This is a genomic window from Aeromonas sp. s13 (assembly GCF_040907905.1).
In the GTDB taxonomy this organism is placed as follows: Bacteria; Pseudomonadota; Gammaproteobacteria; order Enterobacterales; family Aeromonadaceae; genus Aeromonas; species Aeromonas veronii.
Genome location: NZ_JBFOCS010000076.1, coordinates 1 through 56,931 on the forward strand (window position 1 = coordinate 1; position 56,931 = coordinate 56,931).

General features: G+C 58.7%; 53 protein-coding genes, 1 pseudogene and 1 riboswitch (1 of these 55 only partly in view). Of the genes and pseudogenes, 15 read left to right on the forward strand and 39 right to left on the reverse strand.

All coding sequences use genetic code 11. From position 1 onward, the window contains the following. Positions 1-127 precede the first annotated feature (127 nt). From hda to upp, 3 genes and pseudogenes are all read right to left on the reverse strand, one after another. Positions 128-829, reverse strand: coding sequence for a DnaA inactivator Hda (gene hda / locus AB5Y82_RS16440; protein WP_013723920.1), 702 nt, complete (start codon positions 827-829; stop codon positions 128-130). Positions 830-914: 85 nt separating this feature from the next. After that, a pseudogene (locus AB5Y82_RS16445) lies at positions 915-1,928 on the reverse strand (DUF2066 domain-containing protein); the annotation flags it as partial. A 150-nt stretch (positions 1,929-2,078) separates the two neighbouring features. Next, positions 2,079-2,705 carry a uracil phosphoribosyltransferase gene (gene upp / locus AB5Y82_RS16450; protein ID WP_005334115.1) on the reverse strand — a complete coding sequence of 209 codons (627 nt, stop codon included), beginning with the start codon at positions 2,703-2,705 and terminating at the stop codon, positions 2,079-2,081. A gap of 176 nt (positions 2,706-2,881) precedes the next feature. Here upp and purM point away from each other — a divergent pair, with 176 nt between their 5' ends. Continuing rightward, positions 2,882-3,919, forward strand: a complete 1,038-nt coding sequence (purM, locus tag AB5Y82_RS16455) for a phosphoribosylformylglycinamidine cyclo-ligase (protein WP_368174254.1) — start codon at positions 2,882-2,884, stop codon at positions 3,917-3,919. Next, on the forward strand, positions 3,916-4,554 hold the full coding sequence (gene purN / locus AB5Y82_RS16460; protein ID WP_335840987.1) for a phosphoribosylglycinamide formyltransferase: 639 nt from the start codon (positions 3,916-3,918) through the stop codon (positions 4,552-4,554). The genes purM and purN overlap by 4 nt, the downstream gene beginning before the upstream one ends. Before the next feature lie 226 nt (positions 4,555-4,780). Here the strand turns inward: purN and AB5Y82_RS16465 are convergent, their stop codons facing one another. From AB5Y82_RS16465 to AB5Y82_RS16485, 5 genes are all read right to left on the reverse strand, one after another. Further along, on the reverse strand, positions 4,781-5,542 hold the full coding sequence (locus AB5Y82_RS16465) for a Nif3-like dinuclear metal center hexameric protein (protein WP_019446698.1): 762 nt from the start codon (positions 5,540-5,542) through the stop codon (positions 4,781-4,783). A 141-nt stretch (positions 5,543-5,683) separates the two neighbouring features. Continuing rightward, complete coding sequence (locus tag AB5Y82_RS16470; RefSeq protein ID WP_021231049.1) at positions 5,684-7,027, reverse strand: sigma-54 dependent transcriptional regulator; 1,344 nt, start codon at positions 7,025-7,027, stop codon at positions 5,684-5,686. Next, positions 7,024-8,058: a PAS domain-containing sensor histidine kinase gene (locus AB5Y82_RS16475; protein WP_139400613.1), complete on the reverse strand. Its 1,035-nt coding sequence runs from the start codon at positions 8,056-8,058 to the stop codon at positions 7,024-7,026. The genes AB5Y82_RS16470 and AB5Y82_RS16475 overlap by 4 nt, the downstream gene beginning before the upstream one ends. Before the next feature lie 106 nt (positions 8,059-8,164). Beyond that, positions 8,165-9,586 carry a sigma-54 dependent transcriptional regulator gene (locus tag AB5Y82_RS16480; protein WP_167558042.1) on the reverse strand — a complete coding sequence of 474 codons (1,422 nt, stop codon included), beginning with the start codon at positions 9,584-9,586 and terminating at the stop codon, positions 8,165-8,167. 268 nt (positions 9,587-9,854) lie between these two features. After that, positions 9,855-10,733, reverse strand: coding sequence for a DUF2726 domain-containing protein (locus AB5Y82_RS16485; protein ID WP_368174255.1), 879 nt, complete (start codon positions 10,731-10,733; stop codon positions 9,855-9,857). A gap of 196 nt (positions 10,734-10,929) precedes the next feature. Here AB5Y82_RS16485 and AB5Y82_RS16490 point away from each other — a divergent pair, with 196 nt between their 5' ends. From AB5Y82_RS16490 to ppx, 3 genes are all read left to right on the forward strand, one after another. Beyond that, positions 10,930-11,445, forward strand: coding sequence for a glycine cleavage system protein R (locus AB5Y82_RS16490; RefSeq protein ID WP_047437655.1), 516 nt, complete (start codon positions 10,930-10,932; stop codon positions 11,443-11,445). A gap of 74 nt (positions 11,446-11,519) precedes the next feature. Next, a complete protein-coding gene (ppk1, locus tag AB5Y82_RS16495) occupies positions 11,520-13,589 on the forward strand; it encodes a polyphosphate kinase 1 (RefSeq protein WP_005350671.1) in 2,070 nt (689 codons plus the stop codon). Beyond that, the gene (gene ppx / locus AB5Y82_RS16500) at positions 13,579-15,069 is read left to right on the forward strand and encodes an exopolyphosphatase (protein ID WP_111899697.1); all 1,491 of its coding nucleotides are present in this window, start codon (positions 13,579-13,581) and stop codon (positions 15,067-15,069) included. Before ppk1 ends, ppx begins: the two co-directional genes overlap by 11 nt. Before the next feature lie 60 nt (positions 15,070-15,129). Here ppx and mgtE read toward each other — a convergent pair whose 3' ends face one another. The 14 genes from mgtE to AB5Y82_RS16570 form a co-directional block, all read right to left on the reverse strand. Then, positions 15,130-16,473, reverse strand: coding sequence for a magnesium transporter (gene mgtE, locus AB5Y82_RS16505; protein ID WP_368174256.1), 1,344 nt, complete (start codon positions 16,471-16,473; stop codon positions 15,130-15,132). 122 nt (positions 16,474-16,595) lie between these two features. Further along, a riboswitch (M-box (ykoK) riboswitch) is annotated at positions 16,596-16,765 on the reverse strand. Between the two features lie 182 nt (positions 16,766-16,947). Next, positions 16,948-18,153 carry a flagellar hook-associated protein FlgL gene (gene flgL / locus AB5Y82_RS16510; RefSeq protein WP_111899695.1) on the reverse strand — a complete coding sequence of 402 codons (1,206 nt, stop codon included), beginning with the start codon at positions 18,151-18,153 and terminating at the stop codon, positions 16,948-16,950. A 4-nt stretch (positions 18,154-18,157) separates the two neighbouring features. Further along, entirely contained in the window at positions 18,158-20,161 is a 2,004-nt protein-coding gene (locus AB5Y82_RS16515; RefSeq protein WP_111899694.1) for a flagellar basal body rod C-terminal domain-containing protein, read from the reverse strand. 3 nt (positions 20,162-20,164) lie between these two features. After that, the gene (gene flgJ, locus AB5Y82_RS16520) at positions 20,165-21,238 is read right to left on the reverse strand and encodes a flagellar assembly peptidoglycan hydrolase FlgJ (RefSeq protein ID WP_128836052.1); all 1,074 of its coding nucleotides are present in this window, start codon (positions 21,236-21,238) and stop codon (positions 20,165-20,167) included. Positions 21,239-21,281: 43 nt separating this feature from the next. Next, the gene (locus AB5Y82_RS16525; protein ID WP_005350664.1) at positions 21,282-22,379 is read right to left on the reverse strand and encodes a flagellar basal body P-ring protein FlgI; all 1,098 of its coding nucleotides are present in this window, start codon (positions 22,377-22,379) and stop codon (positions 21,282-21,284) included. An 8-nt stretch (positions 22,380-22,387) separates the two neighbouring features. Beyond that, complete coding sequence (flgH, locus tag AB5Y82_RS16530) at positions 22,388-23,059, reverse strand: flagellar basal body L-ring protein FlgH (protein ID WP_005334152.1); 672 nt, start codon at positions 23,057-23,059, stop codon at positions 22,388-22,390. A 14-nt stretch (positions 23,060-23,073) separates the two neighbouring features. Next, positions 23,074-23,862 (reverse strand): flagellar basal-body rod protein FlgG, encoded by a 789-nt coding sequence (gene flgG / locus AB5Y82_RS16535; RefSeq protein WP_005334158.1) that lies wholly within the window; start codon positions 23,860-23,862, stop codon positions 23,074-23,076. Positions 23,863-23,876: 14 nt separating this feature from the next. Then, entirely contained in the window at positions 23,877-24,623 is a 747-nt protein-coding gene (gene flgF / locus AB5Y82_RS16540; protein WP_005334159.1) for a flagellar basal-body rod protein FlgF, read from the reverse strand. Between the two features lie 144 nt (positions 24,624-24,767). Then, positions 24,768-26,105 carry a flagellar hook protein FlgE gene (gene flgE, locus AB5Y82_RS16545; protein WP_021231059.1) on the reverse strand — a complete coding sequence of 446 codons (1,338 nt, stop codon included), beginning with the start codon at positions 26,103-26,105 and terminating at the stop codon, positions 24,768-24,770. 10 nt (positions 26,106-26,115) lie between these two features. Continuing rightward, positions 26,116-26,856 carry a flagellar hook assembly protein FlgD gene (locus AB5Y82_RS16550; protein WP_042052947.1) on the reverse strand — a complete coding sequence of 247 codons (741 nt, stop codon included), beginning with the start codon at positions 26,854-26,856 and terminating at the stop codon, positions 26,116-26,118. Between the two features lie 15 nt (positions 26,857-26,871). Continuing rightward, a complete protein-coding gene (gene flgC, locus AB5Y82_RS16555) occupies positions 26,872-27,291 on the reverse strand; it encodes a flagellar basal body rod protein FlgC (protein ID WP_005350658.1) in 420 nt (139 codons plus the stop codon). Next, positions 27,291-27,689, reverse strand: coding sequence for a flagellar basal body rod protein FlgB (gene flgB / locus AB5Y82_RS16560; RefSeq protein ID WP_005334169.1), 399 nt, complete (start codon positions 27,687-27,689; stop codon positions 27,291-27,293). Before flgB ends, flgC begins: the two co-directional genes overlap by 1 nt. 295 nt (positions 27,690-27,984) lie before the next feature. Next, positions 27,985-28,809: a protein-glutamate O-methyltransferase CheR gene (locus AB5Y82_RS16565; RefSeq protein ID WP_069527135.1), complete on the reverse strand. Its 825-nt coding sequence runs from the start codon at positions 28,807-28,809 to the stop codon at positions 27,985-27,987. Between the two features lie 17 nt (positions 28,810-28,826). Further along, positions 28,827-29,738, reverse strand: a complete 912-nt coding sequence (locus tag AB5Y82_RS16570) for a chemotaxis protein CheV (RefSeq protein ID WP_005334174.1) — start codon at positions 29,736-29,738, stop codon at positions 28,827-28,829. A gap of 144 nt (positions 29,739-29,882) precedes the next feature. Between AB5Y82_RS16570 and flgA the strand changes: the two genes are divergently transcribed. From flgA to AB5Y82_RS16585, 3 genes are all read left to right on the forward strand, one after another. Beyond that, a complete protein-coding gene (gene flgA / locus AB5Y82_RS16575; protein WP_005334175.1) occupies positions 29,883-30,566 on the forward strand; it encodes a flagellar basal body P-ring formation chaperone FlgA in 684 nt (227 codons plus the stop codon). Between the two features lie 91 nt (positions 30,567-30,657). Continuing rightward, positions 30,658-30,978, forward strand: a complete 321-nt coding sequence (gene flgM / locus AB5Y82_RS16580; protein WP_005334177.1) for a flagellar biosynthesis anti-sigma factor FlgM — start codon at positions 30,658-30,660, stop codon at positions 30,976-30,978. Continuing rightward, a complete protein-coding gene (locus tag AB5Y82_RS16585) occupies positions 30,975-31,391 on the forward strand; it encodes a flagella synthesis protein FlgN (RefSeq protein WP_040066163.1) in 417 nt (138 codons plus the stop codon). Before flgM ends, AB5Y82_RS16585 begins: the two co-directional genes overlap by 4 nt. A 36-nt stretch (positions 31,392-31,427) precedes the next feature. Here AB5Y82_RS16585 and yfcE read toward each other — a convergent pair whose 3' ends face one another. Together yfcE and AB5Y82_RS16595 are read right to left on the reverse strand one after the other, a co-directional pair. After that, entirely contained in the window at positions 31,428-31,970 is a 543-nt protein-coding gene (yfcE, locus tag AB5Y82_RS16590) for a phosphodiesterase (RefSeq protein ID WP_111899692.1), read from the reverse strand. A gap of 10 nt (positions 31,971-31,980) precedes the next feature. Beyond that, positions 31,981-33,618, reverse strand: coding sequence for a peptide ABC transporter substrate-binding protein (locus tag AB5Y82_RS16595; RefSeq protein WP_162632489.1), 1,638 nt, complete (start codon positions 33,616-33,618; stop codon positions 31,981-31,983). Positions 33,619-33,774: 156 nt separating this feature from the next. Between AB5Y82_RS16595 and AB5Y82_RS16600 the strand changes: the two genes are divergently transcribed. After that, a complete protein-coding gene (locus AB5Y82_RS16600; protein WP_019446127.1) occupies positions 33,775-34,674 on the forward strand; it encodes a DMT family transporter in 900 nt (299 codons plus the stop codon). Positions 34,675-34,693: 19 nt separating this feature from the next. On the opposite strand, the gene rsuA is transcribed toward AB5Y82_RS16600, so the two are convergent. Next, the gene (gene rsuA / locus AB5Y82_RS16605) at positions 34,694-35,386 is read right to left on the reverse strand and encodes a 16S rRNA pseudouridine(516) synthase RsuA (RefSeq protein ID WP_064336826.1); all 693 of its coding nucleotides are present in this window, start codon (positions 35,384-35,386) and stop codon (positions 34,694-34,696) included. Between the two features lie 168 nt (positions 35,387-35,554). Between rsuA and AB5Y82_RS16610 the strand changes: the two genes are divergently transcribed. Further along, positions 35,555-36,754 (forward strand): HD-GYP domain-containing protein, encoded by a 1,200-nt coding sequence (locus AB5Y82_RS16610; protein WP_005350638.1) that lies wholly within the window; start codon positions 35,555-35,557, stop codon positions 36,752-36,754. 18 nt (positions 36,755-36,772) lie between these two features. Here AB5Y82_RS16610 and AB5Y82_RS16615 read toward each other — a convergent pair whose 3' ends face one another. Then, a complete protein-coding gene (locus AB5Y82_RS16615; RefSeq protein WP_042080202.1) occupies positions 36,773-36,952 on the reverse strand; it encodes a hypothetical protein in 180 nt (59 codons plus the stop codon). Between the two features lie 131 nt (positions 36,953-37,083). Next, positions 37,084-37,737, reverse strand: coding sequence for a fructose-6-phosphate aldolase (gene fsa / locus AB5Y82_RS16620; protein ID WP_111899690.1), 654 nt, complete (start codon positions 37,735-37,737; stop codon positions 37,084-37,086). Between the two features lie 128 nt (positions 37,738-37,865). On the opposite strand from fsa, the gene AB5Y82_RS16625 reads away from it, so the two are divergent. From AB5Y82_RS16625 to AB5Y82_RS16640, 4 genes are all read left to right on the forward strand, one after another. Continuing rightward, positions 37,866-38,762: a glycyl-radical enzyme activating protein gene (locus AB5Y82_RS16625; RefSeq protein ID WP_368174257.1), complete on the forward strand. Its 897-nt coding sequence runs from the start codon at positions 37,866-37,868 to the stop codon at positions 38,760-38,762. 4 nt (positions 38,763-38,766) lie between these two features. Beyond that, the gene (locus AB5Y82_RS16630; RefSeq protein WP_368174258.1) at positions 38,767-41,199 is read left to right on the forward strand and encodes a formate C-acetyltransferase/glycerol dehydratase family glycyl radical enzyme; all 2,433 of its coding nucleotides are present in this window, start codon (positions 38,767-38,769) and stop codon (positions 41,197-41,199) included. Between the two features lie 94 nt (positions 41,200-41,293). Then, positions 41,294-42,040 (forward strand): DNA-binding transcriptional regulator YciT, encoded by a 747-nt coding sequence (locus AB5Y82_RS16635; RefSeq protein WP_005350628.1) that lies wholly within the window; start codon positions 41,294-41,296, stop codon positions 42,038-42,040. A 127-nt stretch (positions 42,041-42,167) separates the two neighbouring features. Continuing rightward, positions 42,168-44,018 carry an extracellular solute-binding protein gene (locus tag AB5Y82_RS16640; protein ID WP_368174259.1) on the forward strand — a complete coding sequence of 617 codons (1,851 nt, stop codon included), beginning with the start codon at positions 42,168-42,170 and terminating at the stop codon, positions 44,016-44,018. Positions 44,019-44,112: 94 nt separating this feature from the next. Here AB5Y82_RS16640 and AB5Y82_RS16645 read toward each other — a convergent pair whose 3' ends face one another. Together AB5Y82_RS16645 and AB5Y82_RS16650 are read right to left on the reverse strand one after the other, a co-directional pair. Next, on the reverse strand, positions 44,113-44,505 hold the full coding sequence (locus AB5Y82_RS16645) for a DUF2750 domain-containing protein (protein WP_005334204.1): 393 nt from the start codon (positions 44,503-44,505) through the stop codon (positions 44,113-44,115). Between the two features lie 159 nt (positions 44,506-44,664). Then, the gene (locus tag AB5Y82_RS16650) at positions 44,665-45,213 is read right to left on the reverse strand and encodes a hypothetical protein (protein WP_111899686.1); all 549 of its coding nucleotides are present in this window, start codon (positions 45,211-45,213) and stop codon (positions 44,665-44,667) included. 245 nt (positions 45,214-45,458) lie between these two features. On the opposite strand from AB5Y82_RS16650, the gene AB5Y82_RS16655 reads away from it, so the two are divergent. After that, the gene (locus AB5Y82_RS16655) at positions 45,459-45,707 is read left to right on the forward strand and encodes a TIGR02647 family protein (RefSeq protein ID WP_005334209.1); all 249 of its coding nucleotides are present in this window, start codon (positions 45,459-45,461) and stop codon (positions 45,705-45,707) included. Here the strand turns inward: AB5Y82_RS16655 and AB5Y82_RS16660 are convergent. From AB5Y82_RS16660 to AB5Y82_RS16705, 10 genes are all read right to left on the reverse strand, one after another. Then, complete coding sequence (locus AB5Y82_RS16660) at positions 45,694-45,999, reverse strand: hypothetical protein (RefSeq protein WP_111899685.1); 306 nt, start codon at positions 45,997-45,999, stop codon at positions 45,694-45,696. The genes AB5Y82_RS16655 and AB5Y82_RS16660 overlap by 14 nt on opposite strands. Before the next feature lie 90 nt (positions 46,000-46,089). Further along, positions 46,090-46,299 carry a cold-shock protein gene (locus AB5Y82_RS16665; RefSeq protein ID WP_005302803.1) on the reverse strand — a complete coding sequence of 70 codons (210 nt, stop codon included), beginning with the start codon at positions 46,297-46,299 and terminating at the stop codon, positions 46,090-46,092. A 208-nt stretch (positions 46,300-46,507) separates the two neighbouring features. Further along, a complete protein-coding gene (locus AB5Y82_RS16670) occupies positions 46,508-47,608 on the reverse strand; it encodes a dihydrolipoamide acetyltransferase family protein (protein ID WP_111899684.1) in 1,101 nt (366 codons plus the stop codon). Next, entirely contained in the window at positions 47,605-48,591 is a 987-nt protein-coding gene (locus AB5Y82_RS16675) for an alpha-ketoacid dehydrogenase subunit beta (protein ID WP_111899683.1), read from the reverse strand. The genes AB5Y82_RS16670 and AB5Y82_RS16675 overlap by 4 nt, the downstream gene beginning before the upstream one ends. Next, positions 48,584-49,672, reverse strand: coding sequence for a pyruvate dehydrogenase (acetyl-transferring) E1 component subunit alpha (gene pdhA, locus AB5Y82_RS16680; protein WP_005334214.1), 1,089 nt, complete (start codon positions 49,670-49,672; stop codon positions 48,584-48,586). The genes AB5Y82_RS16675 and pdhA overlap by 8 nt, the downstream gene beginning before the upstream one ends. 286 nt (positions 49,673-49,958) lie before the next feature. After that, positions 49,959-50,828: a hypothetical protein gene (locus tag AB5Y82_RS16685; protein WP_368174260.1), complete on the reverse strand. Its 870-nt coding sequence runs from the start codon at positions 50,826-50,828 to the stop codon at positions 49,959-49,961. After that, complete coding sequence (locus AB5Y82_RS16690) at positions 50,825-54,814, reverse strand: amino acid adenylation domain-containing protein (RefSeq protein ID WP_368174261.1); 3,990 nt, start codon at positions 54,812-54,814, stop codon at positions 50,825-50,827. The genes AB5Y82_RS16685 and AB5Y82_RS16690 overlap by 4 nt, the downstream gene beginning before the upstream one ends. A gap of 126 nt (positions 54,815-54,940) precedes the next feature. Continuing rightward, positions 54,941-55,708, reverse strand: coding sequence for a 2,3-dihydro-2,3-dihydroxybenzoate dehydrogenase (dhbA, locus tag AB5Y82_RS16695; protein WP_111899680.1), 768 nt, complete (start codon positions 55,706-55,708; stop codon positions 54,941-54,943). Then, positions 55,705-56,637, reverse strand: coding sequence for an isochorismatase family protein (locus AB5Y82_RS16700; protein ID WP_111899679.1), 933 nt, complete (start codon positions 56,635-56,637; stop codon positions 55,705-55,707). Before AB5Y82_RS16700 ends, dhbA begins: the two co-directional genes overlap by 4 nt. Continuing rightward, on the reverse strand, positions 56,634-56,931 hold the 3' portion of the coding sequence (locus AB5Y82_RS16705; protein WP_368174262.1) for a (2,3-dihydroxybenzoyl)adenylate synthase. 1,349 nt of this gene lie beyond the right edge of the window; only the last 298 of its 1,647 coding nucleotides appear in the window; its start codon lies off the right edge, out of view; its stop codon occupies positions 56,634-56,636. Before AB5Y82_RS16705 ends, AB5Y82_RS16700 begins: the two co-directional genes overlap by 4 nt.

The window sequence follows — 56,931 nt, forward strand, 5'->3', positions numbered from 1 at the left end:
TCTCCCTAAGGGAGAAGGGCCAAAGCTATAAAACCGCTTCACGGTCTGTGACGAGAGGTCGTCAGCAAGGTGAAGAGCAGCACATGAGCCTTGCTCACGGCCTCGCAGTAAGAACGTGGCCAGGTTCTCAGAGCTCGAGGATCTCTTTGACAAAGGGAATGGTCAGCTTGCGCTTGGCGCGAAATGAGGCGTTGTCGAGCTGATTGAGAGTGGTGAGCAGGGTTCGCATATCGCGGGAGAGTCGGTTGAGCAGGAAGCGGCCCACATCGATGGGCAGTTTGAAGCCCCGCAGCTCGGCACGCAGCTGCAGGGCACTGAGCTTGCCTTCATCATCCAGCTCTTCGAGATGGAAACTCACCCCCCAGTCGAGGCGCGAAGCGAGATCCGGCAGTTGCAGCCCCAGTTTGCGCGGTGCGCTGCAGCCGGTGACCACCAGCGTCCCCTCCCCCTTCTCCTGCCAGCGGTTGTAGAAATCGAACAGCGCCCGCTCCCACACGGCATTGCCGGCGATCGCCTCGAGGCTGTCGAGACAGACCAGCGGCAGGCTTTCGAGGGCATCGAGCATGCTGGGATCGAGCTGTTCAAACTGATCGAGGGAGAGATAGGCCGCCGCCGCATCGCGGGCATTGACCTCGGCACAGGTGGCATGGAGCAGATGAGAGCGTCCGGATCCCTTGGCTCCCCAGAAATAGAGGAAAGGCGACCCCTGACCGATGGCCGCATTCTTGAGGGCGGTGATCAGATGAGCATTGTTGCCGGGATAAAAACTGACGAAGGTTTCATCATCCGGTAGTTGTACGGCTAAAGACAGTTGGGCCGGTTGCTTCACTCGTTGGGCTTTGACTGTGACATTTGTGGCTAAGTGTATCATCGCAAAGGCAGATAGAGAACCGCCCGGACAAGCCGGGCGGTNGCTGCGACCATTGGTAACGCAAACCGCTGCCATTATCGTCAACCTTGCGCAAACGACTCTCAAGTTGCAGCGCCCGTACCAGCTCGGCCTGATCCCCTTGCAGGGTAAAGTTGAAGGTGACCTGGTCCCCCTCCAGCTTGCCGATCGCCACCTTGCTGACGTTGGCCATCCCCTGCAGCATCTTCTGCACGGCGATCATGCTGTCCACTTCGGAGAGGCCATCTACCACCAGGGTCTGGCTGGTTGCCGGACCAGAAATGCGGGCACCGTAGTTTTTCACCAGCCAGGCCGCCAGGGTATCGGCAAACCCTTGCGCCACTTCGGCCTGAGTGCCGGTGCTATTGCCACGGGTCAGCTCGGTCACTTCACCGGCTGCTTTGGGGCCGTAGAGTCCCCAATCGATGCTCCACTTGTCACCTTCCGGTGTCAGCTTGCCCAACACCACCATCTCGGCGCCATAGCGCTGGCTTGCCTGCAAAATCGGGTCGGCAAAGCGTCCCCAGACGTCGGTGGCACTGACCGCCATGTTGTCATCGAGATCCATCAGCGGAATGCTGATGGGTAGCCCCAGCGTCTGGGCCTGCTCGCGCAAGGCTTGCGCCCAACCATCGCTGGATTGATCCGCCAGCAGGCGACGCTCCCCCTGATCCACCACCAGCCAGATCGCCATCTGGGGACGCGCCGGGCCAAGCAGGGCAAACTGGCTCTCGGAGACCAGGCTGTTGACCTTGTCACTCTTGAACTCGGCTTTCAGATACTTGACGGAGTCCTGATCCTGATAACCATAGCTTTTGACATAGTCGCCCGGGGCCGCCAGCGCCTTGACCACCACCGGCTGGGTGAGGATGTCACGCTTGCCGGTCACCTTGATCAGCACCTGACCCAGTGCCTGCCCCTGAGCGGCCACCATGTCACCACTGGTCGGGGCCTTGCCCTGATAGAGGTCGGTCACCTGAGCGGCCGAGGCCATGAATGACAAGCCGCAGCAGAGGGCGGTCACAACACGTTTGAACATGAACAGAGTCTCGAAATGGGAGAGTGTGCTTATGGTAGCGGCAAGGCGCATCCTGCGGCAAGGCTGGCACAAGCGGCCACAAACAGCAGAGCCGGCGATGCGCCGGCTCCGATCACCCCTTCCACATGGGAACCAGGTCAAGGCATAAACTTATTTGGTACCGAAGATCTTGTCGCCTGCATCGCCCAGACCCGGCACGATGTAGCCTTTCTCGTTCAGCCCCTGGTCGACAGAAGCACAGTAGAGCTCTACGTCAGGGTGAGCGGCTTCCAGCGCCTTGATCCCTTCCGGCGCGGCAACCAGTACCAGCACCTTGATGGATTGGCAGCCTTTCTTCTTCAGCAGATCGATGGTGGCAATCATGGAACCACCGGTGGCCAGCATCGGATCGATGACCAGCGCCAGACGCTCTTCGATGTTGCTGACGATCTTCTCGAAATAGGGAACCGGTTGCAGGGTCTCTTCATCGCGGTAGATACCGACCACGCTGACGCGGGCACTCGGCATGTGCTCCAGCACGCCATCCATCATGCCAAGGCCGGCACGCAGGATGGGTACGACGGTTACCTTCTTGCCTTTGATCTGGTCAACTTCTACTGGCCCATTCCAGCCATCGATGATAACCTTCTCGGTTTCGAAGTCAGAGGTCGCTTCATAGGTCAACAAACTGCCCACTTCTTTGGCCAGTTCACGGAAACGCTTGGTGCTGATATCGCCTTCACGCATCAGACCGATCTTGTGTTTGACCAGGGGGTGTTTGACTTCAACGACTTTCATTATTATCTCCTCTAACCTGCCGCAAAAAAATCGCGGAATCATACAACAAAAGCCACCGCTTGTAGAGCATTTCCGCGCAAAAACGCGCAAACGATTTCCTTTCTGGTTTTTCACCGCCACTGTTAGAATACGCCCCGAATTTTACCCTCCACTTCTTTACATGACGGGGAATACTCGTGACTGACAAAACCTCACTGAGCTACAAGGATGCTGGCGTAGATATCGATGCCGGCAATGCACTGGTTGAACGTATCAAGGGCGTGTCAAAGCGCACTCGTCGTCCTGAAGTCCTTGGTGGTCTTGGCGGCTTTGGGGCCTTGTGTCAAATCCCTGCGGGCTACAAGGAGCCGGTACTGGTCTCCGGTACCGATGGTGTGGGCACCAAGCTGCGGCTGGCTATCGACCTGAAGAAGCACGACACCGTGGGCATCGATCTGGTGGCCATGTGCGTCAATGACCTGATCGTACAGGGCGCCGAGCCGCTGTTCTTCCTCGACTACTATGCGACCGGCAAGCTGGACGTGGACACCGCGGCAGCAGTGGTCACCGGGATCGGTGCCGGTTGCGAGCAGTCAGGCTGTGCCCTGGTGGGCGGCGAGACCGCCGAGATGCCGGGTATGTATGAAGGGGAAGACTACGACATCGCCGGTTTCTGCGTCGGTGTGGTGGAGAAGAGCGAAATCATCGACGGCAGCAAGGTCGGTGAAGGGGATGCCCTGATCGCGCTGGCCGCCAGTGGCCCTCACTCCAACGGCTTCTCCCTGATCCGTAAAATTCTGGAAGTCTCCAAAGCCGACGTGCATCAGCCGCTGGGTGACAGCACCCTCGCAGATGCCTTGCTGGAGCCGACCCGCATCTATGTGAAACCTGTGCTCAAGCTCATCAAGGAGTGCGAGATCCACGCCCTGTCCCACATCACCGGCGGTGGCTTCTGGGAGAATATCCCCCGCGTATTGCCTGCCAATACTCAAGCGGTGATCGACGAACAGAGCTGGCAGTGGCCGGCGGTGTTCAGCTGGCTGCAGCAGGCTGGCAACGTCACCCGTCACGAGATGTATCGCACCTTCAACTGCGGCGTCGGCATGATCATCGCCCTGCCCGCCAACCAGCTGGAGAAGGCGCTGACCCTGCTCAAGGCGGAAGGCGAGAACGCATGGCACATCGGTCATATCGCCAAGGCAGCAGACGGTGAGGAGCAGGTCGTCATCAAATGATGCGGATCCTCGTCCTAATCTCCGGCAGCGGCAGCAACCTGCAGGCGATCCTCGATCACTGCGCCAGCGGCAAGATCGCCGGTGAGGTGGTCGGCGTTATCAGCAACAAGGCCGATGCCTATGGTCTGGTTCGCGCCAAAGATGCGGGAGTGGCGACCTCCATTCTGGCCCAGCAGCAGTTCGCCAGCCGGGAGGAGTATGACGCCGCCCTGCTGGCTCTGATGGCAGACTATCAGCCTGACCTGGTGGTGCTGGCCGGGTTTATGCGGATATTGAGCGGCGATCTGGTGCGCCATTTCGCCGGCAGGATGATCAATATCCACCCGTCACTACTGCCCAAGTATCAGGGCTTGCACACTCACCAGCGCGCCATAGATGCCGGTGACAGTGAACACGGCGCCAGCGTCCACTTTGTCACCGAAGAGCTGGACGGTGGCCCGGTGATCCTGCAGGCCCGCGTGCCGATCTTTGAAGGAGACACGGCGGACGAGGTAGCAGCACGGGTACAGGCGCAGGAGCACAGCATCTACCCGCTGGTGGTACGCTGGTTCTGCGAAGGCAGGCTGCAGATGGTAGATGGCGCCGTGCAACTGGATGGCGCCCTGCTGGGCCCCGCTGGTTACGCCTGCGAGTAAGCAGACGTCTTGTCGAAGTGTGAAAAAGGAGGCCGGCCGATGGCCTCCTTTTTGTTTCCTGAATTTTCCCACCACAGGCACAGGCTTAAACCTGTTCACGACCTGCAGCGAGAAACCGTCAACAAGGTGAAGAGCAGCACAGGAACCGGAGCGTATAGACATACGTGAGGATTCCGAGCAGCACATGAGCCTTGATCACGGTTTCGTAGCCAGATCGTGGACAGGTTTAGACCGGATTGTCGATATCGATAAAGGTGACATCCAACCCGTGCACAGTCGCCAGCCACTCCCCCAGCGCCTTGACGCCGTAACGCTCAGTAGCGTGATGGCCTGCGGCGTAGAAGTGCATCCCCATCTCGCGAGCGGTGTGAATGGTCTGCTCGGAGGCTTCGCCAGATATAAAGGCATCGATGCCCTGCTCCGCCGCCAGATTGATGTAGCTCTGACCGCCGCCGGTGCACCAGGCCACGGAACGGATAAGCTCGGGGCCGCTGTCGCCACAATAGAGTGGCTCGCGGCCAAGGCGCTCGGCAATCAGCTTGGCAAAGTCGGAGCCGCTCATCGGCTCTTCCAGCTTGCCCACCATGGCGACGCTCTTGCTGTTCCACGGCTCCAGACCGCGACGCACCTTGATGTCGAGCAGCTTGGCAAGCTGGGCGTTGTTACCCACCTCGGGATGGACATCCAGCGGCAAATGGTAGGCAAACAGGTTGATATCGTGGGTCAGCAGGGTCTTGAGCCGACGCTGCTTCATGCCGGTGATCTGGGCCGGTTCACCGCTCCAGAAGTAGCCGTGATGGACCAGAATGGCATCGGCTTCGGCAGCCACCGCCGCGTCGATAAGCGCCTGACTGGCGGTGACACCGGTCACCACCTTGCGAATGCGCTCGCGCCCCTCCACTTGCAAGCCGTTGGGGCAGTAATCCTTGATGGCGTGCGGTTCGAGCAGATGGTTCAGTACGGTTTCGAGTTTTCGATGAGAGATCATAGGGGTCCCTTATTAAGGCTCGGTCCCCTGCTTTACCAATAAAAACAGGGCCCAGGCTCAAAGCGCCAAGGGCCCCATGATAATCGAGCCGGGCCGTCAAGACCATGACAGCCCCCACACAGTGCGGTTTCCCTACATGCCTTAGGCTGGCAGGTCGATCCCCGCCTCCCGCATCTGGGCCAGCTTGTAGCGCAGGGTGCGCGGGCTGATGCCGAGTCGGTCGGCCACCGCCTTGCGGCTGCCGTTACAATCTTGCAGGGTGTCGAGGATGATCTGGTGCTCCTGCTGCTTGAGCTCGCTGCCGAGGCGATCGCCGCCATAGCTGCGCTCCACGCTGACAAACTCCATCTCCTGCTCGTCCAGCTCTTCCAGAATGAGGTGGTCACAATCAATGACCCCGTCGGGGCTGAGGATCAGGGCCCGCTGTACCACGTTGTCCAGCTCCCGCACATTGCCGGGCCAGGGGTGGGCCAGCAGTCGCTCCCGCGAGGCGTCCGTCAGCTGTGGTGTCGGCAGTCCCTGCTGACTGGCATGAAGCGCCAGCAGATGCTCCGCCAGCGGCAGAATATCACCGGGCCGCTCGCAGAGGGCAGACCAGCGCAGCGGGAAGACGTTGAGGCGATAGTAGAGATCTTCGCGGAACAGGCCATCCTGCACCGCTTTTTTCAAATCCCGGTTGCTGGTGGCGATGACCCGCACATCCAGCGGGATCATCTTGCGACTGCCGAGCCGCTCCACCTCTTTCTCCTGCAACACCCGCAACAATTTGGCTTGCAGCCCCTGATCCATCTCGGTGATCTCGTCGAGCAGCAGGGTGCCCCCCTGCGCCTGTTCGAACTTGCCCGGGCACCCCTGTACCGCACCGGTGAAAGCACCCTTCTCGTAGCCAAACAGGGTCGCCTCCAGCATGTTTTCCGGAATGGCGGCGCAGTTGATGGCGACGAAGGGCTGCTCGGCGCGGCTGGAATTGTCGTGAATGTAACGGGCCAGCACCTCTTTCCCCGTCCCGCTCGGGCCGGTCACCATAACGGTCGCTTCGCTTCTGGCCACCCGGGTCGCCAGCTGGAACAGCTCGGCAGTTTTGGGATCCCCGTAGACCACGGCGCGCTTCTCCACCTTCTGGGCGGGCACATAGCGGCTGACCTGATTAAGCAGCACCTCCGGGGAGAACGGCTTGGCCAGATAGTCGATGGCCCCTTCGCGCATGGCGCGCACCGCGCCGTCGATATTGGCGTAGGCGGTCATCAGCAGCACAGGTATCTGCGGATATTGCTGGCGAATGGTCGCCAGCAGAGTGAGACCGTCCATCCCCCCCATCTGGATATCGGAGATCACCATGTCAAACGGCTGACGGGAGAGGGCCAGCAGAGCCCGCTCGCCGCTGTCCGCTTCACGGCACTCATAACCGCCGAGCAACAAGGTATCCACCAGCGCTTCGCGCAGGCCATTGTCATCTTCAACTACCAGGATCCTGGCCTGTGTCATGCTACACCTCCAAGCTGCACCGGTTGCTGGTGCAGGGGGAACGACAGAGTAAAGCAGGTGCCTTCACCGGGAACCGAGGCCACACCGACCTCTCCCTGATGGGCACGCACTACAGATTGCACCACCGCCAGCCCGAGTCCAGTGCCCTGGGAGCGAGTGGTAAAGAAGGGTTCGAATACCTGACCGAGCTGATGGGAAGGGATCCCCTTGCCATTATCGATGACCCGCATCTCCACCCGGGTACCGCTGCGCACCGCGCTGACCAAGAGTGAGGTGGCCCCTGCCTGCTGGGCATTGGCAATCAGATTGTTGATGGCTCCCGCCAACGCGCTGCTGTTGGCCAGCAGACAGAGATCGGGCTCCGGCGCCTCCATGTGCAGCTCGCAGCCTTGCTGCTGACAGAAGGCCTCGGCACCGGCCTGCACTTCGGCCAGCAGCCCTTGTACCGAGATGGGGGTGACCACCTGATTGTCGCCATTGCGGGCGAACAGCAGGATGTCGTTGATCTGCTTCTCCAGATCCTGCAAACGGGCCATCAGCTTTTGCTGAAACTGAGTGCGAGATTCCGGCTTGAGGGTGCGGTTGGCCAGATTGGCGGCATAAAGCATGGCGGCGGAGAGCGGCGTGCGGATCTGGTGGGCGAGCGAGGCTGCCATATTGCCCAGCGCCGACAGTCGCTTCATGTGGTTGATGCGGTCTTGCAGTTTACGGGTTTCGGTCAGGTCATTGATAAAGACCAGCTGGCCGGGCTGATCCGGCAGCGGTTGGGTCGAGAGCTGCACCCGGCGCCCGTCACGCAGGGAGATCTCGTGGCCATCATCCTCGCGCGGCTCAAAGCAGCGCGCAATGATGTGGCGCCAGAGCTCCCCTTCCAACGGCTCCCCCAGCAGGGAGATGGCCGCCGGATTCGCGCGGGTGACCACCCCTGCCCCGTCAAGCAGCAACACCCCGGTGGGGAGCGCCTTGAAGATGGCATAGAGCTGGCTCACTTCGTGGGACTGGAGTGGCATGTCCTGCTGCTGGATTGTCATAAACCTGACCTCAAACTGGCTATTGGGTCAGGTTATTCAATTTCCATGCCACTAAATTATATGAACTAAAACAATGAATTGCGTATTTGCGTCAAGGCTTTGACCCTCAGACGTCCTTGCTCATCCCGTACTTTTTCATCTTCTCCACCAAAGTGGTACGGCGCATGCCGAGCAGATCGGCGGCGCGGGCCACGACCCCGTCCTGAGACTCCAGCGCCTGACGGATCAGCTCCACTTCAAGGTCGGCCAGCATCTCTTTGAGGTTGACCCCCTCCTCCGGCAACTGCATGGTGCGAGCCGAGGCGAGGGAGTGATCCAGCTCGGGCGGATCCTGAAACACCGCCGCCAGCGCATCCCGTTCATCCATCTCGGTCAGCCGCTCATCCCGCGGCTCGCTCGGCAGCAGGCGATAACGGCTCGGCAGATCGGCCACATCGACGATCTGGTGCGGGTAGAGGATCAACAGCCGCTCCAGCAGGTTGGAGAGCTCGCGTACGTTGCCGGGCCAGGGGTACTGCATCAGCGACTCCAGCGCCCGCTGGGTCAACCGGATAAAGCCGTGGTGCTGCTCGGCATGGCGGTTGAGCAGCTCCTGCAGCAGCAGCGGGATGTCATCGATGCGATCCCGCAGCGGCGGCGTCTCAATGGGGAAGACGTTGAGGCGGTAGTAGAGATCTTCACGGAAACCCTGGGTGCGGATCATCGCCTCCAGATCCCGGTGGGTTGCTGCGATGATGCGCACATCGGCCTGAATGGGCTTGCCACCACCGACCCGGTCGAACAACCGCTCCTGCAACACCCGCAGCAGTTTGACCTGCATCGGCATCGGCATATCGCCGATCTCGTCGAGAAACAGGGTGCCCCCCTGCGCCAGCTCGAAGCGACCGCGACGAGCCGCGATGGCGCCGGTAAACGCCCCCTTCTCATGGCCAAACAGTTCGCTCTCCAGCAATTCGGCCGGAATGGCGCCGCAGTTGATGGGCACAAAGGGGCCTTGACTTCGGGAAGAGAGTTCGTGGATGGCGCGAGCCACCACCTCTTTACCGGTCCCCGACTCGCCGAGGATCAGCACGTTGGCATCGGTCTCGGCCACCTGGCTGATGAGGCGGCGTACCTCCTGGATCCCCTTCCCTTTACCCACCAGCAAGCGCAGCAGGGCCTGACCCTTGTCATGGGTCTGCTGACGAGGATGCAAGGAGACGAACGCCTGACAGAAGTGCAGATGACGGGTGAGGGATTCATAGGTAAAGGGCGAGAGCGCGACCCCGATAAAGTTGCTGTTGGGCAGATCGGCCTCAACCAGCGAGAGGAAGGGGGTACGGGGGAAGGCTGCCAGCAACTCTGACAAGGGACGATCGGTCAACTCACCCACCAGCACCCCTTGCAGCGGACCGGAGGATTCGATGGCCACATCCAGATCGCTTTGTGCCACCTCCTGCCACGGGATCCCCATAAACGAGAGCACGGTTCCCAACTGTTGGCGCCGCTGCGCATCGGCATCAACAATCAACACGCCCATCTCCACCATATCCATTCCTCGCGATGTCCTGAACTAACTTATTGTTTTATTTAATGATAAAACAGCTACCGACTGTCTTTTTGCAGGCACACAAAGTGCCAAAATTCCGACACATTGTCAAAAATTGTCGTATTCAGGCTAAGTGTATCGACAGAAACGGGAGATTAGATAAATTTTGCCGAGCAATTTTCTGCATTGGCGCCGTTAACAAACGCCGCCAATGGCGGAAAGAAAACTGCCCTCGTCAGAGGGCAGCATGCAACACGGTGAAGCGCACTCAGTGGCGATTATGGTGGTGCGGCGCCGCGTAACGACACTCGGGGAAACGGCTGCAAGCCAGAAAGAGTCGACCGGCGTGGGGGCCTTTTTTCGCCTCCCGCTCCACCAGCGGCGCATCACAACGAGGGCAGTGGTGTACCTCGTGCTCTTCATCATCCTCCACATCGGCGAACAAGCCATCGACCAGCTCACCCTCACTCTGTGGCGCCTCCATCACCCCCTTGGGCTGGATGGTGGGCTCGTGGAGCGACGCAGGCGAGATGGCCTCGGCATGGGCAGTGCGGCCACGCATCCCGGCACCGACATCCACGCCGTCCAGCAACAAAGGGTTGAACGTCGGCTCGCGGCGCGCCCCGTGCGGCAGATCGTCGATCACCGGTTCGCTGGTTTTGACCAGCAGCGGCAGGATCTGTTCGCGCAGCTCTTCCACCAGATAGCTGGCACTTGCCGGGATCAGCAGCAACGGCAGTCCGGCGCTGTCGCAGGCGGTTTTCAGAAAGAGATCCCGCGCCTTGCGCTTCTGGTGACGGTGGGAGCTGTCATCGAGTTCGATGGCGCAGATAAAGGAGAGATCCGCGGGGTGGCAAAGCAGATAGTCGAAATGCTTGGCACTGATCTTGTTGAAGTGCTGCTGCCATTTGCTTTTGCCGATCCCGGCTTGCGGCGTCAGCACATCGGCCACCCGCACCTTGGCAAAGACCCGGGCCTTGTCACCCACCGCCAGATCCAGCACCCCGAGGAAGGATCGCTCGGCGGGACTGAACAGGGTCTCCTGCATATCATAGGGCAGGCGCTTTTGCTGTCTGCCTCTACTCCAGAAGATCGCCAGCACAAGCAGCGCCAGCAACAACAATCCCGATAGGACAAGGGTATTCATGAGAGCACGATCCAGTTCACGACACGAAAGGGGAATTACTTTACCACAGCCGCCACGGAGCAAGGCAGCAGACCCGTGTATAGAAAGTGAAAAGTCCCGTCTTTTTATCTATTTGTCAGCAGGCGGGGGTTCATATGACCAGTCCCAGCAGGCACAATAGGGATAGAGCAAGAAATCCCATTTCAAGGAGAGCAGGATGCAAAAGCAATTGGTGGTCACCGTGATCGGTGCAGACAAACCCGGGATCGTCGAAAGTCTGGCAGCTGTCATCAGCCGCGAGCAGGGTAACTGGCTGGGCAGCGCCATGAGCGAACTGGCGGGCCAGTTTGCCGGTATCCTCCATGTCTCTGTCCCCGATGAGCACTATCGCAGCCTGTGCGAAGCACTGGCCCTGCTACCGGGTCTGACCATCAGCTTTGCCGAAGGGACACCTACCGCCGAGCCAGCCCATCAAGTCATGATGACAGTGACCGGCAACGACCGCCCCGGCATCGTCCATGAAGTAGCCAGCATCCTGCGTCAGCTCGAGATCAACGTGGCCGATCTCACCACTGGCTGTGAACCGGCTCCCCACTCCGGCGCCCCGCTCTTCTATGCCCATGCGCTGGTTGCCCTGCCCGACGGGCTCGCGATGGATACGCTTATCACCGCGCTGGAATCCCTCTCCGACGATCTGGTGGTCGACATCGACGAAGCGTTCAGCGAGCAGTAACAATACTGCCATTTATTTGTCATATATTAACGCCATAACTGCCGCGCAGACGCGACCTGAAACAGAGGCACAAGATGAGCACCGACAAGCAGTATGAAGAGAAAGAGCTGAGCTGGCTCTCATTCAATGAACGGGTGTTGCAAGAGGCAATGGACAAGACGGTGCCCCTCATCGAGCGGGTTCGTTTTCTGGGGATTTTCTCCTCCAACCAGGATGAGTTCTTCAAGGTACGGGTATCGGACGTCAAGCGTCGCATCCTCATCAATGAAGTACATGGTGGCGACGATGAAGCGAAAGTGCTGCTGCGCGCCATCCAGCAAAAAGTGATGGCGCTCGGTGAAGCGTTCGACAACACCTATAAAGAGCTGTTGATTGCGCTCGCTCGCCACAACATCTTCCTGGTCAACGAGAACCAGCTCTCCGATGCCATTCAGAAGTGGCTGCGGGTCTTCTTTAAGGAGAAGGTGCTGCGTCACATCATCCCGATCCTGCTCAACAAAGAGGTCAATCCGGTCAAATTCCTCAAGGATGAGTACACCTATCTGGCCATCGAGATGAAGAAGAACGGTCAGGTGATCCAGTATGCCCTGGTGGAAGTGCCGACCGACGACCTGCCCCGCTTCTTCCAGCTGCCGCCGGAAGGGACCCGCCGCAAGAAGCAGATCATCATTCTGGATAACGTCATCCGCTTCTGTCTCGACGAGATCTTCAAAGGCTTTTTCGACTACGACGAGATTGCCGCCTATGCGGTGAAGCTGACCCGGGATGCCGAATACGATCTCTCCGACCAGCTGGACTTGAGCCTGGTGGACAAGATGAGTGATGGCTTGAAGCAGCGCCTTACCGCCATGCCGGTGCGCTTCGTCTACGAGCGGGAGATGCCCGCTGCCATGATAAGCTTCCTCAAGCTCAAGCTGCAGATCAGCTCCTACGATGCCATCATGCCGGGCGGGCGCTATCACAACTTCAAGGATTTCATCGGCTTCCCCAACGTGGGCCGTGACTATCTGGAAAACCCCAAGCTGCCGGCCCTCGATTGCCGCGATTTTGACGGCTTCGTCAACGCCTTCGATGCGATTACCAAGCAGGATATCCTGCTCTACTACCCGTACCACAAGTTCCACCATTTCACCGAGCTGGTGCGCCAGGCGGCGTTCGATCCGGCGGTCAGCGCCATTCGCATCAACATTTATCGGGTGGCCAAGAAGTCGCGGATCATCCACTCCCTCATCGATGCCGCCAACAACGGCAAGAAGGTGACCGTGGTGGTCGAGTTGCGCGCCCGTTTCGACGAAGCGGCCAACATAGACTGGGCCAATATTCTCACCGATGCCGGGGTCAAGGTGGTGTTCGGGGTGCCGAGCCTCAAGATCCACTCCAAGCTCTGCCTCATCACCCGCCACGAAAATGGCGAGGCGGTGCGCTACGCCCATATCGGCACCGGCAACTTCAACGAGAAGACCGCCAAGATCTACACCGACTTCTCGCTGCTCACCCGCAATCCGGATATCACCGCCGAAGTGGAAGGGGTATTTGAATACATCGAGTACCCCTATAAGCGTTACAAATTCAACCACCTGCTGGTCTCCCCCATCAACAGCCGCCGTCAGCTCTATCGCCTCATCGACAACGAGCTCTCCAACGCCAAGGCGGGCCAACCGAGCGGTATTATCCTCAAGATCAACAATCTGGTGGACAAGGATCTCATCAACCGCCTCTATGCCGCCGGGCAGGCGGGAGTACCGATCCAGATGATCATCCGTGGCATGTGCGCCCTGCGTCCGGGCGTGCCGGGCCTCAGTGACAACATCAAGGTGATCAGCATCATCGACCGCTTCCTCGAGCACCCGCGGGTGATGGTGTTCCACAACAAGGGCAACCCCCAGCTCTATATCTCCAGCGCCGACTGGATGAGCCGCAATATCGACGGCCGTATTGAGGTGGGCACCCCCATTTATGATGAGCGCCTCAAGCAGCGCATCATGGACATTCTCGAGCTACAACTGAGTGATACCTGCAAGGCGCGGGTCATTGATGCCGACCAGCAGAACGAATATGTGAAGCGGGGCAACCGCCGCAAGATCCGCTCTCAGGTGGCGATTTACGACTATCTCAAACGTATCGAGTCAAACAATGGACAATAGTCTCTATGCCGCCGTGGATCTCGGCTCCAACAGTTTTCATATGGTGATCGCCCATCTGAGCGAAGGGCGTTTTCGCATCGTCGATCGCATCAAGGAGCGGGTGCGGCTGGCGGAAGGGATGGATGAGCAGAAACGAATGAGCCCGGAGGCGATGGAACGTGGCCTCGCCTGCCTGTCGCTGTTTGCCGAACGCCTCACCAATATCAAGCCGGATCAGATCCGCATCGCCGGCACCTATACCCTGCGCCGTGCCAGCAACGCGCGCGAATTTGTGAGTGAAGCCGCCAAGGTGCTCAACCACCCCATCGAGATCATCAGCGGGCAGGAAGAAGCACGCCTCATCTATCAGGGGGTTGCCCATACCCAGCATATCGAGGGTCAGGTACTGGTGATCGATATCGGCGGCGGCAGCACCGAGCTCATCATCGGTGAAGGGTTTGAACACAAGGCCCTTACCAGTCGCAAGATGGGCTGCGTCAGCTTTACCCAGAGCTTCTTTGCCAGCGGCAAGCTGAGCGACAAGCACTTCACCAATGCCGTGCTGGAGGCGCAGCACCAGCTCGCCCCCATCGTCAACCAGTACCGCAAGCTGGGCTGGCAGAGCTGCCTTGGCAGCTCAGGTTCGATCCGCACCGTGCGCGATGTGCTGCAAGGTGAGGGGCTGACCGATGGCAGTATTACGCTGGAGGGGCTGGAGCGGCTCAAGGCGCTGATGATTGAGCGCAAGCGAGTCGATAACCTCAAGCTGACAGGGCTTACCGAGGAGCGTCAGGAGGTGTTTGCCGCTGCAGTCGCCATCCTGCTCGGGCTGTTTACCTCGCTGCCCATCGAGCGGCTCGACTACTCCGACGGTGCCCTGCGCGAAGGGTTGCTTTATGAATTCGAGGAGCGCTTGCAGCACCACGATATTCGCGAGCGCACCGCACAAGCGCTAGGCACCCACTACCGGATGGACCGCAAACAAGCAGCCCGGGTGGAGCAGAGCGTGCTGACCCTGTTTGATGCCCTGCAAGAGCCCTGGCAGATGGAGATAGAGCCATATCGCGCCATCCTCGGCTGGGCGGCTCGGCTGCACGAAATTGGCCTTGCCATCAACTACAGCGGCATTCATCGCCACTCCGCCTATATCCTGCAACACACCGACCTGCCCGGCTTCAACCAGGACGATCAGGCCCTGCTGGCAGCGCTGGTACGCTTTCAGCGCAAGGGGCTAAAACTCTCCGAGCTGCCGCCCCTGCCCAACCACGACATGCAGACGGTGCTGCGCTGCATCCGCATCCTGCGCCTCGCGGTCGCCGCTCACCACAAGCGGCAGGACAACCTGCTGCCCGAGTGGAAAGTCGCGGTACAAGGGGAGCAGCTGGTCGTGACCCTGCCGATCGACTGGTGCGAGGAGAACCGTCTCCTGATGCAGAATCTGGAGAAGGAGCATCGTTATTGCCAGGAGCAGGGCTGGCCACTGTTGTTCCAGCTAGGCTAAACCGGAAAGATAAATGAAAAAGGCAGCCCACTGGCTGCCTTTTTCATCTCAATCTCCCGGTTACTGCAACTCGGGCAACAACCACTTGGCCATCTCGAAGTAGATGATAAGGCCGGTACCATCCACCAGTGTCGCGATGAATGGCGCAGAGACCACCGCCGGATCGATGCGGAAACGGCGCAGCACCATGGGAATAATGGACGCGACCGTAGCACTCCAGAGTACGATGGCGATGATGGTAAAGGTCACCACCATGCCAATCTGGGGACCGACGCCGAGACTCCATGCCCGTACCCAGGCCGCCATGGCAATGGCACCCGAGATGAGCAGACCGGTGGAGAGCTCCTTTTTCAGCACAGTGCCGAGATTGCGCAGACTCACCTCCCCGACCGCCATGGCACGTACTATGGTGGTGGTGATCTGGGTGCCGCTATTACCGCCAGTACCGATCAGGAGCGGAATGAAGAAGGCCAGCGCGATGGCCGCTTCCAGCTGCTCCTCAAATGCCCGCAGCACGGTGCCGGTGTAGGCTTCTGCCACAAACAGGATGAGCAGCCAGCCCACCCGTTTGCGCCACAGCTGCCAGGGAGTCGCCTGCAGATAGGGAGTATCGAGTGGCGAGGAGCCACCCTGCATCTCGGCATCCTCGGTGGATTCGAGCTCCAGAATATCCGCAGCATCATCGACGTGGAAAATACCGACCAGTCGCCCCTGATCCTCGACCGGCAATACCGACATGTCGCGGTCGATCAGCAAGCGCGCTGCCAGCTCCTGATCCGCACGGGCGTTGATCCGCACCGTCTCCCGATCCATCAGGGTCGCGACGTTGGCCAGCGGGTCAGCGATCAGCAAGGTCTTGAGGGAGAGGCTCCCTTGCAGACGACCATCCCCGTTGACCACATAGATATGGCGAAACAGCTGGGCATTGTCCCAGGCATCATGGATCAGCTGTTTGGCGTGGCCGACCGTGTCCTCCTCCCGCACCGCCAGATATTCGTGGCGCATGTTGGCCCCCACTGACTCGGTGGGCCAATCCAGCAGGGAGTAATACATGGCCTGCGCCTGGGTCGGGAAGCGAGCCAGCAACATGGTGCGATCCTGACGACTCAGTTTGCGCAGGATGGCGACCATCTCACGGCGGGGAATAGCCTCCTGCAACACGCTGACGATGCTGCCATGGAGCCGCTGCAACAGGCGCCCGGCACTCTCGGCCGAGAGTGAACCAAGCAGTTCGGCCCCTTGTGGGATTGGCAGGGTATCAAAGATGCAGTTGAGCTCTTCCGGACGCAGGGTCAGCAGTTGATCGGCGCGCTGAACCGGATCCAGATTATGTTCCAGCCAACCCTGCAGGGCGGCCAGATCGAGCAGTTGGTGACGGTTAAGAATGGTATGTGTTTTCTTCATCACAGATATCCTCATGTGATTTCAGGCGAGCCTGAATGCCTCCGGAAATAGCCGGATGCAACGACAAGAAAACAGCAATTTGATTGACGAGTAATAGGCAGGAAATGACGCCGTTCGGCGTGTCATCATCCCCACGTACCAGCTTTAGCACTGTATAACGTATCCGGCATGCCGGAAGCCACTTGGGTTTACACCTTAATCCGATGAAAACTGTCCTGATCTTGGGCGTCTCTGGACGTCGTGAGATCAGTGGCCTGTGTTTATACAGGAGCCTCGCCTAACGAGATGCTGCAAATAATTCGCACAACCCTCTGTTGTGCGGGCGGCATGATTATCCAATCCCGCAGGGAGGTCAACCCCGCAGCTCCCATTAAATGGGCAACGGCAACAGCTTGTTACAATTGGCAGGGGATGACACGGAACCAATTTACAGAACCTGGATAAAAGGAAAGGCCCCAAAGGGCCCCTTTTTTATTAACGAATATAGTCAAATAGCGTCAGACGGCTTATTTTGCTGAAAGAGAGTTGCGAGGCACTCAATGCCGCATCCTCTTTTGACAGCGCGGAAATCACTTCATAGAGATCCGCTTCCGACACCTTGGCTCTCGCCTCGGCGTTGAGGGTACTCAACCCCTCGTTAGAATCCATGACTGCCTCGAGACTGTTCATCCTGCCACCCAACTCCCCCAATCCATGATCGATATTCAGACGAGCATTTTTCATATGGACGGTAGCATCGGCTACTTCCAACGCAAAGTTGTCAGCGGTAATAGCGGGATCACGCAAGGCGGTAATAAAATCCGACATACCATTCAATATGTTGTCATTCTTCGGTGGATTAAGATCAAACTGCTCAGAACTGCCCGCAGGCGAGCTGACGGTCAACTCCAATCCATTGAAAGGGATCTTAGTGCCAGCAGTGTAGTTACCCGTTTGCAGGGTTGCACCACCGGCATCCTTGATATCGTAGGTATCCGGTGGGCCTATGGTGGTTGATACGGTATAGGTATTACTGGGCAGTGCCGAGTTATAATTGGACTTATAGAAATTATCAAAGTTACCCTGATCGCCTATCCCAACCTTGATATTTGCTGTGGTTGCACTGGCGGTTCTTCTGGTCGCCACGATTTCAAACAGATCTTGCCCGGAATCATTGGCAGCAATTTGTACCGTGGGTGAGACCTGAATATTTCGCTGACCAGGGTCACCCTGAAAAATATATTTTCCGTTAGCGTCTTTTATATATGGCTGGGTCTTGCTCTGATTGCCGCCAAATATAAATTCACCCGAGGAGTTTTTGCTATTCATCAGGTCAAACATCTGCTGCTGCAACCCTTCCAGCTCGCTGGCTATGGCCTTGCGATCATCCATGCTGATAGCGCCATTATTTGACTTCTGGATCAGAGTCTGGGCACTAAGCATCGCATTGTTAATCGACGTTAATACCGTCTCCTCATGCCCCAGGCTGTTTTCCAGCAAGCTGCCATTGACACTGTACTGCTTGAACAGGTCAATCTCCTTGGTCAGTGCCATCTTCTGACTCATCCCCGCAGGATCTTCGCCGGCAGTCTGAAATTTATTGCCGGTTTGCAGCTGTTGATAGGCAGTATTCAACCGCTCGTTGGCACTGTTGAGGGAATAGATATTCCGGTCGTAGATCATGTTGGTGGTGATGCGCATGACGTTACCTCACGGAAGAGAGCAGTGTATCGAAAATGGTTTTGGCCGTGCTGACGATTTGCGCCGATGCCGCATAGGATTGTTGGAAGCGGATCAGATTGGCCGCCTCCTCCTCCAGATTGACCCCAGACACGCTTTCAAAAATGCCGGTGCTCTGGATAAGCTTGGACTCATTGGCCTTGAGCAGCGTTTTTGCCTGACTGGTATTGTTGCCCACTTCCATCACCAACCCGGAATAGGCCTGATTGAAGGTCATCTTGTCGTTGGTCGTCCCACCATTGGTGCTCTTGCGCACCAGATCCTTGTTTTGCAGCTCGGCCAGAACCAGTCCATTGCTGTTATCGGCAAAGCCATTGCTGTTGTAACTGAGCTTGAAGCTGTCACCGGCATCCACCGTTCCGGTGATGCTGAACTCGTAGCCGGGCGCCTGTTTCGGGTTTGGATAAGCTGGTCCACCAGTGGGGGGTGGCAGTTGCAAAGCAGCCATCAAATTCTGCCCCTTGCTGCTCGCAGGGGCCGTACCTATCAGAGTAGTACCATCGGCTTGAAACACCTGATAGTTACCACTAGCATCGATTTTGACCACCTGAGGCGCTGTCGGGCTCAGACTATTGGTACCAAAACCTGACCCCGCACCTGTATTAAATACGCCACCCAGTTTGATATCAGCCCCGCCGCCATTATTGGTGGTCTTTTCCGCTTTAAGCGGAGAGGCCAGGGCCAAATCTTCCGGTCGGGTGATCAACTGACCCAGACCAGCGGCCGCACTTTTGGTCGGTTGCAGCAACAGTCTGTCACCCGCAGCTGGCGTGCCGGTGAGATCGATCGAGATCCCGTGCCCGGTCAGCTCAAAGGTTGTTGGTGGGGTAGCCCCCGCAGTGATCAAGGTACGATTGCCAGACTTGTCCAGCGAAAACACCTCATAACCAGTGGCACTGCTAAATTGCACTTCGTAATCAAACGGGGTCACTGATGTCCCCTTGCCCGGCACGAAGCTGACATTCGCCCCGACCGTCCCGGTGTTATTGCCGTAGGGTAAGCCCTTGCTGGCAGGCAGGGTGAAAATATCGCCGCCAATCTCGTTATCCAGATCCATCCCGAGGCGGTTCTGCTGGTTCATCGCATCCGCCATCGCCACGGCCAGCTGCCCCAGTTCGCGCTTGGTCGGCTCAAGGTCGGTACGCGCCTTGAACAGCCCCCCCATGGCACCACCAAACGTATCGTGATCGATGGTTGCCTTGTTCGCCCCCAGGGTCAGCTGCAGCTCCTGATCCCGGGAGTCAGGATCTCCTGCAATCACCTTGAACTGGGCGACGCCCCCATCAAGGATCAGCGAATGGCCAGTGCTCATATTGACCAGCATGCTGCCGTTGGGTTGGGCTACGGTACGAATATCCATCTTCTCCGACAGCTGGCGGATCGCCTCATCCCGCTGATCAAACAGCATCAGGTTCTCTTCGGGTGACCCCTGGGTGCGGATGATGGCCTGATTAAGATCATTGATGCTGGTGAGCAGGCTGTTGACCTGCTTGGTTTCATCTTCAATGCGGGTGTTGAAGGTATCGCTCTGTTTGTCGAGCTGCGCCGAGAGGGTATGAAAACGGTTGACCATGCCACTCAACTCCGTCATCACCACCTTGCGCCCACCGATCTCGGCAGGCGATTCATTGGCTGAGTGAAATGACTTGAAGTAGGAGGTGATGGCCGCCCCCACGCTGTTGCTGGTATTCCCCAGCAAGCTGTCAACGCCAGCCAACTGTTCATAATGGGTCAGGGAGGCATGATAGGCAGAGGTATCACGGCGCACCTCCCCCTGCATATAGTCGTTGATTACCCGCTGGGTCTTGATGTCACCGGTCCCCAGACCGATGGTATTGGTATACACCAGCGTACGCTCACGCACATAGCCCTGGCTATTGACGTTCACTATGTTGTTACTGGTGGTCTGCAGCAGGCGTTGCTGTGCCAGCACGCCCGATGAACCAATCCCAAGCAGGTCGCTTGCCATACGTTACAGCTCCATCTCGTTGTATTGGGCAATGGCGTCACTGCGCAATACCTGTTTCAATTTTCTGGCGTAGTGCGGGTCGGTGGCATAACCCGCCTGTTGCAGCGCCTCAAAGTAGCGATCGGGACTATCCACCTTCGCCAGGGCTCCCTTGTAGCGAGAGCCGGAAGTGAGGAAGTCCACATAGTCGTTGAAGCTCTCTTCAAACGACTCATAAGAGCGAAATGCCGCTTTCTGGCGGGAGGCGACGCCTTGCTCATACTCGAGCGTGCTGACCACCGCCTTTGGCCCTTCCCAGCGCGGATCGGCCTTGATGCCAAACAGGTTATGGGTCACCTGCCCCTCGCCATCCTTGATCACCCGCTTGCCCCAACCGCTCTCCAGTGCCGCCTGAGCGACCAGTACCGCCGGGCTTAACCCCAACTTGTCGGCCGCTTTCTTGGCCAGCGGCATCAGGCGATTGACGAACTGTTCCGGCGTATCGAACTCTTTGCCCCCACTACCGGTGGCACTGCCCTCTTCGCTGGCCATGCGCCCCATGGGCGGAATGCTACGGTGAGGACGACGGGGCATAGTGAGTGCGTGGCTCTCCTTGACCTCCTCGGTCATCTCTCTTTCAGCAAAATCTTTGCCAACTTTTGATGCTGCGATCAAATCATCGGCAGCCGCCGTGGGTGGCTGATAGGGTTTGTAGGTCCGTTCGGTGCGCTGGGGCATCTTGAGCACCCGTCCATCCTGATGGGTAAAGGTCTCGGGAGAGAGCTGCTTGGCCACCATGTCAGCCAATCCCAGCCCCCCCTTGCTGGACATGTCGGCGACTCGCTGCTCATCCAGCATCCCTTCATAGAACTGGGTATAGCTGCTGTTCATCAGGTTGTCCTGAGTCAACACCCCGTTGGCCTGACGCATGCTCTGAAACAGCATCTGGGTAAAGATTGACTCGAACTGGCGTGACGCACTCTTGAGCGCTTCGGCCTGCCCCTCTTTGCTTTGGCTCATCTGGCGCAGACGGTCCAGGTTCTTGATGTCCTGTACCATCCCGAGATTCATGCCGCTGTTGCTGTCAAACTCCGCCATTTTGCTTACCTCATTGCCACCCGTGGCAACCACTTGCCGCTTGTTACAATATGACCAGTTGCCCCTCGATGGCGCCTGCCTGCTGCAGCGCCTCAAGGATGGCCATCAAATCACCGGGGGCGACCCCGACCTGATTGACCGCCCGGACCAGATCGTCCAGGGTCGCACCGGTATCAAACTTGAACATACGCCCCGGCTCCTGCTGGACATTGATGGTCGAGTTGTTGGTCACCGTCGTCTCTCCTCCTGCCAGCGGGTTGGGCTGGGAGACCTGCTGGTTTTCGGCGATGGTCACCGTCAACCCGCCGTGGCTGATGGCCGCCGGTTTGAGCTTGACCTGACTGCCGATCACTATGGTGCCAGTGCGGGAGTTAACGATGATCTTGGCCGCCTCGTTGGCCGGATCCACCTCCAGATTCTCGATGGTGGCGAGATAGGAGACGCGCTGACCCGGATCCCGCGGGGCATAGACCTTGACCGAGGTGGCATCGAGCGCCTGAGCGGTATTGGGCCCCACCAGATCGTTGACCACATCGGCCAGACGGCGCGCAGTAGTAAAGTCGGGTCGGTTAAGGTTGAAGGTGATGGTGTCCCCCTGACTGAAGGAGTTGGGCACCTCCCGCTCCACGGTCGCACCGTTGGCAATCCGCCCGACAGTCGGGGTATTGATCACTACCTTGGAGCCATCAGCCCCCTCGGCCCCCAGACCACCGACCACCAGACTGCCCTGGGCAACCGCATAAACCCGGCCATCGAGCCCTTTCAGAAAGCTCTGCAGCAGAGTGCCGCCCCGCAGGCTCTTGGCCTCGCCAATGGCAGAGACCGTCACATCGATGGTCTGGCCCGGCTTGGAGAAGGGGGGCAGGTCGGCATGGATCGCCACCGGCGCCACATCCTTGATCTTGGGCTTGATGTTATCCGGCACCTTGATGCCAAAGTTGTTGAGCATGGTGCGGAAAGTCTGCTCGGTGAAGGCGTTGTTCTTCTCGCCAGTGCCGGGCAACCCCACCACCAGACCGTAACCAATCAGCTGGTTATTACGCACCCCTTCAACCGAGCTGATGTCCTTGATCCGGGCCGCATTGGCCACGCCCAAGGGCAGCAGACAGCAGAGCAGTGTGACAAGACGGAGTGACTTCATAACATCTCCTAGAGCGGCCACCAGGGACCATTGAAAAAGCTGGTAAGCCACCCTTGCTCCTGGCTATTGGCCAGATCGCCGGTACCACCGTAGTAAATGCGGGCATTAGCCACTTTCTGGGACGAAACGCTGTTATCAGACGTCACATCCTCCGGGCGAATAAGGCCGGTGATCCGGATATATTCATTGCCATTGTTGAGCATGATCCACTTCTCGCCGCGCACCACCAGATTGCCGTTGGGCAGCACCTTGGCCACGCTGACCGAAATATTGCCCTGCAGGCTGTTGCTCTGGTCCGCTTTGGCCTGCCCCTTGAACGCGCTGTTCTGACCAATGGAAGCCGAAAGATCATAGGGGCTGGCGGTGACTGGCACGCCACCCAGCTTGACCGGATCCAGATTGAATTTATTGTCCTTGCCACTCTGGGTATTGGCCTTTTTCGAGGCGGAGGTCGACTCCGACAGCTCGATGGTAATGATGTCGCCTACCTTGTGTGCCTTGATATCCGAATAGATGCCATTGACCTGATCCGGCTGGAAAATCGCCCCTGTCGGTCGCACCGACACCGGCTCCGACTCCCCGTAGACGGGGGAAAACTCGGGATCATCAGGCTTGGGCGTATTGGGAGTGCTGCTACACCCTCCCAGCACCAGCAATCCCAGCATCCATACGGCTTTCATCATGCACCTCCTAATTAGGTACGCTGGATCAGGAAGGACATCATTCCGTCCACGGCGGAGAGCACCTTGGAGTTCATCTCGTAGACCCGCTGAGCCTGAATGAGGTTCACCAGCTCTTCGGTCACGTTGACGTTGGAAGTCTCCAGCATCCCCTGCTTGATCACCCCCAAGCCATCGGCACCGGCAGTCCCCTGAGCGGCAGCACCACTGGATTGGGTCTCGACAAACATGTTCTCCCCCATCGGCTGCAAGCCGCTGGCGTTGACGAAGTCGGAGATGTTGATCTGACCGACGACCTGAGAAGCGCCATCGCCCTTGAGCTGCACCGAGACCTGGCCATCTTCACCCACCGTAACGCTCTGGGCATTTTCCGGGATCTGGATTTCCGGTTGCAGCGGGTAACCATTACCCGGAGTCACTATGGTCCCTTCATCGTTGAGGGTGAACTGACCGTTGCGGGTATAGGCCGCACTGCCATCCGGCAGCTGAATTTCAAAATAACCACGACCACTGATCATCAGATCCAGCGAGTTGTCTGTGGTTTGCACGTTGCCCTGGCTGTGGTTTTTCTGGGTCGCGACTACCTTGGCACCCGCACCCAGCATCAAGCCGGAGGGGAGCTCGGTATCGGCAGAGGATCGGCCACCGGGCTGGTTGATGTTTTGATACAGCAGATCTTCAAAGATGGCCCGTGACTTTTTGAAGCCCACGGTGCTGGCGTTCGCCAGATTGTTCGAAGTGACCGAAATATTGGTCTGCTGTGCATCCAACCCGGTCTTGCTGATCCAGAGTGCGGGATTCATAGGTAACTCCTTGATTAGCTGATTCGCAGCAGTTGGGTTTGAGCTTCATCATTCTCTTCGGCCGTCTTCATGATTTTGACCTGGGTTTCGAACTGGCGCTGCAGCCGGATCAGGTTGGTCATCTCATCCACCACATTGACGTTGCTCCCCTCAAGGGAGCCGGCAATCAGGCCGACATTGGCTGAGGCGGGTTCATTCTGGCCATCCTTGCGGCGAAACAGACCATCTTGGCCCTTCTCCACCGCATCGGCGGCCGGATTGACCAACTTGATCCGCTGAAAATCTTCCGGCAAGTTGGCGGCAGCCCCCTCAGGACGACCGCTGATGGTGCCATCCCGATTGATCTCGAGTTTCTCCATCGGCATCGGCAGCACGATGGGCTGACCACCGTCATCCACCACATTCAGACCGGTCGAGGTCTGCAAATTGCCGGTCGCATTGACCTGCAAATTCCCCATGCGGGTATAGGCCTCGCCGCCCTTGGGATCCTGCACGGCAATCCAGCCAGGACCATCTACCGCCACGTCCAGATCCCGTCCGGTGGTCATCAGCATGCCATGCTGCAGGTTCTGACCCGGGCGCTCAGCCATGGCAAAGACCCGGCTTGGCAAGCCCTCTCCGAACGCCTGCATGCTTCTGGCCTGCTCAAAATCGGACTTGAAGCCGGTGGTATTGGCATTGGCGAGGTTGTTGCCCCGAACAGCCAGGCTGTTCATGGTCTCTTTGGCCCCGGACATGGCGATATAAAGCAGGTGATCCATGGAATTCTCCGTCAAACAGATGACTCTGACAGGAGAAATGCAATTAGAGTGCCAACAGCAGAAATATGAGGGGATAAGGAGAATGGGAATGAGACAGAAACAGAGAGGGGGCCAAGCCCCCTCTCATTATCATGTATTGCGCAATTAACGGATCTGCAGGATGGTCTGCTGCAGCGAACTGTTGACCTCCAGAGAACGGGAGTTGGCCTGGAAGTTACGCTGGGCAGTGATCAAGTCCACTAGCTCCGAGGTCAAATCCACGTTGGACTGCTCCAGCGCTGAAGATTTTATGCTACCAAACGTACCTGAATTAGGAGTACCAGGCAATGCATCCCCTGAGAGCAGGGACTGCCGCCAGGATGTATCACCAACCTGAGTCAATCCTTGCGAGTTCGCAAACTTGGCCAGCGCAACCATAGCCACTTTTAACGTCGTAGCATTACTGTACGTGGCAGACACAACACCGTCCGGCGTAATTTCAACCTTTGTTAGACGGCCTACTGTCGCACCATCCTGAGTCAATTTGTTGACTTCAAAAGGTGAGTTGTATTGGGTAACAGTCCCAAGACGAATTTCCAACGTCTGGGTCGGATCTGCACCATTGTTAATAATCCCTGCACCACCAGCGCCATTGCCCAACGCAACAGTCTTGATAGGTGCAACCGGTATTGTTGTATCCAGCTTACCCGAAGGAGTAAATGTCATCTGCAGACCAGTGGGAATACCTGCTCCTGGACTCGCCGTACCACCATTAATATTTATAGGCTTGTCCCCTTCATACATGAACATACTCCAAGTTCCCGGGTTCAGAGGCTGCCCCGCATTGGCCGGATCTTCATGGCGGACAAAATACTTCGTGATTGTATGGGGAGCACCAAGCGAATCATAAATAGTCACAGATGTTGAATGAGCATATGTTGACGAGTTAGTACGATCAAAATTAGCGGGCAAAGTAGGCTTTGTTTTACTATCAATACTCAAGTTAAAACTTGCCTCCACCAATGAAGTCATTTTAGGCTCACCAGCCCTATCAGGTATTTGAATAGGCTTGGTCGCATTAATACTGACTGCCTTGGGCGTACCATCAGGATTAATTTCATAGCCTTGCAGGTAATGGCCCTGATTATTGACCATATAGCTGTTTTCATTGAGCTTGAAGGCGCCGGCACGGGTATAGGTGCGATCCAGGTTGGTCAATCCATCGGAGGTCACAAAGAAGCCATTCCCCTGAATCGCCAAGTCCAGTGCGTTATTGGTAAATTGCAGCGCCCCCTGGTGGAACTGCTGGGCAACCGCACCGGTCGCCACACCGTTACCGACCTGAGTCTTGGCATTGACAAAGATGGAGTTGGCGTAGACATCCGCAAACTCGGCACGGGACTCTTTAAAGCCCATGGTGTTAACGTTGGCAATGTTGTTGGCGGTGACGTTCAAGTCTTTTTGTGCCGCGTTGACACCGCTCAAGGCATTGTTAAATGACATATCCAGCTCCTTAGATCGATGCTGTCGACGTGGTTTTTGACGGTGTAACCGTCGGATTTGAATTGGTGCCTGAAATTTGCAAAATATTGTTCAGATATTCGCTCCCCAGCCCTCTCAAGTTGAGGCGGGTCGGGTTGGTTGCATTGCCCAAGGCAACGCTATCCACTTTGGCATAAGCGTATGCAGCAATATTTTCCGACTTGCCATCAAGAGTACCGCTGGCTTTGACGACATACTTGCCTGCAGAAACTCGGTTACCAGCCTTGTCTGTACCATCCCAAGCAACTTCTACGTTACCTTTTTGCTCTCCTTCCAGAGGAAACTCTTTGATAACTTGTCCCTTTTCGTCTTCGATAGTGATTTTGATATTCGCATATTTATTAGTAGTGCCAACCGCTACGACTGCTGATAGTGGCCCCTCTTTGTCTAAATAGCTTATATTGCTTGGCAGTAGCACATTTTGACCTACCAAAGAGGATGCTTGCAGGGCTTGACTGGAAATCATCTGGTCATTGAGTTTCCCCATCTGGGTAGACAAACTACTAATCCCCTCCGAAGTTGACATGGACGCCATTTGGGAAAGCATCTGGGCATTGTCGACAGGCTTGAAGGGGTCTTGATACGATAATTGCATTGTTAGCAGCTTCATAAATGAAGCCTGATCCAGCTCTTTCTTCGGCGCCGTTGTGCTGCCTGTCGTCTGGGTCGTGGTACGGCTGATGCCGTTCACATTATTGGTTGTATCGACCATGCTGCATCCCTCCTATCAGGACTTGCCAAGCTGGAGCGTCTGCTGCAGCATCTTCTTGGCCGAATCTGCAACCTGTACGTTGGTCTGGTAGCTGCGCGAGGCGTTGATCATGTCGGCCATCTCTTCAACCATGTTGACGTTTGGCTTGAAGATAAAACCGTCTTTATCCGCCATCGGGTGGTTGGGGTTGTACTCCTTGAGTAGTGGCGCCTTGCTCTCGACAATCCCCTTCACCTCAACCCCGACCGAGCCCTGCTTGTCAGACATCGCCTGATCGAGCTGGGCGGCAAAGACTGGCCGCCTGGCGTGGTAAGTATTTTCCACACTGGAGCTGACACTGTCCGCGTTGGCCATGTTGCTGGCAACTGTGTTGAGGCGCACTGACTGTGCACTCATAGCCGAGCCTGCTATGTCAAAGACCTTGAACAAACTCATCACTGCTCTCCTTTCAGGGCCTTGAGCAGGCCACTGATCTTGCTATTCATAAATTCAAGGGAGGTTTGATACTCGAGGCTATTGCGCAGAAATTCACTACGCTCCTGCTGCACATCGACTGTATTGCCGTCACCGGTATCCGGTTGCAGCGGGTTGCGATATTGTACGGTACCCGGGGCGTCCATATTCAAGGCAAAGTGCTTTTCGCTGGTCGTTGCCAAACCAAACCCCTGATGCGACTGGGCCTCCTGCAATGCCTGAGCAAAATTGATATCCCTGGCTTTGAAGCCCGGGGTATCTGCGTTGGCAATATTGCTGGAAAGCACCTCAGCACGCTTGGCGCGAACGCTTATGGTGTGTTGATGCACACCGAATGCCTTGTCAAATGAAAGAGCCATAGCACACCTCCTGCTTGGTTTATTTTGTTTGCAAGAGGTGTGCCACAAGCAAATCACTCAGTTCGATAGTTTGGGTATGAGCACATTTCAGACCGAAAACGGCAGGAGCATCTCGCGCATTGAGTCAGACGGCATCATTTGGCCACCTTAAAGCTTCAGCCACTTTTGCAGTGGCGAGATATGGTAGGTAAATAGAAAGACGGTGCTGTAGATAAAGAAAGAGGGAAGCTCGTAGCTTCCCTCTTTGCATGAACTGGCAATATTCGGCAGATCCCGAGTATCAAGGCCATCAAGCCTATTTGACCTTGTAGACAATCCCCGGATTGCAGCGGATCATCTCGAACCGGTCGGTCAACCCGGCCAGTGACTCCGACGCACCCAACATCAGATATCCACCGGGGTTGAGACTGGCAGCAAACTGGTTGAGGATCTTCGACTTCACTTCCGGCGCAAAATAGATGAGCACGTTACGGCAAAAGATAATGTCAAACTTGCCGAGCAGACTATAACTCTCCAGCAAGTTGAGTGGCCGGAAGGTGGTCAATTTTCTGACTCGCTCGGCAACCCGCATCTTGTTTTCACCGTAAGGCTCAAAAAACATCTTCTTGCGCTCCGGTGACAAACCGCGTGCCAGAGCAAGGCTATCGTAAACGCCTTCCTTACACTGATTGAGCATGGTCGTCGAAATATCCGTCCCGACAATTTGCACGCCACCAGGCAAGGTACCCGGTTTTTTCATCTGCTGCTCCAGTGCCGTCATGGCAATGGAATAGGGCTCCTGACCTGACGAGGATGCGGCTGACCAGATCTTGATGGGGCGGCCACTTTTCCCCAACTCGGGGAAAATCTTGTCGGTAAGAAGCTGAAACGGATAGGTATCACGAAACCAGAGGGTCTCGTTGGTCGTCATAGCATCCACCACGGCCATTTTCAGGTCACGCTCTCGCACACTCATTGCACGGGTAACCAGATCAGACAGACTCTCGATGCCAAACTGAGCCATCAAAGGTGAAAGACGGCTCTTCACCAGATACTGTTTGTTATCCCCCAGCACAATTCCGCTCTGTACCGCCAGAAAATTGCTGAACTGTTTGTATAAGTCGTCCGAAAGTGTCTTCATGCAGCTATTCTTCTTTATTAGAGTGCGTTTTGTACGGCCTTGGCCAATTCATCAGGCTGGAACTTGGCGATAAAATTGTTCGCACCAACTTTCTGCACCATTGCCTGGTTGAATACTCCACTGAGCGAGGTATGCAGAATAACATGCAAATCCTTGAGATTGGGATTATTCCGGATCTCGGCAGTGAAGGTATAGCCATCCATTTCCGGCATTTCGATATCCGAAATAACCAGCGCAACCTGATCCTTGATAGGACCATTTTTGGTCATTTCCAGCAGCATGTTCAATGCTTCGCGGCCATCTTTTGCCAACACGCACTCGACACCGATGGCCTCAAGCGCACGTTGTACCTGTTTACGTGCCACTGAGGAGTCATCCGCAACAAGAACAGGACGCCCCAGAGTCGGGTGGTCGACACTGGCCTGAACCAGCTCCTCACTAACATCCGTTGCAACCGGCGAAATTTCGTTCAATATCCGCTCAACATCAAGGATTTCGACCAACTCGCCATCGACTTCAGTCACGGCTGTCATGTAGTTGATGCGACCCGCACCTTTGGGCGGAGGCAGGATGGATTCCCAGTTCATATTGATGATGCGCTCGACCGAATGCACCAGAAAACCCTGAATAGAGCGGTTGTACTCGGAGATGATAATGAAGCATTTGCTCAGATCATCAATCGGGCGTTTGCCAACCGCCATGCTGAGGTCGATAACCGAGATCGTCTGGCCACGAATATGAGCCACTCCGCGAATGCAGGAGTTCAATTTTGGCATCACGGTCAAGGGGGGGCACTGCAACACTTCACGCACTTTGAATACGTTGATGCCAAATCTTTGACGTCCATTGAGACGAAACAACAACAACTCCAGCCGGTTTTGCCCCACTAGCTGGGTACGTTGGTTGACCGAGTCCAGGATACTGGCCATAAACACTCCCTAAAAACGCTTGGCATTAATCATGCATGCGTGATGGATTGCGTCAGACTATCGATGTGACAACGAACAGATTCTGAAGCAATCATAGTTAAATATGGTGATATGCGTGAACAACTTATCGACCAACGAGCGAAAATGATTAACCGACTTTTACTCATCAGCCTCTTTTTTGGCAGCATATCTTCCAGCTACGCCTCGGACGTCACTACTTATCTGCAAGAAAAGGCACAAGAGTTCGTTTACAGCCAGCTGGATATTCCGTTGGATGCCAGAGCCGAGGTCACCTCTGCCACGCTGGATGAACGGCTCCCACTGACCCGCTGCGAAGATCTGCTCACTATCAGCTTACCAGCAAAAATGGAAATTCGCCGTAATACAACAGTTTACCTTAAATGTGAGGAAGAGAGGCCCTGGGACGTCTATCTCCCGGTACGGGTCAGCATTCAAAAGCCCTATGTCACTGTGACCAACCCCATCGCCAAGGGGGACCTGCTGAGTGAAAGCCAGCTGGTGTTGGCCTATCAGGATCAGACCCTGATCCGCGGCGACTACCTGACTGACACAGCCCCTCTTGTCGGAGTACGCAGCAAGCGGGAGCTAAAACCTGGGCAACCCATCCGTTTGAGCCAGGTTTGTGTAGTGTGCAAAGGGGATCAGGTCACCCTGACGGCAGAAAACAGCAACTTCCAGATCAAAACCATGGCCCGAGCCTTGCAAGATGGCAGCTTCGGAGAGATCATCAAACTCGTCAATATTCGCTCCGGCAAAACCGTTGAGGGTAAAGTCAGTGCAGTAGGTGCCGTATCGGTCACTTTTTAAATCCGGATCCTTGACAACTTTTTTCTAAAGTTTTGACCTGCCGCACCGATAAACAGGTAAGCAAACCTTAAAGCAGACGAAGGTAACTAAAATGGCCATCAACAATATCAACAACTTGGCGAATAATCGGTTGCAAAATACCGCTAATAGCCAGGGGACAGGCAGCAAGTCAGTCACCTCATCGCCCGAAAACAAAGCGGCTACTGTCAAGCTGGACTCCGTCTCCTTGACCAGTGAGGCGCAACAATTGCAAAAGATGCAACAAAACCTCAATACCGCCTCGACCGGCAATGAGAGCAAGGTCGAACGGCTGAAAAAAGCCGTCGCGAGTGGCGAATATCAGGTTAACAGCGACGCTGTGGCCAAGAAGATGTTCAGTTTCGAGGCCAATCTGGACAAAGTTCTGGGATGATGGATTTACCTTCGTTACTGCACACCCAAGATGATTACCTCAGCCAGATGCAAGGCATTCTGGAAGAGGAGTTCAGCTTGCTCGAACAGCATCAGGCACTGGCCCTGCCCGCACTGACCGAGCGCAAACAGCAGTTGCTTGCTGCGATAGAAACTCTGGACAAGACACTGGCAGAGATGCCGGAACTGGCACTGCAGCTGGCAGCCTATCCCGATGAGATGGCGCAACTTCGTGCAAAACTGGATGCTTGCCAGGCACAAAATGATATCAACGGTCGCTTGCTTGAATTGAGCATCGTATCAAACCGTCGTCTGGCAACCTTTCTGAGTCAGCTGCGCGATCGCAACAGCCTGACCTATGACGCCAAGGGCAACACTCGCTCTGGCACCCGCTCCTACGGTATCAAGGCCTGACATCTCTTATCAGGCCTTGCATTTTTGCTCTCCGTTTTAAAGCACCAGTCGCAACAACTCTCGCCCGTCCTCACACGCATTGACGCGCAGTACCCCGTCCTCATAGCACCCGTAACTGGCCGGCAGCTCACCGCGCGGGAAACAGATTGACCCCGGGTTCATCAATACCCGCTCCCCCTGCCACTCCAGCACAGGTACATGGGTGTGACCGCTCAGGAACAGACTCCCCACAGGCAGCTGTACCTCGTCCGGGCGATAAAGATGGCCATGGCTGACAAACCAGCGCCGCTCATCGATCAGTAACTGGTTGTAGGGGGCGGTGATGGGAAAGCGCAACAGCATCTGATCTACTTCGGAATCACAGTTGCCCCGCACCGCGATGATTTGCGGAGCCAACTCGTTGAGCCGATCGGCCACAGCGGCCGGGTTATACCCTTCCGGCAGAGGATTGCGCGGGCCATGGTTGAGCAGATCGCCGAGCAGCAGATAGTGATCCGGCTGCCAGGGCTCAAGTTGGGTCAGCACCCGCTCCAGCGCAATGATGCTGCCGTGGATGTCGGAAATGATGGCAAGTTTCATGAAATGCTCCTCACTGCGGGCTGAAGTAGAGATCCTTGGTGGCAATCGTCCCTTTCAAATTCTGGCTGGGCAGCCCCCGCAGCGCGGGATCGACCAGTCTCATCTGATTGTAATGATACACGGGGAGGATCGGCGCCTCCTCAAGCAGCAACTGTTCGGCATGCCGGTAGAGTTCAACCCGGCTCGCGCTGTCCAGCGTATTGGCAGCCTGCTCCAGCAACAGATCAAAGTCGGGATTGCAGTAGCTGCTCTCGTTACGCAGATCCTGACAACGGAAGCTGCCCAGCATGGCAGACGGCTCCACGTAATCGCCAAACAGGAAGCTTCTGGCCACCTGGAAATCACCGCTATCCTTGGCCACCTGATAGGCACCCCACTCCAGACTGTTGAGAGTGACCTGTACCCCCAGCTTCTGCCACATGGCGGCAATGGCCATCGCCATCTGCTTGTGGGTTTCGGCGCTGTTGTAGGTAATGCTCAGCTTGAGTGGATTGGCACTGTTATACCCGGCCGCTGACAGCAACGCTGCCGCTTTGGCCTGGCGGGTTGGCATATCTTCAAGCGCCACAGGCAATATCACCCGGGGGTAACCCGGCATCTCCGGCAACAGCGACCATGCCGCCTGTTCATCCTGCCCGCTCACCGATCCAATGAGCTGCTGTCGATCAACCGCCATGGAGAGCGCCTGACGCACCCGCACATCCTGCAGTTCGGGGCGCTTCAGATTGAACGCATAGAGATAGGTGCCAAACAGCGGCAAGCCCCAGAGCCGCTCCGGAGATTCGCGCTTCATCTTCTGGTAATAGCCGAGGGAGACCTTGTTGGTAAGCTGGATTTCACCTGCCTCATAACGCAGCCGTTCGGCATGTTGCGAGGTGATCGGCAGGTAGGTGACCCGTCCGATACGGGTGTGAAGGTCATCCCAGTAGTGGATATTGCGCTCGGCTTCGATCTGCTCGTTCGGCGTCCAGCTTGCCAGCCGATAAGCACCATTGCTCACTAGCTTGCCGGGTTCGGTCCACTGCTTGCCAAATTTGGCTATCGCCTTCTGGTTGACTGGCACAAAGGGGCGCTGACTGATGAGTTGCAGGAAATAGGGAGCCGGCCGCTCCAGAGTGATTTTCAGGATCTGATCGCTTTGCGCTTCAATGCCAAGATTGCCGAGCTCCAGCGCACCGGCATAGATGGATTGCGCATTGTTGATCCCCGTGGCCAGCAGCAATCCGGCAGAAGGAGAGTTGATGGCCGGATCGAGCAAACGGCGCCAGGCATAGACAAAATCAGCGGCCACCAGCGGCTCGCCATTGGACCACTTCAGTTGGGGGCGCAGGAAAAATCGCCACTCCAGCCCATCTTCACTCACCTCCCAGCGCTGGGCCTGAGCGGGGACGATATGCCCCTGCCCATCATCGCTGACCAGCCCTTCAAACAGATCGACCAGTACCGCCTCCCCCGGGAAACCTGAGCGCACCAGCGCAGGATCCAGCGACTCCGGCTCGGCACCGTTGCCCTTTACCAGGGTTTGCCGATCGGCAAGCAGAGGCTGCTGCTCAACGGTGGTGGCATGGGCCAGGGGCCCTGCCAGTACGGCAAGCAATAGCGGGGAGAGCCAGCGTTGCGCCAGCTTGGGGAAGAAACCATACCTCATGACAAAACCTCGAATAACACCACTGCTGGAGGGGAAGGCCGACGGCGCGCCTGATGAATGCCTGATGCCGCTCTTGTTATCCCCGAAAACGCCCCGTATTGTATCGGGCTTGCCCGGGAGATGGAGTCTTTCGGGTTAATTTTTTCAGGAGTTTTTATGGGTTATGAGTGGCTGGCCCTCGCGTCGGCCAGTTTATGGGCAGTTGCAGCGCTAATTTCGGTCAAACCGGCCCGTCATCTCGGCGCATTTGCCTACAGCCGCTGGCGCATGTTTCTGGTCAGCCTGATGCTCGGCACCATGAGTCTGCTCACCGGTGGCTGGCAAACCCTCACCGCAAGCGCCCTGCCCCTGCTCGCCATCTCGGGGCTGGTCGGCATCTTCGTGGGCGATACGGCGCTGTTTGCCTGCATGAACCGGCTGGGGCCAAGACGCAGTGCCCTGCTCTTCTCCTGCCATGCGCTGTTTTCCGCCCTGCTTGGGCTCTGGCTCTTTAATGAACAGCTGACAGGCTGGCGACTGCTGGGGGCCATGCTGGTCTTTGCCGGCGTGATGCTGGCGATCCTGTTTGGCAGACGCAGTAGCAGCAACGAGTGGGAGCAGATCCGTGGCAATCTGGCACTGGGAATTGGCCTTGGCCTGACGGCGGCATTGTGTCAAAGCGTGGGAGCCATCATCGCCAAGCCGGTGATGATGAGTGGTGAGGTGGATGCGGTGAGTGCATCGGGTATCCGGATGGGCAGTGCCCTGCTGGCCCACTGCGTCCTGCGGCTGGGGCGCTTGCCGCTGGCCATGCCGCTCAAACCGGTCAATCGCCATATCCTCGCCATGATTGCCACCAACGGTTTTCTGGCGATGGGGCTGGGGATGACGCTGATCCTGATGGCGCTGCGGCAGGGCGAGGTGGGCATGGTGGCCATTCTCTCCTCCACCACGCCGGTACTGCTGCTGCCGCTGTTGTGGTGGCACTCGGGGGAGCGGCCATCCATTGCCGCCTGGGCGGGTGCACTGATTGCCACCCTGGGCACGGCGCTGGTGCTGGGTTTCAGCACTCACTGACACCCGGCACCATCCCAGATCAGAACAGGGCAATCTCCTCAGCGGTCAGCTCGCGGTATTCACCGGGGGCCAGATCTTCGTCCAGCGTCAGGCCGCCCACCCGCTCGCGATGCAAGCCAACGACCTTGTTGCCGATGGAGGCAAACATCCGCTTGACCTGGTGGTACTTGCCTTCGTGGATGGTCAGGCGTGCCTCGCACTCGCCGAGAATTTCCAGCTGGGCAGGACGAGTTTTATCGGTCTCGTTACGCAGGTAGACCCCTTCGGCGAACAGCGCGATCGCATCCGGGCTTACCGGATCGGCCAGCCAGACGTGATAGGTCTTGGCACACTCGTGACGCGGTGAGGTGATGCGGTGGGACCATTGACCATCATCGGTCACCAGCACCAGACCCGTGGTATCGAGGTCAAGGCGACCCACTACGTGCAACTTGCCCATCGCCGGTTCATCCATCAGGAAGAAGACAGTCGGGTGATCCGGATCCTCGTTGGAGCAGACGTAACCTTCCGGCTTGTGCAGCATGAAATAGCGGTTGCGCTGCTCCAGCGTCAGCAGCACGCCGTCAAACTCGATCTGGCTCTGCTCATTGATATGAAAGGCGGGCTGCTTGACCACAATGCCATCCACCATGACCTCACCCTGACGGATCAGTTTGCCTGCCAGCGAGCGGGTCAAATCGGAACAATCGCACAGAAACTTATCAAGCCGCATTCATAACCTCGGAGTCCAACAAGTAAAGGGGCGTCATTATATCGGGCGGGGGCGACAACGCCACTGTTAAGGGGTTGCCAATTATGACGAACTGGTCATCCGATGTTACACTTCTCCGGTGTGACCCATCCGAACGATACTCATAATAATAAGAGTCAGGAAGCCCTCATGAAGTCTCAAGCATCCTATCCCGTCATTCCCGTCAACCAGCTGAAACCCGGCATGTATGTCATTGCTATCGCCAGCCAGACAGGTGGGATGGAGATCGCCCAGATGGGCTTGGTGACCAGCGTGGCGCAAATTGCCAATCTGGTGCGTCAGGGGGTGCTCACGGTACGCATCGATCTGGCCCGCAGCAAGCTGGGCAGTGCCGAGAGTGACGCCGTTACCTCCCCCGATCTCAATGCCAACAGCGCCCAGGTAGGGCGCCGTGCCAGTGCCAACGGTGAAGGGCGGGAGCTTAAAATCCGCCGCCTCTATCAGGAAGCGCGCGAGCTGCAAGGCAAGTTCATTCGCCATCTCAAAGCGGGTGAACCCATCGACATCACCCCGCTGGCCGAAGTCGCCGAAGAGATGGTGGACACCATGTTTACCCACGGCGATGCCATGCTCTGTCTGGCCCGTATTCGCGCAAAGGATGCCTACCTGATGGAGCACTCCATGAACGTGGCCATTCTGCTGGCCAACTTCGGTCGCTATCTGGGACTGGAGCGCAGCGTGCTCAAGGAGCTGACCCTGGGTGGCCTGCTGCACGACGTGGGCAAGATCATGACCCCGGACGAGGTGCTCCACAAACCGGGCAAGCTGACCGATGAGGAGTTCGCCATCATGCGTCAGCATGTGGTGCACAGTTACGAGATCCTCAGCAATACCCCTGGCATTACCCCCACCATGCTGGAGGTGGCCGCCAACCACCACGAGCGGCTCGATGGCTCCGGCTACCCGCAGCGACTGAAGGGGGAGCAGCTCTCCCTCTATACCCGGATGAGCGGCATCGTCGATGTCTATGATGCCATCACCGCGGATCGGGTCTACAAAGCAGGTATGCAGCCGACCCAGGCCTTCCGCATTCTGCTCAAGGGGATCAATCAGCACTTTGATGCCGAACTGGTCACCAAGTTCATCAAGTGCATGGGAGTCTATCCGGTGGGCACTCTGGTACAGCTCTCAAACCAGCGCCTGGCTATCGTGATGCAGCGCAACGAGCAGCAGCCGCTCAAGCCAGTGGTCAAGGTGATCTATCACGCCACCCAGCGTCACTACCTCGACGTACAGTGGCTGGATCTGGCCAAGTCAGGGGTGCAGGAGAGCATCGAAAACACGGTCGACCCCAAAGAGTTTGGCATCAACCTCGCCAACTTCTTCTAAATCTCTCACCTCAGATATTCATGATTGGCGCTGGCTGTCGAGCCAGTGCCGGATCAGAAACTCCTCATCCAGCGGCGAGAGATCAAAACGCAGGCTGGCCTCTTCAATGGCGGCGAGATCGTGCTGGTGATGCTCGCTGAGCCAACGCACCGCCCGACGCAAATCTTCACCATGGGGGAGTAGCAGATGGTCGCTCATGGGATACCTCCGGTAGACTGCAAGGCGGCCAGCGAATGTAGCCACCTCTTTCCAGTCTAGTCGGTCAATCCCCATCACCCGCGCTTCTTCACCCTCCCCCCTCAATCACTGCAATCAGCTTGCCACCGGGATCAGCGACCGAAAGCGCGCTGCCAATCCTGATCGAACTTCACCAGCGCCGCATCCACCGCCGGCACGTTCAGCAGCTGCTCGGCCACGTCGAGCGGCAAGGTGATCGATTGGCAACCCGCCAGCAGGCAGTCGAGCGCCTGACGGGGAGTGCGGAATGATGCCGCAAGCACCTTGCTGTTCGGCGCGTGCAGCGCAAGCAGCTGTTGCAGCTCCTGCACGGTGGCGATGCCATCGCCCCCCTGAGCATCCAGCCGGTTAACGTAGGGCGCGACATATTCCGCCCCCGCCACCGCCGCCAGCCAGCCCTGCAGCGGGGTATAGACAGCGGTGCCCAGGGTCGGCACACCGTTGGTGGTCAGGCTCTTGATGGCTGCCAGCCCCTCTGCACACACCGGGATCTTGATCACCAGATCCGGGTCCAGTTCACGCAAGGCAAATGCCTCACGCACCATCTCGGTTTCGGTTTTGGCCATCACCTGGGCAAACAGGCGCGCCTTGGGGCCCAGCACGTCGCGCAGGGCGGGCAGCAGCTCACAGAGCGGCAATCCCCCGGCGGCGGTAATGGAAGGATTGGTGGTGACACCGGCCAACGGCAGGATCCGTGACCAGCGACGCACTGCCGCCACATCGGCGGTATCGAGATACAGCTCCATCTCTAACTCCTTAACGGGATGTTCAATATGTCGCCATTCTAGCGATAAAACATCTGCAAATAGCTTGATCGAAATCAAATCAACTTTCGAATGAAAGCAAATAGAATGCAAATACAAAAGGAGGCGGTATGATTTTCGACCTGCAACGATATTCAACTCACGATGGCCCCGGCATTCGCACCCTGGTATTTCTCAAGGGGTGCTCGCTGGCCTGTCTGTGGTGTCAAAACCCGGAGAGCCGCTCTCCCAAGCCGGACATACTACTCGACCGGCACCAGTGCATCGAGGGATGCCAGCTCTGCAGCCAGGCTTGTCCGGCAATCTTGCGTGACAGCCAGGGCATCCAGCTCAGCCGTTCTACCCTCAAGGCCGATGATATGGAACGGCTGCGCGGCCTCTGCCCCAGCGAAGCGCTGCAGGTGTGCGGCCGCGATGAACCCCTGGACACCCTGATGGACACCATCTTGCGGGATCGCCCCTTCTTCGAGCGCAGCGGCGGTGGCGTCACCCTCTCCGGTGGCGAGCCTTTTATGCAGCCCGACTTTGCCGCCGCTTTGCTGGCCCGCTGCAAGGCCGAAGGGCTGCACACCGCGGTCGAGAGCTGCCTCCATGTGCCATGGCACCAGATTGAGCCAAGCCTCCCCTCACTGGATCTGGTGCTGGCAGATCTCAAACACGTGGATAAAGAACGATTCTTCCACTGGACCCGCGGCAAAGTGGAGTTGCCCATCGCGAACCTCAAACGCCTCGCCGAGCACGGCATACCGATGCAGATCCGGGTGCCGCTCATTCCCGGCTTCAATGCCGACCGCGCATCGATCAGCGCCATCACCGACACCGCCGCCAGCCTCGGCACCGTGCAGGAGATCCACTTCCTCCCCTACCACACCCTGGGGATGGGCAAATATGCCCTGCTGGATCTGCCCTATCAGGCGCCGGAGACACCGCTCGACGACCCCGATTTACTCCACTTTGCCCATGCATACGCCCAACGTCAGGGGCTGACCCCTGTGACCAGAGGATAAGATCATGACCCAGCTCGACCTCAATACCCTCAGCCCACGGATCCGCGCCCACAAAGAGAGCCTGATCCACATCGTTCAGCCACCGGTTTGCACCGAGCGTGCCCGCCACTACACCGAGGCCTATCAGGCTAACCTCGCCCACCCGCTGCCGGTGCGCCGCGCCCTGGCGCTGGCTCATCACCTCAAGGAGCGCACCATCTGGATCAAGCACGACGAGCTTATCGTCGGCAATCAGGCCAGTCAGGTACGGGCGGCGCCGCTATTTCCCGAATACACTGTGAGCTGGATTGAGAAGGAGATCGACGAGCTGGCAGACCGCCCCGGTGCCGGTTTTGCAGTCAGCGAAACCGACAAGGCGATCATCCACGCCCTCACCCCCTTCTGGCGCGGCCAGACGGTGCAGGATCGCTGCTTTGGCCTCTTTACCGATGAGCAGAAAGCGCTGCTGGAGAGCGGCATCATCAAGGCCGAGGGCAACATGACCTCGGGGGATGCCCACCTCGCGGTCAACTATGAGGAGCTGCTCACGCTGGGGCTCGATGGCTTCAAGGCCAAGGTGGCCGAGCGGCGCAGTCAGCTGGATCTGGCGGATTGGGCCGACCTGCAGCGCGAGCAGTTCCTGCACGCCGTCGCCATCACTCTGGATGCGGTCAGCGCTCACATCTCGCGCTACGCCGCACTTGCCCATGATATGGCAGCACAAGAATCTCGCCCCGAGCGCCGAAACGAGCTTGAGACCATAGCGCTCAACTGTGCCCACATCGCCCACCAGCCACCCGAAACCTTTTGGCAGGCACTGCAGCTCTGCTACTTTATCCAGCTCATTCTGCAGATCGAATCCAACGGCCACTCGGTGTCGTTCGGCCGGATGGATCAGTACCTCTACCCCTGGTATCGCCGCGAGGTGGAATTGTCGGAATCCCTGCCTCGGACGCGCGCCATCGAACTGCTGCAAGGGTGCTGGCTCAAGTTGCTGGAGGTGAACAAGATCCGCTCCGGCACCCACTCCAAGGCCTCCGCCGGCAGCCCGCTCTATCAAAACGTCACCATCGGCGGCCAGAACTGGCGGGATGGCACTGCCCATGACGGGGTCAACGGCCTCTCCTACGCGATTCTGGAGTCCTGCGGCCAGCTGAGATCCACCCAGCCCAACCTCTCGGTGCGCTACCACGCCGGGATGAGTGAGGATTTCCTCGACGCCTGCATTCAGGTGATCCGCTGCGGCTTTGGCATGCCCGCCTTCAACAACGACGAGGTGGTGATCCCCGAGTTCATCAAGCTCGGGGTGAGCGTGGAGGATGCCCACCACTACGCCGCCATCGGCTGCATCGAGACCGCCGTACCCGGCAAATGGGGCTACCGCTGCACCGGCATGAGCTTTATCAACTTCGCCCGCATCCTGCTGGCGGCGCTCGATGGCGGCCGCGATGCCACCACAGGCAAGGTATTCCTGCCCCAGCCCCAGTCGCTGCGAGACGGGAGTTTTGGCAACTTTGACGAGGTGATGGCCCGCTGGGATGAGCAGGTGCGCTACTTCACCCGCAAATCCATCGAGATCGACTGCGTGGTCGACAGCGTGCTGGAAGCCCAAGCCCATGACATCCTCTGCAGCACCCTGGTAGATGACTGCATCGAGCGCGGCAAGACCATCAAGGAGGGGGGCGCCGTCTATGACTGGGTCTCCGGTCTGCAGGTGGGGATCGCCAACCTCGGTAACAGCCTGGCAGCCCTGAAGAAACTGGTGTTCGAGCAGGGGATTGTGGATCAGCAAGAGCTGGCCGAAGCACTCGAGCAAGATTTTGCCGGACTGGCGGGGGAGCAGCTGCGCCAGCGCCTCACCAACGCCGCCCCCAAATATGGCAACGATCTGGACGAGGTTGACCTGCTGCTGGTGCAGGCCTACCAGAGCTACATCGACGAGCTCAAGGGACTGCACAACACCCGATTCGGCCGCGGCCCCATCGGCGGTACCTACTATGCGGGCACCTCCTCCATCTCCGCCAACGTGCCCTTCGGTGCCGCCACCATGGCCACCCCGGATGGTCGCCGTGCCCGCACGCCGCTGGCAGAAGGGGCCAGCCCCTCCTCGGGTTCGGATCGTCTCGGCCCGACGGCGGTGTTCAACTCCATCGGCAAGCTGCCCACGGCGGCCATTCTCGGCGGGGTGCTGCTCAACCAGAAGCTGAGTCCGGCGAGCCTTGAGAATGAGCGGGACAAGGCCAAGCTGATGAGCCTGCTGCGCACCTTCTTCGAGGTGCACAAGGGGTGGCACGTGCAGTACAACATTGTCTCGCGCGAGACCCTGCTGGCAGCCAAAGCCAATCCAGATCAATACCGGGATCTGGTGGTACGGGTGGCGGGCTATTCAGCCTTCTTCACCGCCTTATCCCCGGATGCGCAAGATGATATCATCGCCCGCACCGAGCACAGTCTCTGACGGGGCGCACCCATGGCGCCAGTGACGTCATATGATTGGCAAGCCACCCCACGGGTGGCTTGCCGCTATCCACCACCTTGCATGTGAGCGCACCATGAATCCACGCCACCAACTGATCCTCACTCTGGTCCATCAGGCTCGCAAGATGAGCGTGAGTGAACTCTCCCGACATACCGGCGTGTCTGAGGTGACGGTGCGCAACGACCTCACCGCGCTGGAGAAGCAGGGGCTGCTCAGACGGGTACACGGCTCGGCCATGGCGCTGGAAACCGATGACCCGGATGCCCGGATGAACATCAATTACCTGCTCAAGGAGCGCCTCGCCGAGCGGGCCGCCCAGCTGGTGGAAGATGGCGAGACGGTCTTTATCGAAGGGGGCAGCGCCAACGCCATGCTGGCGCGCCATCTGGCCCTGCACAAACGGGTCACCATCATCACCATCAGCAGCTATATCGCCCATCTGCTCAAAGATACCCCGGCTCAGGTGGTGCTGCTCGGCGGGCTGTTCCAGCATCAGAGCGAAAGCGTGGTGGGGCCGCTCACGCGCCTCTGCATCGAGCAGGTGCACTTCTCCAAGGCCTTTATCGGGGTCGACGGTTTTCATCCCGAGATGGGGTTCACCGGCCGCGACATGATGCGGGCCGACGTGGTCAACAGCGTGCTGGCCAAGGGGATGACCAATGTGGTCATCACCGACAGCAGCAAGTTCGGCGCCATCCACCCGAGCCAGCTTGGCGCGCCGGGCCAGATCAACGTGCTGGTTACCGACGATGCCCTGCCCGCCCCCATGCGGGCAGCCATCGCGGCCAAGGGGATCACCCTGCACTGCGTTGCGGCCTAGGCCGCCCGCTAATTCACGCTATTTCATTGACCTGACAGGATAAAATTTCCATGATGAGCCAGTCCCCATCGGGACTGACATCACCAGTGTGTGATCTGCAGGAAGCAGACTTCAGGAGAGCAAGGACATGCCATCGACCATCACCGCCGGGGAGCGCCGACTCTCCCCTATCATTCGCGCCACCGCCATCACCCTGACCCTGTGCTGGAGCCCGTTTGGCTGGAGTGCCACGCTGCCCGCCGACTTGAAGTGGGAGAGCAACAACCAGGATCCTCTCTATGCCGATCCGGCCGCCAAACGCGGCGGCACCTTTCGCACCTTTATGACCAGCTTCCCCCTGACCCTGCGCAAATATGGCCCCGACTCCAACGGCGGCTTTGCCGGTTACGTGCGGGAAACCAACCTGCCACTGCTGAGCACTCATCCCGTCACCGGCAACCCCATGCCGATGCTGGCAAACGAGTGGGCCTTCGGCGCCGACAACAAGACCCTCTATTTTCGCATCAATCCCAAGGCGCGCTGGTCAGACGGCCAGCCGGTCACCGCCGATGACTGGCTATTTACCCTCAAGATGATGCGCAGCAAGGAGATCAACGACCCCTGGTACAACAACTACTACAGCACCCAGATAGCAGACATCACCAAGTTTGATGATCACACCCTGGCCATCACCAGCGGCACCGAAAAGAGCCGCCAGGATCTGCTCGAGTCACTGCCTATCAGCCCGGAGCCGAGCCACGCCATCAAGCTCACCGCCAACTGGGTCAAGGAGTACAACTGGAAGGTGTTGCCAGTCACCGGCCCCTATCAGCTCGATCAGGTGAAAAAGGGTAAATCGGTCACCTTCAAACGGATTGAACACTGGTGGGGGGATGACGAGCGCTACTTCCAGCATCGCTTCAATCCTGCACGGATCGAGATCAAGGTGCTCAGGGATCTGAACATCGCCTGGCAGCACTTCCTGCGCGGCGATCTCGACACCTTCCCGCTGGTGATGCCCAACTGGTGGCACGACAAGACCAAAACCGCGGAGTTCGAGAAGGGTTATATCGCGCGCACCTGGTTCTTCAACCAGACTCCGCAATCGCCGATGGGGCTCTATCTCAACACCGCCGATCCGCAGCTGAATAATCTCGATGTGCGGCTCGGGGTCCAGCATGCCCTCAACCTCGACAAGATGCTCACCACCCTGCTGCGGGGGGATTACCAGCGACTCAACAGTTATGGCTCCGGTCAGGGTGAATTTACCAACAGCGAGATCAAGGCCCGTCCGTTCGATCCCAAACTGGCACGGGAATACTTTGCCAAAGCCGGTTTCAACAAAGTGGGGCCGCAGGGGATTTTGCAAAACGACAAGGGGCAGTCACTGACGCTCGCTATCACCTACACCACCGCGGAGCACGCCCAGCGGCTCACGCTGTTGCGGGAAGAGGCCAAGAAGGCGGGGCTTAATCTGGAGCTAAACCTGATGGATGCCTCGGCCGGTTTCAAATCGATGCTGGAGAAAAAGCACCAGAGCGCCTGGATGGCCTGGGCAGGCAGCCGCTATCCCGCCTATTGGGAGTTCTTCCACAAGGTCAACGCCAACCAACCCCAGACCAACAACATCATGAACATCGATGACGACGCCATCACAGCGCTGGTGGAGCAGTATGACAAGGAGTTCGACTTTGCCAAAAAGGCGGCCCTGTCACGGCATATCCAGCAGCGGCTCTATGAACTGGCGAGCTTCGTCCCTGCCTATCAGGTGCCCTATACCCGGGAAGGGGCATGGCGCTGGATCAAACTGCCAAAAGTACCTGCAACGCCCAAGAGCGAGCAGCTCTACTGGCCCCTCGGTGGCGACAACAGCGGTTACAGCTATGGCGGTCTGCTGTGGATTGATGAAGAGCTAAAATCCGAGACTAGGGCAGCCATCAAGAGCGGCAAGACCTTCTCGGCCGAGCCCATCATCGACACCACCTATCGCCAGCCTTGATAGCGACAACTCATTTGGCAAACAGACCTAAAACAAAGACCCCGCCAGATAGCGGGGTCTTTGTTGGCAACCGGTGTTGCGAATCGAGCGGTGATCAGCCGCGTTTGGCCTGCTTCTCGGCAATGGCGTCAGCCACGTCAGCCGGCTCCAGTACGATGCCTTCCTGATCCGGGGTCGGGAACACGGCAACACACAGCTCGTCCTGCTCCATACCGTCAACCCAGCGCTCCAGCCACACCTTCAGGGTGATGGACTGCGGCTTGCAATCGGCCCACTCGCCTTCGGCCCACGCCTTGGCGTACTCCGGGTGCGGCCATACCGGGATGCAATCTTCATCGTCTGTGGTCAGCATCATGACGCCATGCTCGTCAGTCAGGACGAACAGCTCTTCATGCTCGACCAGCTTGCTGATGAAGTGATCGTAACGGTAGTCAGCGTTCAGTTGCAGCGCGGCATTGCGCTCGGTGTCGCTCAGTTCATAGCTCATTGGCCAAGTCTCTCTCTCGATAAAGGGCGCCATGTTCACATCTTGTCGTCAGCTTGTCCAGCTTGCAGCCCCTTGGCACCGGATGGGGAGGACAATGACGCAAATAAGGATAGAGCAGCCTCCTCGATAACGAGACCGCTAGCCATCATATTGCCCCTTTTACAGCGCAGGGGTGATCAGCTCCACATCAGGCTGCTCGCTCAGCTTTTGCCGCAGCCAGTAGGCGGACTCCACCTCGACAAAGCAGAGCAGATCCCGGCCATTGGCCGCCATCGCCATCAGCTGCTCAAAACGCAGCTGTTGTTGCTGCTCCCAGGCGGCAGCGAGTTTCACCCCGTGGGCTTCATCCACCACTTCGCGACGCAGCTCGAACAGGTTATCGGTGATCGGGCTGTTGATCTTGGCGGCGCAGTGCCAGTACATCAGCAGGTTATCCATCATCTCGCTGTCGTAGTTGGCCAGCGCATCCAGCTCGGGTGTATCACCGCTGTCGCTGGCGGCAAAATCACACCAGCCCGCATCGAGTGACGCCAGCTCATGAGCCCCATTGGCATGCTTGCGTAACAGTGCAATGTCGGCCCCCTTGCGTGCAGGTAACCACACCTCGCCCTGATAGGCATCCAACAGGGACGTCAACGAAGCAGCGGGGTAAACCGGAAAGCGGGTACAAAGTGAATGCAGCAGGGATACCAGAGTGATCTTGACCATGAGCGATACCTTGAACAGGGCGAACAGCCACCAATAGACCGTCCGATATAAAGAAGTGCCCTATCCTACCACGTTTGGTCCGGCTCGGCCCTTGGCGAAGCTGTCAGCCAACCATCTGATTACGCCGAAAAAAACAGCATTTGAAACACAGCATCCAGCCAAAGATCAATAATTTGAGCCAGCGCCCACTAAAGTGGATCCGGGGATGCTAGTTTGCATACATCTTTAGCGTAAGGAGTAAATCCATGATTGGGATCGACCAGGTTTCTAACGAATTCGTGAACGATTTGAAAATACTGGCATGCTTTGATCCGGCCAACATGAGCCTGGGGATTAAATTACGCAGCGATATGTCTGAAGAGTTGTGCCAAGCGGCAGCCCGTCTGCATCAACAGGGGCTCATCAGCGCAGAAGATGGCGGCTATCTCACCCCGTTTGGCATGACCATGGTTGAACACCTGCAACATCTGTTGGTCGCACTCAAACCGCTTTGACCGGCTGTGGTGCCCAGAGCGAAAAGTTGAGTAGCTCCCAGCGCTCCCCTTGGTGAAGATGACAGGCAAACAGCAAAGGACCTTCGGGTCCTTTTACTTTGCCATCCACCAGCCACTCCCCCTCCCTTTCAGGTACCTGTCGCGCATTTACCTCATCGGGTTGCAGCGCAGCACCTATTCGGACCTGGACAAACTGCTGGCAGATCACCTGCGCTTCCATCGCGGATTGAACCGGTACCGGCGCATCGGACGTCGGAGTCAAGGTGGCAGCAAGCAGGAGCGATAGCAGCATGATTCAGCACATGGGAGTCAGTAGCAGAAGCCATATAAACAAAAAGCCGTGGCACCAGAGGTACCACGGCTTTCTTAAATTCTGTAAGAATTACAGAGCGGTTACGTTCTCAGCCTGCGGGCCTTTCTGACCTTGGGTCACAGAGAACTGTACGCGCTGACCTTCAGCCAGGGTACGGAAACCGTTACCTTGAATGGCGCTGAAGTGAACGAAAACGTCCGGGCCGTTTTCTTGCTGGATGAAGCCAAAACCTTTGGTTTCGTTGAAAAACTTAACGGTACCGGTGATCATGTTAGACATATCTTTTAAACCTGTATTCAAAATAATTACTTATGCTTTTCAGCGGGTAAAGCTCAAAAAACGGGATTAACTTATGAACAACAGGACAAGATGTGAAACATCGTATTCATTGACATAACTATCGCCCTTTCAAGCTGGTTTGGATTATACGTGGCTTTGTAGATTACGCAAACAAATTTGTGCCCTGCCAACGGCAGGGCACAAACCGTTATAAGGTGGCCGCTTCCAACGCTTCCACCAGTGCTCTGAGAAAACGAGCCGCCTCCCCGCCAGTACAGGCTCTGTGGTCAAATGTCATCGACAGCGGCAATGCCCTGACGGGACGCGCTTCACCATGGATGAACACCACTTTTTCGAACAGTTTGCCTGCCCCTATGATGGCCACCTGCGGCGGCGTGACGATAGGGCTGGCATAACGGCCAGCGATGGCGCCGAAGTTGGTGAGCGTAATGGTCGCCCCCTGCAACATCTCGCGCGGCACGGCGCGCGCCTTCACATCGGCGATCATCCGATCCAGCCCCTGCCGGATATCTGCCCCCTCCCGCTCGGCCACGTTCTCCATCACCGGCACATAAAGGCCATGCTTTGAATCCACCGCGATGGCCACATTGACCTCTTTGAACAGCCGCCGTGACAGGGTGTCGCCATCAAACCAGGCATTCATCGAGGGCTCTGCGCGGCACGCCACGCCAATGGCCTTGATAAGGCGCACCGTCACATCCTCATCAGGGCGCCAGTGACGCAAATCCACCTCGTCGGTGATGCTGACCGGCACCACAGTCTGATGAGAGAGCTCCATCGCCTTGGCCATGGCCCGCCGTGACCCTTTAAGGAATTCGTTGCCACTGCTCTGCTGGGCCTCGAATGCCTGCTGCACATCCAGCTCGGTCACCATGCCGCCGCTGCCACTTCCCTTGAGCCGGTCGATTTCCAGACCCAGCTTCTGCGCCAGCAGGCGCACGGCAGGCATGGCTTGCACCAGCGATCCCCCCGGGGCAATGGCCCCCACCACGAAGTGATCCTCGATATGTTGCTGATGGGCGCTCACCTTGCCCACCACAGTGCCATCATCCTCCCCCCCCTCGAACTCCACCAGCGGCGCACCGATATGGAGGATATCCCCTTCGGCGCCGCAGAGACGGGCAATCACCCCGGCCACCGGAGAGGGCACATCCACCAGCGCCTTGGCCGTTTCCACCGACAAGAGCACCTGATCGACCGCGACGGTATCACCGGCACTCACCTTCCACTCGACGATCTCGGCTTCGGCCAACCCTTCACCCAGATCCGGTAATTTGAAAAATTTCATAGCCACTGGTTCTCCATCAGCTGGTGAGCGGCATCGGCGATATCCTGCTCGGTGATGAGGTAATACGCCTCGTTGCGATAGTAGGGGACGGCGGCATCCACCCCGGTCAACCGTTTGGGTGGCGCCTTGAGGCTGGGAAGTGCCTGCTCGGTCACCCGCGCCACAATTTCGGCCCCGGCCCCGAAGCTGCCACACGCTTCGTGTACCACCAGCAAGCGGCCGGTCTTGCGCACCGAGGTGAGGATGGTCTCCATATCCAGCGGCTTGATGGTGGCCAGATCCAGCACCTCGCACTGGATATCCTGCTCGGCCAGCAGGTTCGCCGCCCGCATCACCTCCTGAATGCAGGCCCCCCAGGCCACTACCGTGATATCGCGGCCAGGGCGCAGGGTGAAGCAGACATCCAGCGGCAGGCCGACACCGTCATCCACCACCTCGGATTTCATCGAACGGTAGATGCGATCGGGTTCGAAAAACATCACCGGATCCGGATCGCGGATGGCCGAGAGCAGCAGGCCATAGGCGCGTCTCGGGCTGGAGGGGATCACTACCCGTAGCCCAGGGATATGGGCAAACAGCGCCTCGACGCTCTCGCTGTGATGTTCAGGCGAATGAATGCCCGCACCATACGGGGAGCGATAGACAAGAGGACAGGAGAGGCGGCCACGGGTGCGGTTTCGCATCCGCGCCGCCTGACAGATGATCTGCTCCATCCCGGGGAAGATAAAGCCCTGAAACTGGAACTCAGCCACCGGCTTGAGCCCCTGGGTCGCCATGCCGACCGCCACCCCGGCGATCAATCCCTCGGCCAGCGGCGTGTCGATCACCCGCTTGAAACCGAACTTGTCGCGCAGGCCCACAGTGGCGCGAAACACCCCGCCGTTGACCCCCACATCCTCGCCCAGTACCACCACATCCGGGTCGTGCTCCATCTCGTAGTGAAGGGCCATGTTGACCGCTTCCAGCAAACTGATCTCACTCATGGCCAACCTCCTGCTTCATCCCCTTGGCAATCACTCGCTCGCGCTGGGGCAGGAGTTCGGCGGGCAGGCTGGCGTAGTGATAATCGAGCATCGCCTCCGGCGGCTGGGGCGCCATCGCCTCATAACGGGCGACCGCCTGCTCTACCTCTCGGGTGGCCTCCGCCAGCAGGCTCTGCTCCTGCTCTTCATCCCACCAGCCTTTGTTGTGCATAAACTGGCGCAGCCGCTTGACCGGCTCTTTCGCCCAGGCGGCCTCGACCTCGGCCCCGTCGCGATAGCGAGTGGCATCGTCGGCCGTAGTGTGATCGCCGAGGCGATAACTGACCGCCTCGATCAGGGTCGGCCCCTTGCCGCTGCGGGCCCGTTCGACGGCAATGCGGGCAGCATCGTAGACCGCCACCACATCGTTGCCATCCACCTGCAGGCTGCGCACCCCTGCACCAATACCCTTCTGGGCCAGCGTAGGAGCGCTCGATTGCAGCTTGCGCGGCACCGAGATGGCCCACTGGTTGTTGTTGACGATGATGACCATCGGCAGGTGCCAGACACCGGCGCAGTTGAGCCCCTCCAGAAAATCCCCCTTGGAGGTGCCGCCGTCGCCGATGGTGACCACGGCAACCCGCGGTTGATTACGCAGTTTGAAAGCCGAGGCAATACCGCAGGCGTGGGTGATCTGGGTGGCGATGGGGACGCAGATGGGGAGATCTTCAGAGGGAGTCCCATCGGGTTTGAGAAAATAACTGCCCCGCTCGTCACCACCCCAATATTGCAAGTTCTTCTCCATCGGCACGCCACGCACATAGAGGGTGGGCATGTCCCGATAGTAGGGGACGTAGACATCCTGCGGCTGCATGGCCAGACCAATGCCAATCCCCACGGCTTCTGCGCCGAGATGGGAGGGAAAAGTACCGAGTTTGCCGGTTCGTTGCAGCGCAATCGCTTTTTTGTCATAGCTGCGCACCATCACCATATTGCGGTAGAAGGTGTGCAGTATCGCCTTGTCCAGCCAGGTCGGTAAGGTGGCGACCGGGCACCCTTCCGCATCGAGGTAACGAAGGAAAGGGATGTCGACATGGGTCATAACTGGCTCCTTGCCGTTGTAAGCGTCACCGATGCTGGTGACACCTAGATGTAAATACCTTGTTAAATAAAAAGCAAAGGGATTTACTCAGGTAAGACCAGTAGAAACTTCTTTAAAGTAGCGAAGGAGCTGAATTTTCGGCGATGAGTGGCAAGGTATGCCGTAAATGGTGCAACTTTGCAGCGCTGAATGCAGGATGCAAAATGTGAAAAAGGGGAGCCTTGCTCCCCCATTGAGTTACTTCAGTTAGCTGTTACTTCTTGTCAGGTGTTACTCCAACCAGCAGTTACGCCAGCCAGTGTTGCAGCTGGCGGGCCATGCCAACTGGCAGCAAGTGAGCGCGGCTTAGCAAGCGGCTGCGCCAGGGCTCGGCCAGCAAGGTCGGGCAAATTCGCATCTCCCGTCCCCGGTCAGCCACGCGCACCAACCTGTCGATAAGAGTCTCCAGCGGCGGATGCGCCGGCCAGTGAGGATAGAGGTCGGCCGTCGCGATCCCGGCCAGCTCGCACACCCGCTCCTCTTCCTCATTTCCCTTTCCATCAGCCATTGGCCAAGGGTGAAGCACCTGCAGCCAGCCCGGCCGTGCGGCCTCCAGCAACTGGCCCAGCGTCGGCTGCGCAAAGTGGGGATCCCCTGCGGCTTTGAGCAGATGGCGCGCCCCCGCCAGCACCACCACGCCGCGCGGGGGAAGTGTTAGAAGATAGTCGGCCAGCGCCTGATCCCGCCCCCTGTTGTGCTGCTGCCAGCGCTCCGGACTCATCTCCTGCCACTCGAATAAGGGCTCGCAGAGATGCACCCGCAGCCGCATATGTTCAGGGCGCGCCATATTGCTCTGGCGCAGAGCGGAAAAGAGAGCCGGAAACTCGGGGGCCATCCAGGCGGGAAAGGCACAGGAGTCGAGCCAGACCGGATAGAGTCGTGCCAGCGTCAGCGGCTCCCCCTGCCAGCTCTCCTCCCCCGCCAACCAGGCATCGAGCAAGCCTTGATGGCGGCGGTTGCCGCACTCCAGCACCAGATCGGTCATGATTCCCCAGAGTGCCGGATCGCAGAGCCAGGCGTGCTGGCGTCGGATAAAATCCGGGTGCCAGTGCGGCTCCCCCAGCCCCACCAGTTTGCCCGCCTGCAATGCTTCCCGGATGGCGGCAACCGGGGTCATGCGCCCCCCTCCTGCCGGATGTGCGGTTGTTGTCCGACCCCATCGACCCGCTCACAAATAAAAGCGCCGATCTTTGCCAGCCAGCCGGGATGCACCATCTCCTGATGCAGGCAGGGGAAGTGCTCATAGCGGATCTCCCCTTTTGTCAGCGACTCCCAACCGCGCCCATCCAGCCAGGGCTGGCGAGAGGCTGACGCCTCGATAAAGATCACCTCCCCGTGGTAGCAGTAGTCGACCGGCTGGCGGATCAGCCGGTTGTTGTGGCCCACCAGCTCAATCATGGCGCCAACCACCTGCTCGTCGAGCATGGCCAGCGCACTCCCCTCTGCCCCCAGTCGGGCCACCACGTCGTCGCGAGTAAGGGAATCGAGCGCATCGTCCGCAACCGCAATGCCTCCCATCCGCAGCAACGCATCGAGCATCCGCTGCTCGTCGGGCAGCGGCTGGGTTTGCCACTGCTGACAGGGGTAGGCATCGAGCAGCAGCACCATGGCCACCTCCTGTCCCTGCTCTTGCAGCATCGCGGCCATCCGGTGCACCAGCATGCCCCCGAGCGACCAGCCGAGCAGCCAGTAGGGCCCCTCGCTCTGTTGACGACGCAGCTCGGTCACATAGTCGAGAGCCAGCTCGTCGAAACTGGCGGGCAGCGGCGCATCCGGCTGACAGAGCGCCCGCGCCTGCAGGGCATAGACCGCCATGTCGGTCGGCAGATGGGGCACCAACGGCGCATAACACCAGCCGAGCCCGCCGGCGGGGTGGACGCAAAAGAGAGTGGGGCCCGATGTACCAGACTGCGCACCGGGCGCCCGCAGGGGCAACAGCATGGGCATTGCCTCCCGCTCGCCGCCAAGACGGCGCGCCAGCTGGGCGGGGCTCGGCGCTTCGAACAGGCTGGCCAAGGTGAGAGTCTGTCCGATTGATTCCTCAATACGCACCACCAGCTGTGCAGCCAGCAAAGAGTGGCCGCCGAGGGCAAAGAAGTTATCGTCGGCGCCGACTCGCGCCAGCCCCAGTACTTCGGCGAAGAGGCGACAGAGCCGCTCCTCCAGCAGGGTTTTTGGCAGTGACTGACCGACCGCTGACGCCATATCAGGCAGCGGCAACCCCTTGCGATCCAGCTTGCCATTGGGGGTGAGTGGCAGCTCGGCCAGGTTTACCAGGAGCCCCGGCACCATGTAGTCAGGCAAGGCAGCACCAAGGGCAGGTGTAAGCTCGGCCAGCGTCAACTCGCTACTATCTGCGGCCACCACATAGGCCACCAGACGGCGATCATCGGGGGCAAATTCGGGGGCCAGCACTACCGCCTGCGCTACCCGGGGATGGCGCAGCAGCACCTGTTCGATCTCCTCCAGTTCGATGCGTTGACCACGGATCTTCACCTGAAAATCGAGGCGCCCCAGATACTCGATGGCACCATCCTCGCGCCAGGCGGCCAGATCGCCGCTGCGATAGAGCCGTCCCGCCCCGAAGGGGTTGGCAATAAAGCGCTCGGCGGTGAGCTCGGGCTGGCCAAAGTAGCCCTCCGCCACCTGCACGCCGCCGATCCAGAGCTCCCCCGCTACACCGGGGGGCACCGGCTGCAACCAGGGGTCGAGAATGTGGATGCAGGTATTCCAGACCGGATAGCCGATGGGCACGCTGGTCACCGCCTCGTCTGCCCGGCAGGGATACCAGGTGACATCCACCGCCGCCTCGGTCGGGCCATAGAGGTTGTGCAGGGGGGCTGAAAATGTTCCATACCAGCGTTGCACCAGATCGGCGGGCAGCGCCTCGCCGGAGCAGAAGACCTGCCGCAGGGCGCGGCAACGGGCAGGCTCGGCCTGAGTGACAAAGATCTGCAGCATGGAGGGGACAAAGTGCAAGGTGGTGATCTCGGCCTGCTCAATCAGCTCGGCAAGGTAGGTGGGATCCTTGTGGCCACCCTGTTTGGCGAGCACCAGCCGCGCCCCGGTCATAAAGGGCCAGAAGAACTCCCAGATGGAGACATCGAAACCGGCCGGGGTCTTTTGCAGCACCCGATCCGCCGGGCCAATGGGATACATGTGCTGCATCCAGAGCAGCCGGTTGACGATGGCGCCATGGCTCACCACCACCCCTTTGGGCCGACCGGTCGAGCCTGAGGTGTAGATGATGTAGGCCGCATCTTCCGGCCCGGGGGCTGGCAGCTTACAAGGTGCTGTCGTTGCCAACTCTACCGCCGCCAGCTGCTCTGCCACACCGGGGGCATCGAGGCAGACAAGTGGCGCCGCCACATCGAGCGGCATCTGAAGCGTATGGCTGGTCAACACCAGCGCAGGATCGCTACTGGCGAGAATGTAGCCGATCCGCTCCGCCGGATAGTCCGGATCAACGGGCACGTAGACGGCACCCACCGCCATGATGGCCTGCTGGGCGAGAATCAGCTCGGGAGAGCGCGGGATCACCACCGCCACCCGGCAACCGGGGCCCACGCCCCTCCCTGCCAGATAGCATGCCAGCTGGCGGGTACGCTGGCGCAGCTCGGCCACACGCCAGCGCTCGGCGCCACACTCCAGCGCGATGGCGCTCTGATCTGCCGCCGCCAGCCCCTCGGCCAGCAGTGCGCTCAGGGTGGTGGTCGGCAGAGGATGGTCGGTTTGGTTCCAGCGCACCAGCTCAGCCTGCTCGCAGGGTAGCAACAGCGGCAAACGTACCGCTAGGGCCTCGTCATCCGCCTCACTCCAGGCGGCGAGATAAGCTACCAGCCGGGCCAGATGACGTTCACTCTCCTGTTGGCTGAAGCGCCCCTGATGTGCTTCGAGGGTCAGGGTCATCGCGCCTGCCTCCTCGGCAAAGTAGAAGGCGCACTCCTCCACCGGCCCCGCCGCCAGCACCTGAACCTCACCACGAACCAGGTTGTGCCCTTCACCAAAGCTGAGGGTGCGGGCAAAGGGCATCAAATTGACCTGAGGGCCAAACAGCGGCTGGCCCGGCTGACGCTGTTGCAACCACTCCTGGCGGCAGCCCTGATGGCGGCGCAGGGCGGCAAATTGCCGCTCGACCTGTGCCAGCAACTCCCCTACCCGGCTGGTGCCGCTCAGCTCGATGCGCAGGGGCACCACATTGACCTTCATGCAGGGGGTATCGGCCGCTGCTGAGCCCAGCCGCCCCATCAGCGGAATACCCAGCACTACCTCGCCAGCACCGCTCATCCGCTGCACATAGCTGGCCACTGCCGCCAGCAGCAGGCTGTAGGGGTGACAGGCAGAGCGACTCGCTCGCTCTGCCAGTACCTGCCACTGGCGGCCAGCCAGCCGCTGTTCAAGACGATATGTGGGGCCCGGCCCTTGCGCCGGACGGCGGGAGAGCGACGCAGGATTCTCCACCCCGGCCAGCTGCTGCACGAAAAAATCGCGATCCCGCGCAGCGCGCGGCGAATCCTGATAGGCCGCCTCTTCGGCCAACAACTCCTGCTGGGTCGCATAACGACAGGGGGCTGGCTGCTCGCCGATGCAAAGCGCCTCATACCAGCTCGCCACCCGCTGGCAGAGCAGGCTCAGGCCAAAGCCGTCGATGGCGATATGGTGCACGGCGATAAACCAGGCCCACCGCCCCTCGCCAAGGCGATAGAGGGTGGTGGCAAACAGCGGCCCCCCGGCCAGATTGAAGGGGACGGCCAGCTGCACACGCATCTCGGCCTGCGCGGCTGCAAGCGGGTCGGCTTCGCTGCGCAGATCCCGCTCTGCCAGCTGCCAGCAGGCGGGGTTGGCCATCATCTGCGGGCCATCCGCAGTGGCCACAAAGGCGCAGTGCAGACCGGGGATTTCGTCGATGGTCTGGCGCACCGCACGGGTGAAGTGATGGGGAGCCAGCGCCCCCTCCAGCAGCCAGTACTCACCGGTATTGCAGGAGGGGCTCTGTGGATATTTGTGCTGGGCAAACCAGATGCCCGCCTGAGCAGTGGTAAGTGGCCAGCGTGGGTGCTCACCACGCTGATGGGTGGCGCGCATCGCCATTGTCTGTTCCATGGGAATGTCCTTGCGCAAACATCGAGCGAGCAGTGGCTTGCCCCTGCCCGCATGGCTGAAAAGCGAGGAGGCCAGGCCTCCTCCATAAAGTAGAGTGTCACGCCTGCCAGATCGGCAGCGCGCGGGCTAGACCCCCAGAGTGGCACCGCCATCGACCACCAGATCCTGCAGGGTGATATGGCTGGCGGCATCGGAGGCGAGAAACAGCACGCAGGCGGCAACCTCGTCGGGGGTCCCAAGTTTGCCAAGGGGGATCCCCAGCTTGAACTGCCCGGGCAGGCCCGCGATGGTGCGTAGCTCTCCTTCCTGCTGCTCCGCCTCCCCCTCCTGCCACATGCCGTACAGCATCGGGGTTCGGGTCGAGCCCGGCGACACCAGATTGCAGCGCACCCCATAGGGGGCAAGTTCCAGCCCTGCCGTTTGAGTGAGGCTGGTCAGCGCCGCCTTGGAGGCACCATAGATGCCCATCCCCACTCGCGGCACCCGACCGGCATTGGAGGAGACATTGACGATGGTGCCCCTGCGCCGTCCCTGAAACCAGGGGGTCAGGGCCCGCATCAGGTAGAAGGGGGCGAAGGTGTTGATGGCGAAGGTGTGCTGCAAGAGGGCGTCATCCACCTCATCGATCCTGCCGGTCGCCAGTACGCCCGCGACATTGACCAGCACATCGGGCCCCAGCCCCTCGTCGAGCAGCTGTTCGCAGCAGCGGGTCAAGGCCTCGCTGTCGCTGACATCGATCACCACCCTCTTCACGTTGCCGGGCAGTGCCTCGGCCAGTTGCAGATCGAACGCCACCACGCTGGCCCCCGCCTCGGCAAAGGTGCGCGCCACCGCATGGCCAATTCCCTGCGCTGCTCCGGTCACCCAGACGATTCTGCCTTGCCACTCGCTCATGGGGTGCACTCCGGTTCGCTGACGTGATCTTCGTTGGCCTGATAAGCCGTGGCCTGACTGACATTAAGCTGACGGGAGAGGAGCGCCCACCAATGGGCCAGGGTCGGCGTGCGGGCCAGCTCGGCCAGCTCCACCACCAGCCCCTGCTGACGCCACTCCTCCACCAGCCCCATCACAGCCAGCGAGTCGAGACCGTAGTCGAGCAGGTTGTCATCCTCGGTGGGCTGCTCCTGCTGCATCTCGGCAGGCAACCGTGCCAACACCTGAGCCCGTAGCGATTCGCGAGTCAGGGGGCGTTTGCTGGCCGCCATCACCTCGGCCACGGTAATCACCCGACCTGCATTGCGGCTGACGTAGGATAGCGCCAGCAGATGATCCTCGCGGGAGAAGTCGGCGATGGCATCTGCCACCAGGAAGGGGCGGATATCGCGCATAAAGGCATCGACCGCCGTCTGCATCACCCCGATATGGCCGTAGATGCCGCAGATCACCAGCTGATCCCGCCCCCATTCGGCCATCAGCTCGGCCAGCGGTGAGCGGCAAAAAGCGCTGTAGCGCCACTTGGTCAGCACCGTATCCTGCGGCTCGGGCGCCAGCGCAGGAACGATTGGTTGGCGCTCCGGCGCTCGGGTCAACCCCGGCCCCCACATGTCGTTGAGCAGCGCCCGATCGGCCTGACTCTGCTCGGCGGGCTGGGCGGTATAGACCACCGGCATGCCAAGAGCTCGCGCCTGACGGATCAGGGTGGCGATATGGTCGATAACCTGATTGATCAGCGGATTGTCCGGCCCGTAGAAGTCGACGAAATAGTGCTGCATATCGTGGACCAGCAAGGCGGCACGGCCCGGTTCGAAGGGCCAGTTCACCCGCCCGGTTGGCAGCTCCTCGGCGGTAGGCAGCGGATAGGCGGCGAGGGATTGAATGGTCATGCACACTCCTTGGCGAGCTGCTCGCGCAGCGTCTGTTTGTCTATCTTGCCGACCGGGGTGTGAGGCAGTTTATACACCAGCACCAGGCGATCGGGTAGTTTGTAATCGGCCACCCCCTGCTCGCGCAGGAAACGGCGCAAACGGGGCAGATTGAGGGGCTCGCGGCACATCAAAAAGGCGCAGCTGCGCTCCCCGAGCATGGGATCCGGCATGGCGACCAGCGCCGCCTGCCGCACCTCCGGGTGGGTCAGCAACAGCTCTTCAATTTCGAGGGCGTCGATCTTCTCCCCACCT

Bases quoted from the DNA above. Each gene is read 5' to 3' on its own strand.
- flgH (WP_005334152.1), bottom strand. From the start codon at position 23,059: ATGAAAGCCGTATGGATGCTGGGATTGCTGGTGCTGGGAGGGTGTAGC.
- AB5Y82_RS16610 (WP_005350638.1), top strand. From the start codon at position 35,555: ATGAAGTCTCAAGCATCCTATCCCGTCATTCCCGTCAACCAGCTGAAA.
- AB5Y82_RS16595 (WP_162632489.1), bottom strand. From the start codon at position 33,618: ATGAGGTATGGTTTCTTCCCCAAGCTGGCGCAACGCTGGCTCTCCCCG.
- purN (WP_335840987.1), top strand. From the start codon at position 3,916: ATGATGCGGATCCTCGTCCTAATCTCCGGCAGCGGCAGCAACCTGCAG.
- flgE (WP_021231059.1), bottom strand. From the start codon at position 26,105: ATGTCATTTAACAATGCCTTGAGCGGTGTCAACGCGGCACAAAAAGAC.
- upp (WP_005334115.1), bottom strand. From the start codon at position 2,705: ATGAAAGTCGTTGAAGTCAAACACCCCCTGGTCAAACACAAGATCGGT.
- AB5Y82_RS16615 (WP_042080202.1), bottom strand. From the start codon at position 36,952: ATGAGCGACCATCTGCTACTCCCCCATGGTGAAGATTTGCGTCGGGCG.
- AB5Y82_RS16550 (WP_042052947.1), bottom strand. From the start codon at position 26,856: ATGGTCGATACAACCAATAATGTGAACGGCATCAGCCGTACCACGACC.
- AB5Y82_RS16670 (WP_111899684.1), bottom strand. From the start codon at position 47,608: ATGAAATTTTTCAAATTACCGGATCTGGGTGAAGGGTTGGCCGAAGCC.
- pdhA (WP_005334214.1), bottom strand. From the start codon at position 49,672: ATGACCCATGTCGACATCCCTTTCCTTCGTTACCTCGATGCGGAAGGG.
- flgA (WP_005334175.1), top strand. From the start codon at position 29,883: ATGATTAACCGACTTTTACTCATCAGCCTCTTTTTTGGCAGCATATCT.
- mgtE (WP_368174256.1), bottom strand. From the start codon at position 16,473: ATGAAGAAAACACATACCATTCTTAACCGTCACCAACTGCTCGATCTG.
- dhbA (WP_111899680.1), bottom strand. From the start codon at position 55,708: ATGAGCGAGTGGCAAGGCAGAATCGTCTGGGTGACCGGAGCAGCGCAG.
- AB5Y82_RS16515 (WP_111899694.1), bottom strand. From the start codon at position 20,161: ATGGCAAGCGACCTGCTTGGGATTGGTTCATCGGGCGTGCTGGCACAG.
- AB5Y82_RS16525 (WP_005350664.1), bottom strand. From the start codon at position 22,379: ATGAAGTCACTCCGTCTTGTCACACTGCTCTGCTGTCTGCTGCCCTTG.
- flgC (WP_005350658.1), bottom strand. From the start codon at position 27,291: ATGAGTTTGTTCAAGGTCTTTGACATAGCAGGCTCGGCTATGAGTGCA.
- flgM (WP_005334177.1), top strand. From the start codon at position 30,658: ATGGCCATCAACAATATCAACAACTTGGCGAATAATCGGTTGCAAAAT.
- AB5Y82_RS16660 (WP_111899685.1), bottom strand. From the start codon at position 45,999: ATGCTGCTATCGCTCCTGCTTGCTGCCACCTTGACTCCGACGTCCGAT.
- AB5Y82_RS16675 (WP_111899683.1), bottom strand. From the start codon at position 48,591: ATGAGTGAGATCAGTTTGCTGGAAGCGGTCAACATGGCCCTTCACTAC.
- AB5Y82_RS16655 (WP_005334209.1), top strand. From the start codon at position 45,459: ATGATTGGGATCGACCAGGTTTCTAACGAATTCGTGAACGATTTGAAA.
- AB5Y82_RS16690 (WP_368174261.1), bottom strand. From the start codon at position 54,814: ATGGAACAGACAATGGCGATGCGCGCCACCCATCAGCGTGGTGAGCAC.
- rsuA (WP_064336826.1), bottom strand. From the start codon at position 35,386: ATGCGGCTTGATAAGTTTCTGTGCGATTGTTCCGATTTGACCCGCTCG.
- AB5Y82_RS16570 (WP_005334174.1), bottom strand. From the start codon at position 29,738: ATGGCCAGTATCCTGGACTCGGTCAACCAACGTACCCAGCTAGTGGGG.
- AB5Y82_RS16470 (WP_021231049.1), bottom strand. From the start codon at position 7,027: ATGACACAGGCCAGGATCCTGGTAGTTGAAGATGACAATGGCCTGCGC.
- AB5Y82_RS16585 (WP_040066163.1), top strand. From the start codon at position 30,975: ATGATGGATTTACCTTCGTTACTGCACACCCAAGATGATTACCTCAGC.
- AB5Y82_RS16625 (WP_368174257.1), top strand. From the start codon at position 37,866: ATGATTTTCGACCTGCAACGATATTCAACTCACGATGGCCCCGGCATT.
- flgF (WP_005334159.1), bottom strand. From the start codon at position 24,623: ATGGATCACCTGCTTTATATCGCCATGTCCGGGGCCAAAGAGACCATG.
- AB5Y82_RS16640 (WP_368174259.1), top strand. From the start codon at position 42,168: ATGCCATCGACCATCACCGCCGGGGAGCGCCGACTCTCCCCTATCATT.
- flgJ (WP_128836052.1), bottom strand. From the start codon at position 21,238: ATGGCGGAGTTTGACAGCAACAGCGGCATGAATCTCGGGATGGTACAG.
- flgB (WP_005334169.1), bottom strand. From the start codon at position 27,689: ATGGCTCTTTCATTTGACAAGGCATTCGGTGTGCATCAACACACCATA.
- yfcE (WP_111899692.1), bottom strand. From the start codon at position 31,970: ATGAAACTTGCCATCATTTCCGACATCCACGGCAGCATCATTGCGCTG.
- AB5Y82_RS16490 (WP_047437655.1), top strand. From the start codon at position 10,930: ATGCAAAAGCAATTGGTGGTCACCGTGATCGGTGCAGACAAACCCGGG.
- AB5Y82_RS16565 (WP_069527135.1), bottom strand. From the start codon at position 28,809: ATGAAGACACTTTCGGACGACTTATACAAACAGTTCAGCAATTTTCTG.
- AB5Y82_RS16700 (WP_111899679.1), bottom strand. From the start codon at position 56,637: ATGACCATTCAATCCCTCGCCGCCTATCCGCTGCCTACCGCCGAGGAG.
- fsa (WP_111899690.1), bottom strand. From the start codon at position 37,737: ATGGAGCTGTATCTCGATACCGCCGATGTGGCGGCAGTGCGTCGCTGG.
- AB5Y82_RS16685 (WP_368174260.1), bottom strand. From the start codon at position 50,828: ATGACCCCGGTTGCCGCCATCCGGGAAGCATTGCAGGCGGGCAAACTG.
- ppx (WP_111899697.1), top strand. From the start codon at position 13,579: ATGGACAATAGTCTCTATGCCGCCGTGGATCTCGGCTCCAACAGTTTT.
- AB5Y82_RS16630 (WP_368174258.1), top strand. From the start codon at position 38,767: ATGACCCAGCTCGACCTCAATACCCTCAGCCCACGGATCCGCGCCCAC.
- AB5Y82_RS16635 (WP_005350628.1), top strand. From the start codon at position 41,294: ATGAATCCACGCCACCAACTGATCCTCACTCTGGTCCATCAGGCTCGC.
- AB5Y82_RS16485 (WP_368174255.1), bottom strand. From the start codon at position 10,733: ATGAATACCCTTGTCCTATCGGGATTGTTGTTGCTGGCGCTGCTTGTG.
- flgL (WP_111899695.1), bottom strand. From the start codon at position 18,153: ATGCGCATCACCACCAACATGATCTACGACCGGAATATCTATTCCCTC.
- AB5Y82_RS16665 (WP_005302803.1), bottom strand. From the start codon at position 46,299: ATGTCTAACATGATCACCGGTACCGTTAAGTTTTTCAACGAAACCAAA.
- ppk1 (WP_005350671.1), top strand. From the start codon at position 11,520: ATGAGCACCGACAAGCAGTATGAAGAGAAAGAGCTGAGCTGGCTCTCA.
- AB5Y82_RS16650 (WP_111899686.1), bottom strand. From the start codon at position 45,213: ATGGTCAAGATCACTCTGGTATCCCTGCTGCATTCACTTTGTACCCGC.
- AB5Y82_RS16480 (WP_167558042.1), bottom strand. From the start codon at position 9,586: ATGGTGGAGATGGGCGTGTTGATTGTTGATGCCGATGCGCAGCGGCGC.
- AB5Y82_RS16465 (WP_019446698.1), bottom strand. From the start codon at position 5,542: ATGATCTCTCATCGAAAACTCGAAACCGTACTGAACCATCTGCTCGAA.
- AB5Y82_RS16645 (WP_005334204.1), bottom strand. From the start codon at position 44,505: ATGAGCTATGAACTGAGCGACACCGAGCGCAATGCCGCGCTGCAACTG.
- AB5Y82_RS16475 (WP_139400613.1), bottom strand. From the start codon at position 8,058: ATGACAATCCAGCAGCAGGACATGCCACTCCAGTCCCACGAAGTGAGC.
- AB5Y82_RS16600 (WP_019446127.1), top strand. From the start codon at position 33,775: ATGGGTTATGAGTGGCTGGCCCTCGCGTCGGCCAGTTTATGGGCAGTT.
- flgG (WP_005334158.1), bottom strand. From the start codon at position 23,862: ATGAATCCCGCACTCTGGATCAGCAAGACCGGGTTGGATGCACAGCAG.